This window comes from Bacillus sp. 491mf (genome assembly GCF_900112415.1).
In the GTDB taxonomy this organism is placed as follows: Bacteria; Bacillota; Bacilli; order Bacillales; family Bacillaceae_G; genus Bacillus_A.
This window is the reverse complement of sequence record NZ_FOLV01000002.1, coordinates 288,358-330,939: the sequence shown is the minus strand read 5'-3', so window position 1 is coordinate 330,939 and position 42,582 is coordinate 288,358. Positions and strand designations below refer to the sequence as shown.

The 42,582-nt window shown below is 34.2% G+C and carries 47 protein-coding genes, 2 other RNA genes and 2 riboswitches (1 of these 51 only partly in view); of the genes, 11 read left to right on the top strand and 38 right to left on the bottom strand.

Going from position 1 to position 42,582, the window contains the following annotated elements:
• Together BM211_RS04555 and BM211_RS04550 are read right to left on the bottom strand one after the other, a co-directional pair.
• Nucleotides 1–222, bottom strand: a 222-nt coding sequence (locus BM211_RS04555) for a transposase (RefSeq protein WP_177206879.1), incomplete at its 3' end; no start/stop codon positions are given.
• 177 nt (nucleotides 223–399) lie between these two features.
• A complete protein-coding gene (locus tag BM211_RS04550) occupies nucleotides 400–1,878 on the bottom strand; it encodes an Lsa family ABC-F type ribosomal protection protein (RefSeq protein WP_090995309.1) in 1,479 nt (492 codons plus the stop codon).
• Nucleotides 1,879–2,566: 688 nt separating this feature from the next.
• Here BM211_RS04550 and BM211_RS04545 point away from each other — a divergent pair.
• Nucleotides 2,567–3,169: an HD domain-containing protein gene (locus tag BM211_RS04545; protein ID WP_035434891.1), complete on the top strand. Its 603-nt coding sequence runs from the start codon at nucleotides 2,567–2,569 to the stop codon at nucleotides 3,167–3,169.
• Between the two features lie 98 nt (nucleotides 3,170–3,267).
• Here BM211_RS04545 and BM211_RS04540 read toward each other — a convergent pair whose 3' ends face one another.
• The 12 genes from BM211_RS04540 to BM211_RS04480 form a co-directional block, all read right to left on the bottom strand.
• Nucleotides 3,268–3,690, bottom strand: a complete 423-nt coding sequence (locus BM211_RS04540; protein ID WP_035434893.1) for an NUDIX hydrolase — start codon at nucleotides 3,688–3,690, stop codon at nucleotides 3,268–3,270.
• A 15-nt stretch (nucleotides 3,691–3,705) separates the two neighbouring features.
• Nucleotides 3,706–4,503, bottom strand: a complete 798-nt coding sequence (locus BM211_RS04535) for an ABC transporter permease (RefSeq protein ID WP_035434895.1) — start codon at nucleotides 4,501–4,503, stop codon at nucleotides 3,706–3,708.
• Between the two features lie 2 nt (nucleotides 4,504–4,505).
• Nucleotides 4,506–5,489 carry an ABC transporter ATP-binding protein gene (locus BM211_RS04530; RefSeq protein WP_090995308.1) on the bottom strand — a complete coding sequence of 328 codons (984 nt, stop codon included), beginning with the start codon at nucleotides 5,487–5,489 and terminating at the stop codon, nucleotides 4,506–4,508.
• 11 nt (nucleotides 5,490–5,500) lie between these two features.
• A complete protein-coding gene (locus BM211_RS04525; protein ID WP_035434898.1) occupies nucleotides 5,501–6,310 on the bottom strand; it encodes an ABC transporter permease in 810 nt (269 codons plus the stop codon).
• Complete coding sequence (locus tag BM211_RS04520) at nucleotides 6,301–7,272, bottom strand: ArsR/SmtB family transcription factor (protein ID WP_090995292.1); 972 nt, start codon at nucleotides 7,270–7,272, stop codon at nucleotides 6,301–6,303. Before BM211_RS04520 ends, BM211_RS04525 begins: the two co-directional genes overlap by 10 nt.
• A 267-nt stretch (nucleotides 7,273–7,539) precedes the next feature.
• Nucleotides 7,540–8,274 carry an oxygen-insensitive NADPH nitroreductase gene (gene nfsA, locus BM211_RS04515; RefSeq protein WP_090995325.1) on the bottom strand — a complete coding sequence of 245 codons (735 nt, stop codon included), beginning with the start codon at nucleotides 8,272–8,274 and terminating at the stop codon, nucleotides 7,540–7,542.
• Between the two features lie 463 nt (nucleotides 8,275–8,737).
• On the bottom strand, nucleotides 8,738–9,448 hold the full coding sequence (locus BM211_RS04510; RefSeq protein ID WP_035434900.1) for a Crp/Fnr family transcriptional regulator: 711 nt from the start codon (nucleotides 9,446–9,448) through the stop codon (nucleotides 8,738–8,740).
• Between the two features lie 393 nt (nucleotides 9,449–9,841).
• On the bottom strand, nucleotides 9,842–10,006 hold the full coding sequence (rd, locus tag BM211_RS04505; RefSeq protein WP_035434903.1) for a rubredoxin: 165 nt from the start codon (nucleotides 10,004–10,006) through the stop codon (nucleotides 9,842–9,844).
• Between the two features lie 26 nt (nucleotides 10,007–10,032).
• A complete protein-coding gene (locus BM211_RS04500; protein ID WP_035434905.1) occupies nucleotides 10,033–11,253 on the bottom strand; it encodes an NAD(P)/FAD-dependent oxidoreductase in 1,221 nt (406 codons plus the stop codon).
• Nucleotides 11,254–11,274: 21 nt separating this feature from the next.
• Entirely contained in the window at nucleotides 11,275–12,510 is a 1,236-nt protein-coding gene (locus BM211_RS04495; RefSeq protein ID WP_035434907.1) for an FprA family A-type flavoprotein, read from the bottom strand.
• Between the two features lie 160 nt (nucleotides 12,511–12,670).
• Nucleotides 12,671–13,378, bottom strand: a complete 708-nt coding sequence (locus BM211_RS04490) for a class I SAM-dependent methyltransferase (RefSeq protein ID WP_035434909.1) — start codon at nucleotides 13,376–13,378, stop codon at nucleotides 12,671–12,673.
• 325 nt (nucleotides 13,379–13,703) lie between these two features.
• The gene (locus BM211_RS04480) at nucleotides 13,704–14,426 is read right to left on the bottom strand and encodes a YwiC-like family protein (protein ID WP_035434911.1); all 723 of its coding nucleotides are present in this window, start codon (nucleotides 14,424–14,426) and stop codon (nucleotides 13,704–13,706) included.
• Between the two features lie 710 nt (nucleotides 14,427–15,136).
• On the opposite strand from BM211_RS04480, the gene BM211_RS04475 reads away from it, so the two are divergent.
• Entirely contained in the window at nucleotides 15,137–15,364 is a 228-nt protein-coding gene (locus BM211_RS04475) for a DUF1858 domain-containing protein (RefSeq protein ID WP_035434913.1), read from the top strand.
• Nucleotides 15,365–15,376: 12 nt separating this feature from the next.
• Nucleotides 15,377–16,606, top strand: a complete 1,230-nt coding sequence (locus BM211_RS04470) for a DUF438 domain-containing protein (protein WP_035434915.1) — start codon at nucleotides 15,377–15,379, stop codon at nucleotides 16,604–16,606.
• A gap of 223 nt (nucleotides 16,607–16,829) precedes the next feature.
• Here BM211_RS04470 and BM211_RS04465 read toward each other — a convergent pair whose 3' ends face one another.
• The 8 genes from BM211_RS04465 to BM211_RS04430 form a co-directional block, all read right to left on the bottom strand.
• Complete coding sequence (locus BM211_RS04465; protein WP_035434917.1) at nucleotides 16,830–17,411, bottom strand: YdcF family protein; 582 nt, start codon at nucleotides 17,409–17,411, stop codon at nucleotides 16,830–16,832.
• Nucleotides 17,412–17,578: 167 nt separating this feature from the next.
• Nucleotides 17,579–18,931, bottom strand: a complete 1,353-nt coding sequence (locus tag BM211_RS04460; RefSeq protein ID WP_035434919.1) for an MATE family efflux transporter — start codon at nucleotides 18,929–18,931, stop codon at nucleotides 17,579–17,581.
• A 102-nt stretch (nucleotides 18,932–19,033) separates the two neighbouring features.
• On the bottom strand, nucleotides 19,034–19,867 hold the full coding sequence (locus tag BM211_RS04455) for a MerR family transcriptional regulator (protein ID WP_035434921.1): 834 nt from the start codon (nucleotides 19,865–19,867) through the stop codon (nucleotides 19,034–19,036).
• Between the two features lie 92 nt (nucleotides 19,868–19,959).
• A complete protein-coding gene (locus tag BM211_RS04450) occupies nucleotides 19,960–20,445 on the bottom strand; it encodes a hypothetical protein (protein WP_090995289.1) in 486 nt (161 codons plus the stop codon).
• Nucleotides 20,446–20,617: 172 nt separating this feature from the next.
• The gene (locus BM211_RS04445) at nucleotides 20,618–22,168 is read right to left on the bottom strand and encodes a solute symporter family protein (protein ID WP_090995286.1); all 1,551 of its coding nucleotides are present in this window, start codon (nucleotides 22,166–22,168) and stop codon (nucleotides 20,618–20,620) included.
• A 3-nt stretch (nucleotides 22,169–22,171) separates the two neighbouring features.
• Complete coding sequence (locus BM211_RS04440; protein WP_035434927.1) at nucleotides 22,172–22,510, bottom strand: DUF485 domain-containing protein; 339 nt, start codon at nucleotides 22,508–22,510, stop codon at nucleotides 22,172–22,174.
• A gap of 200 nt (nucleotides 22,511–22,710) precedes the next feature.
• Nucleotides 22,711–23,331 carry a sterol desaturase family protein gene (locus tag BM211_RS04435; protein ID WP_090995283.1) on the bottom strand — a complete coding sequence of 207 codons (621 nt, stop codon included), beginning with the start codon at nucleotides 23,329–23,331 and terminating at the stop codon, nucleotides 22,711–22,713.
• A 60-nt stretch (nucleotides 23,332–23,391) separates the two neighbouring features.
• Nucleotides 23,392–23,700 (bottom strand): hypothetical protein, encoded by a 309-nt coding sequence (locus tag BM211_RS04430; protein WP_035434930.1) that lies wholly within the window; start codon nucleotides 23,698–23,700, stop codon nucleotides 23,392–23,394.
• A gap of 561 nt (nucleotides 23,701–24,261) precedes the next feature.
• Here BM211_RS04430 and cspD point away from each other — a divergent pair.
• Nucleotides 24,262–24,459, top strand: a complete 198-nt coding sequence (gene cspD, locus BM211_RS04425) for a cold-shock protein CspD (RefSeq protein WP_035434932.1) — start codon at nucleotides 24,262–24,264, stop codon at nucleotides 24,457–24,459.
• A 335-nt stretch (nucleotides 24,460–24,794) separates the two neighbouring features.
• Complete coding sequence (locus tag BM211_RS04420) at nucleotides 24,795–25,043, top strand: DUF2564 family protein (RefSeq protein ID WP_035434935.1); 249 nt, start codon at nucleotides 24,795–24,797, stop codon at nucleotides 25,041–25,043.
• 110 nt (nucleotides 25,044–25,153) lie between these two features.
• Here the strand turns inward: BM211_RS04420 and BM211_RS04415 are convergent, their stop codons facing one another.
• The 3 genes from BM211_RS04415 to BM211_RS04405 form a co-directional block, all read right to left on the bottom strand.
• Complete coding sequence (locus BM211_RS04415) at nucleotides 25,154–25,330, bottom strand: zinc-finger domain-containing protein (protein ID WP_081904923.1); 177 nt, start codon at nucleotides 25,328–25,330, stop codon at nucleotides 25,154–25,156.
• A 13-nt stretch (nucleotides 25,331–25,343) separates the two neighbouring features.
• The gene (locus BM211_RS04410) at nucleotides 25,344–26,003 is read right to left on the bottom strand and encodes a ribonuclease H family protein (RefSeq protein WP_035434937.1); all 660 of its coding nucleotides are present in this window, start codon (nucleotides 26,001–26,003) and stop codon (nucleotides 25,344–25,346) included.
• A gap of 228 nt (nucleotides 26,004–26,231) precedes the next feature.
• Nucleotides 26,232–26,717: a QueT transporter family protein gene (locus tag BM211_RS04405; protein ID WP_035434939.1), complete on the bottom strand. Its 486-nt coding sequence runs from the start codon at nucleotides 26,715–26,717 to the stop codon at nucleotides 26,232–26,234.
• A gap of 10 nt (nucleotides 26,718–26,727) precedes the next feature.
• Nucleotides 26,728–26,772: riboswitch (PreQ1 riboswitch) on the bottom strand.
• A gap of 168 nt (nucleotides 26,773–26,940) precedes the next feature.
• Between BM211_RS04405 and BM211_RS04400 the strand changes: the two genes are divergently transcribed.
• The 3 genes from BM211_RS04400 to BM211_RS04390 are packed head-to-tail and all read left to right on the top strand — an operon-like array spanning nucleotide 26,941 to nucleotide 29,134.
• Complete coding sequence (locus BM211_RS04400; protein WP_090995281.1) at nucleotides 26,941–27,813, top strand: aldose 1-epimerase family protein; 873 nt, start codon at nucleotides 26,941–26,943, stop codon at nucleotides 27,811–27,813.
• Nucleotides 27,814–27,828: 15 nt separating this feature from the next.
• Nucleotides 27,829–28,224: a reverse transcriptase-like protein gene (locus BM211_RS04395; protein ID WP_090995279.1), complete on the top strand. Its 396-nt coding sequence runs from the start codon at nucleotides 27,829–27,831 to the stop codon at nucleotides 28,222–28,224.
• A gap of 4 nt (nucleotides 28,225–28,228) precedes the next feature.
• On the top strand, nucleotides 28,229–29,134 hold the full coding sequence (locus tag BM211_RS04390; protein WP_035434945.1) for a DMT family transporter: 906 nt from the start codon (nucleotides 28,229–28,231) through the stop codon (nucleotides 29,132–29,134).
• A gap of 2 nt (nucleotides 29,135–29,136) precedes the next feature.
• Here the strand turns inward: BM211_RS04390 and BM211_RS04385 are convergent, their stop codons facing one another.
• The 7 genes from BM211_RS04385 to BM211_RS04355 all read right to left on the bottom strand — a co-directional run bounded on the left by BM211_RS04385 (nucleotide 29,137) and on the right by BM211_RS04355 (nucleotide 34,965).
• On the bottom strand, nucleotides 29,137–29,397 hold the full coding sequence (locus BM211_RS04385; RefSeq protein ID WP_035434946.1) for a DUF6123 family protein: 261 nt from the start codon (nucleotides 29,395–29,397) through the stop codon (nucleotides 29,137–29,139).
• Nucleotides 29,398–29,558: 161 nt separating this feature from the next.
• On the bottom strand, nucleotides 29,559–29,699 hold the full coding sequence (locus BM211_RS04380; protein ID WP_081904924.1) for an FbpB family small basic protein: 141 nt from the start codon (nucleotides 29,697–29,699) through the stop codon (nucleotides 29,559–29,561).
• A gap of 874 nt (nucleotides 29,700–30,573) precedes the next feature.
• Complete coding sequence (locus BM211_RS04375; protein ID WP_035434948.1) at nucleotides 30,574–31,440, bottom strand: 5'-3' exonuclease; 867 nt, start codon at nucleotides 31,438–31,440, stop codon at nucleotides 30,574–30,576.
• 117 nt (nucleotides 31,441–31,557) lie between these two features.
• Nucleotides 31,558–32,271 (bottom strand): P-type ATPase actuator domain-containing protein, encoded by a 714-nt coding sequence (locus tag BM211_RS04370; RefSeq protein ID WP_035434950.1) that lies wholly within the window; start codon nucleotides 32,269–32,271, stop codon nucleotides 31,558–31,560.
• 310 nt (nucleotides 32,272–32,581) lie between these two features.
• A riboswitch (M-box (ykoK) riboswitch) is annotated at nucleotides 32,582–32,747 on the bottom strand.
• 287 nt (nucleotides 32,748–33,034) lie between these two features.
• Nucleotides 33,035–33,421, bottom strand: coding sequence for a DUF350 domain-containing protein (locus tag BM211_RS04365; protein WP_035434951.1), 387 nt, complete (start codon nucleotides 33,419–33,421; stop codon nucleotides 33,035–33,037).
• A complete protein-coding gene (locus BM211_RS04360; protein WP_090995276.1) occupies nucleotides 33,418–34,650 on the bottom strand; it encodes a glutathionylspermidine synthase family protein in 1,233 nt (410 codons plus the stop codon). Before BM211_RS04360 ends, BM211_RS04365 begins: the two co-directional genes overlap by 4 nt.
• Nucleotides 34,651–34,653: 3 nt before the next feature.
• Nucleotides 34,654–34,965 (bottom strand): hypothetical protein, encoded by a 312-nt coding sequence (locus tag BM211_RS04355; RefSeq protein ID WP_035434953.1) that lies wholly within the window; start codon nucleotides 34,963–34,965, stop codon nucleotides 34,654–34,656.
• An 81-nt stretch (nucleotides 34,966–35,046) separates the two neighbouring features.
• Between BM211_RS04355 and BM211_RS04350 the strand changes: the two genes are divergently transcribed.
• Nucleotides 35,047–35,496, top strand: a complete 450-nt coding sequence (locus tag BM211_RS04350; protein ID WP_035434954.1) for a hypothetical protein — start codon at nucleotides 35,047–35,049, stop codon at nucleotides 35,494–35,496.
• A gap of 232 nt (nucleotides 35,497–35,728) precedes the next feature.
• Here the strand turns inward: BM211_RS04350 and ssrS (BM211_RS04345) are convergent.
• The 5 genes from ssrS (BM211_RS04345) to BM211_RS04325 form a co-directional block, all read right to left on the bottom strand.
• A non-coding RNA gene (gene ssrS, locus BM211_RS04345) (6S RNA) lies at nucleotides 35,729–35,913 on the bottom strand.
• A 21-nt stretch (nucleotides 35,914–35,934) separates the two neighbouring features.
• Nucleotides 35,935–36,119: non-coding RNA, 6S RNA (gene ssrS, locus BM211_RS04340), on the bottom strand.
• A gap of 115 nt (nucleotides 36,120–36,234) precedes the next feature.
• Nucleotides 36,235–37,068, bottom strand: coding sequence for a sulfurtransferase (locus BM211_RS04335; RefSeq protein ID WP_090995274.1), 834 nt, complete (start codon nucleotides 37,066–37,068; stop codon nucleotides 36,235–36,237).
• A 2-nt stretch (nucleotides 37,069–37,070) separates the two neighbouring features.
• On the bottom strand, nucleotides 37,071–37,343 hold the full coding sequence (locus BM211_RS04330) for a YpbS family protein (RefSeq protein ID WP_035434957.1): 273 nt from the start codon (nucleotides 37,341–37,343) through the stop codon (nucleotides 37,071–37,073).
• A 12-nt stretch (nucleotides 37,344–37,355) separates the two neighbouring features.
• Nucleotides 37,356–37,817, bottom strand: coding sequence for a GNAT family N-acetyltransferase (locus tag BM211_RS04325; RefSeq protein ID WP_035434959.1), 462 nt, complete (start codon nucleotides 37,815–37,817; stop codon nucleotides 37,356–37,358).
• 70 nt (nucleotides 37,818–37,887) lie between these two features.
• Here BM211_RS04325 and BM211_RS04320 point away from each other — a divergent pair, with 70 nt between their 5' ends.
• Nucleotides 37,888–38,142, top strand: coding sequence for a DUF3931 domain-containing protein (locus BM211_RS04320; protein ID WP_035434961.1), 255 nt, complete (start codon nucleotides 37,888–37,890; stop codon nucleotides 38,140–38,142).
• Here BM211_RS04320 and BM211_RS04315 read toward each other — a convergent pair.
• Nucleotides 38,139–41,801, bottom strand: coding sequence for a dynamin family protein (locus BM211_RS04315; protein WP_090995272.1), 3,663 nt, complete (start codon nucleotides 41,799–41,801; stop codon nucleotides 38,139–38,141). The two genes, BM211_RS04320 and BM211_RS04315, sit on opposite strands and share 4 nt — an antisense overlap.
• A 492-nt stretch (nucleotides 41,802–42,293) precedes the next feature.
• Here BM211_RS04315 and BM211_RS04305 point away from each other — a divergent pair, with 492 nt between their 5' ends.
• Nucleotides 42,294–42,582, top strand: partial view of a DUF418 domain-containing protein gene (locus BM211_RS04305; protein ID WP_035434965.1) — the start only. 878 nt of this gene lie beyond the right edge of the window; only the first 289 of its 1,167 coding nucleotides appear in the window; it begins with the start codon at nucleotides 42,294–42,296; its stop codon lies off the right edge, out of view.

Genomic DNA, 42,582 nt, shown 5'->3' with positions numbered 1-42,582 from the left:
TGTACGTGGTTGTCCTTTAAACGGTGCATTACCTTTACTACGTTCATCAAATGGTTCACCATTTTTCCATTTTTTCACCCAAACCTTTAATTGTGTACAACTTCGAATACCTAATCGTTCTGAGAGCCTTTGATAACTTTCGGACCCATTCACATAGGCCCTAACGGCATCTAACTTAAATTCTTCCGTGTAGGATTGAAATTGTTGTCCCTTTTTCGCCATAGAAAAATCCCCTCCAAGTTTCATTCTTTCCTTCATCTTATCATGAAGGTTTTTTTGAATGTCTACTTAAAGGGGATAAGACCATAGAGAAATTAGGCTTTTTTCATCACTCCATTAAAGCATCCTATAGTTTAATGACTTGATTTACTGATTATATCTTCAATCATTCACTTTGAACTACATAGATATAGTTTTTGTTGCAACTGTTTGTTGAAATGTCTTATCATGCTCAACAATAACCATTGTTGGATTAAATTGTTGAATAAGCTCTTCAATCTGCATACGCGAATAAATATCAATAAAGTTTAATGGTTCATCCCATATATATAAATGAGCTTTTTCACATAAACTTTTAGCGATAAGCAGCTTTTTCTTTTGTCCGCCAGAATAATGAGATATATCTTTCTCAAATTGAATTCGGTCAAAATCCATCTTACGTAGGATGGATTTAAATAACGTCTCATCAATCTCGTGCTCTTCAATAAAGTCCGATAACGATCCCTTCAAATGAGAAGTATCTTGCTCGACATAGGAAATGATGAGTCCTGAACCTAAATTAACTGAGCCTGTATGCTGTATTGAATGTCCTAGAATTAGCTTTAGGATACTACTTTTCCCGCTTCCATTCTTTCCATCAAGTACAATTCGGTGCCCTTGTTCAACTATGAAGCTAATTGGTTCATTTACTATTTGGTCATCATACTTAACAGACACATCAGCCAAAACAACCAATTCATTTGACTGAAATTTCAATTGTTCTAATTTTAACGACTCAGTTTTCTCTACATTTTTTAGTAATTTTGACTTTTCTTCAATAGCTTTTTGTTGCCTTGATTCAATGTTCTTCGCTCTCTTCATCATCTTGGCCGCTTTATGTCCTACAAAACCCTTATCTAACTTAGATCCTGAATTCCTTGTTCCATTTTTGGAAGCTTCCACTTGATGAGACCAACCTACTGAACGCTTTGAAGACTGTTTTAATCTCTCTATGTCTTTTTGTAGACGCTCATTTGTAGCCTCCTCATGTTCCTGCTGTCTATCAAAATTTAACTTCCAAGAAGAATAGTTACCACTTTGAACTTCAATATTCGCTCTATTTATAGATAAAATATGGTCAACACATCCATCTAAAAAGATTCTGTCATGTGAAATTAAAATAAACCCTTTTTTCTTCCTTAGATAAGCAGAGACCATCTTTCGTGCATCAGTGTCTAGATGATTTGTTGGCTCATCAATTAATAGAAATTGACCCTCATTCAAAAACAGTGCAGCAAGCAACACCTTTGTTTGTTCTCCATTTGATAATGTTTTAAATGGTCGGTACATAACCTCAGCATCAACATTTAAATAGGATATTTCACGCAGAAATTCCCAATCTTCTGCTTGGGGACAAATTTCTTCAAGAATTTCATAAGTAAACTTGTTCTTATCCGAAACTGGATAAGGAAAATAATTAAATTCTACCGAAGCAGTGATTTTCCCACTATATTCATAATTCCCTAATAACAAATTAAAGAATGTCGTTTTACCTCGTCCGTTTCTACCAATAAAGCCCAATTTCCAATCTGTATCTATTTGAAAGTTTACACCTTCAAAAATATTATCAAAGTTACCTGGGTATGAAAAAGTTAAGTCTTGAACTTGTATCATTGACATAATAATTCCTCCTTTATAGATCAACACTTTTCGTATAAAGTCGGAATATCCATCAACTTTTTAATTCCTCCATATAAGTGTGATGGATATTAACGACTTATATAGAGCATTACATGTGTAACAATAGTGTCTGAATTACTCATTTTTCTCTCTCCTTTATTTGTTCAGTTACAGTTACTGATTAATAAATATGAACTTACCTATAAGAGAAAAAAAATCCTCCCAATTTGTAATTGGAAGGATTAGTCTTTCACTTATACTTAATAAGTCCATATTCATCATTGGAATTATGACAAATAAAGCATGAACTGATTTATAAAAAATGGATAGACTAACTCTATATTTTGTAGTTTGAAGTTATTCATTTCAAATTAAAATATAGATTAGTTAATCATTATTCACTCATCAGTCCTCTCATAATTCTATTTTCAGACTAACATTCTTTTTTACGGAATGCAATATCAGAATCATCTTCACCTAATCCAAACTCCTCTAAAATCCTTCGAGTAAAGAGATAAAACATCGTCACTTTATTTCAAACCCACACTACTAGCAAGTGAACCATATTTTCTAAACGTACAGGTTTTCATTTAGCCCAATTACATAATATCTATAAATCTTAATATAAATATAAAATTGACACATTCTACTTTCGTATTAAGATTAAAATATATGGAGGCGAATTTATATGGAATATAACATTTTAAAAGTTATTGCACTAGCAGAAAAACTAAAATATGAAATGCGGCACAGTTGGCTCTCTAACGGCCGTCAAGAGAGTGTAGCAGAGCATACATGGCGTATGTCACTCATGGCTATCCTCGTTCATCCTTATTTAGATGAAAAAGTGAATATCGAAAAATTACTTAAGATGGTAATTATCCACGATTTAGTCGAAGCGGAAGCTGGTGATATCCCTGCATTCGATACGATGAATAGTGAAGAATTAACACGAAAAAAACAAGAAAATGAACAACAAGCGATTCTGAATATTAAACATACACTGTCAGGCCCACTTGGGGAAGAATTATATGAACTATGGATGGAGTTTGAAGAAAAAGAAACGTATGAAGCAAAAGTAGCAAATGCTTTAGATAAGCTAGAAGTAAAAATTCAACATAATGAAGCAGACATCGATACATGGCTGCCTATCGAACACAAAATGACATTCCAAGTTGCTCAGCATACGGATTTTGATTCATTCTTATCAAAGTTACAAAAGATTATTGAAAAAGAAGGCGAACAAAAATTAATTGCTGCTGGGATTGATGTTGGGGCTTGTAAACAGTAACAGTTTATACTTTAAAGAAACTACTTATATATTTTATAGAAGAAACCGCATGAAAATTTTTCATGCGGTTTCTTCTATCTTACTATTCTCTTCTTTCATTAAAAGTAATTTTCATCTAGAACAAATTGATGAAACAACTCTTTATCCTCTGGAAAAGATAAGTGGATTCTTTCTATTTCACTCAAACTTTTCCAACTAATTTCATGAATTAAACCGTCCGGATCACATATTTCTGCTTTTCCGCCAATCACTTCTACTTCATAGTACACAATATGAACGTTATACCCATTGCTATCACCAGTTTTTTCATGTACCTTTTGAATGATTCGTACATCATATCCCGTTTCTTCTTTCACTTCACGAATACAACACTGTTCAAATGTTTCATTTTCAAATTTCCCTCCAGATGGCACGGACCATTTTAATTCTTCCTCTTTTACATCTGGTCGTCCTTGTAATACCATTAATAAATTTTCATCTTTATTGATACATAATGCTGCTGCACCTTGAAAAATCTCCATTTTTTCTCCCTCCTCTTAAAACAAAACCATATTCCCTGTTCGTTTCGCATGCTTTTCTGCCTTCCGAACGAGCAAATAAGATATGATCACCAACAAGGCTAACATACTAAATAACAAGCATAAGTTTGGGAATAAATCTAAAATACTCTTTCCCTCCATCAATAGTGAGCGAAATATTTGTAGCACATATGTTAATGGAAACAACGCTGCCATTATTTTTCCCCATAAAGGCAACACAACAATAGGAATACGTACACCAGCAAAAAATTGCATCGGTTCTTCTAAAATTGTAAAGAGAATGCTCGCATCTCTTGAAAATAAAAAGATAGTGTTCAAGACCCCTCCCCATACAACTGCTGAAATACATAACACAATAAAAGCAAATACAATATTTTCAACTGGTGGTACCTTCACATCATCAAGAAATAAGACAATGAGTATAGAGAAAACGGTAAACATCCATACACCTTCTATTAAATTTGCTCCTGCCCGGCAATACATCATCCATACGCGTGATACAGGTGTTAAAAAAATGAGCTCTAATGTCCCATTTTGACGTTCCCATGACATTTGCCATGCTGATTGGACAAGACTCCAAAAGAAAACATAGCCGATATAACCTGTAATGAGAAAAAAGCTAATTTGCTTTGGATCCATCCATTTTGCCAGTGGACTACTATTTGATGTATCAAATGGTTTCACCGAAAAATAAGCGGTCGCAAATAATAATACAGGCCAAATGAATAAAGAAAAATAGACCATTTTACTATGAAAATGATTACGGTGACTCTTCTTCCATTCTGCAAAAAACATATTCACGCACTCACCCCATTTGCAATTTGCAAGATTGCATCCTCTAATCTCGCTTTATGTGTTTCTAATTGTAGTATGCTAATTTGATGTTTTGCTAATAACGATAAAACTACCGTGGTCATATCAAAAGATGCTGTTAATTCATAGCGCAGTCCATCTCCCATATGTTCCTTTACAAACTTTATTTCTCTTTTTCCAAAAGAACGCTCCAATTGTTCCGTTAATTCATTTGATAATACAGAAATCACAATTTCTAAATGATGCTCACGTACAATAGATTGTATAATATCTTGAGGAGTTCCTTCATACAGAAGACTTCCTTTTTCAATAATATAAAGACGATCGCAAAGCTCTTCTACTTCTTCAAGATAGTGACTTGTTAATAAAATTCCTTTATTCTGTTCTTTCGCTAATTTATATACCATTTCTCGTAATTTTTTTGCTACTGGTGCATCTAATCCTAATGTCGGCTCATCAAGAAATAAATAATCAGGATCATTGATGAGTCCTCTTGCAATTTGTAAGCGCTGTTTCATTCCCTTTGAATATCGTTCAACAGGTGTATTGGCAGCTTCTTCTAACTCTACTTGCTTCAAAAGAAAATGAATGCGTTCTTCTAATTCTGCTCCTTTTAAACCATATAGACTTCCAAAATACTGAAGATTTTCTTTCCCCGTTAAGCGCCAATAAAGCATACGCTCCCCACCAGCAATCATATTAATTTTTTTCTTCACAAGAATATCCTGTTTTGTACTATCTGTTCCATCAATTTCAATCACACCTGAAGTCGGTTCAAGAAGCGTAGCTAACATTTTAATGGTTGTTGTTTTTCCAGCACCATTCACACCTAACAAACCAACAATTTCTCCTTTCTCAATTGTTAAATCTAACCCGTTCACTGCCTCAATTATTTTTCTTTTTTTGCGAAAAAAACCTATTTTTTCTTTTAATTCATAGCGTTTCACAAGTTGTTTCGCCCGTATCATCCAAATCTCCCCTATGCAAAATGTTTTTCAATAACATACTTTTCCATTCGTTTTATAGCTATTACACCAATTACAAAGTAAACAACTCCTAATCCTAGTAACCACATAAGATCAGATTGTATAGCAGTTACATTCCCGCCCTCGATTATGCATAATCGAAATGCTGATAGGCCATGTGATAATGGCATGAGCAAGCTTATAGTCTGTAAAAACGCAGGAAGATAGCCTACCGGAAAAAATACTCCGCTAACAAGACTCATAAAAATAAACAACGTATTTTGCGTTAAATATGTATCTCGAAAATAAAGCATGAAAGCTCCAAGCACTAATGCTTGCGCAAAAATTGAAAAAAAGAAAATAAGTAATAACAGTGATACAGCAACGATATTCATTTCACGAAATTGCAATCCAAACAACAAACCAAACATAAAAATTGCAATAAATTCAAGTCCAACTCGAAGCATTCCTTGCGCAGCTGCTCCTAAAAAATATCCTTGCCGAGATGATGGAGTTAACAACAGTACATCTAACGTTCCCTCACGTAATTCTGTAATGAACGTTCGACTCACAATCATTAATAAAGAAACGGCAAACGAATAAAAAACAGCACCTAGTATAACGTAGGAAAGATAATCATCTGTTTTTCCTAGTTTTATAAAGCTATCATTTAATTTTCCTTGGAACATAAAGTGGTACGATAAATACGAAAACAATACAATATAAATACCACTTAAAATATGGCCAAGAAAAAATGCCCATGGATACGCTCTTTGCATCGTATAAAAATCACGACGAAATGTAGCCCAAAACGTTAACCACACGTTTTTTCCTCCTCTATTTTATGAATGGCTGGAAAGTCCATAAATTGATCTAAATCTACTCGAATTTGTTCCAGCTTTTCACGATTTGTTTGATAAAATACGTAATATCCTTTTCTTTCTTTTTGTACTAGTTCAGTTGCTTCAAGTATTTTCAAATGATTCGAAACAGTCGATTTCGTAAGGTTGTATCTCTCTGTTAATTGCTGCGTACAAAACGATTGAAATGATAAGTCTCGCAACATTTTTAAACGTGTTTCATCTGATATCGCTTGTAAAATTTGCAATAAATCTTTTGGTACTTCATCTGGATAGGATGAAGCAATTCCGACTTCATAATACACTTTTATATGAGTAGAAATGAAGTTATCCATTAGCAAATGGGGTGCGATAAAAGTTGATGGATAAAACGTGATTGCAGATAAATCTACAAAACGATACTGCCATGTACGTGCTTTTAAAAATGTGATGTGCTCCCCTTCAATTAGAAATCTTGGATGTAACGTCTTAGAAAGTAATAATGGATTTTGTTTTATCATTTCTTTCAAATCATGTACGGATTGCTGGAGCCAAGGTTCAATTCGAAAAAGCTCCCTTGCAAAATAACATTGATGATATTCGTATAAAAAATTACAAATCGTTTCTTTCTCTAAATCCGGAAAAAATCTTTGAAATGCCTTTTCATCTGTAGCTCGTAATCTTTCAATCCCTTCTTCTACATACACTTCAACTGAAAAATCTGAACACCAGTCGATAAATCGAAACCAATCATCACTTTTTTTGTTAATTTCATGCAGCAATTCCTTTTCATTTTCATTCATCATACTCAATAGATTTTCTGCCCACGGTAGTCGCTTCACATGATGTGCCGGATTAGATAAAACGTGCAGACTTAATAACATTTCGCGAAATGGTGAATAAACAACTTTGACATGCCGCTCAAACCAAGATGTAATGTGTACCATATGGTCCCCTCTCTTTGATTCGGTATCTATCGAATCAGTTTTATAATTTTGCAAAATTATTCAGTATATTAGCAGCATAGGAATAAATCGTCAATCAAAAATTTGAAATATTTTTATTTCGCAAACAAAAAAAGACTTTAGCTTCTGCTAAAATCTTTTCCGGTGATTTTTTTATGATTGAAAAACACATGGGAATAAATTTTAAAGACCTTGTTTTTTAATCATGCAAAAAAGCAAACCTGTGTGAACAGATTTGCTTTTTCTACATTATTTTTGGTTAAATCCCTTCTTAACCAAAAACTCTTTCATATACAATCGTTTCTCCTGTGACATAAACTTGCTCATTGATCCTGTCCACGTTATATCCTTTTGATTTGTCAATCTTTCTTTATAATATTCATTGGTCGTATGATCATATTCATCTAGTAGTTCGTTATATTTCTTCTCATCATATGTGTTTTCATGTAGAATAGCTTCAACTGGTAAGCGCGGTTTCACCCCATGCTTTTCATCCGGTACACCAACTGTCATTCCAAAGACTGGGTACACGTTATCTGGCAAATGTAGTAGTTCACTCACTTGTTCTGGGTTATTACGAATACCCCCAATATAACAAATGCCATATCCGAGAGATTCCGCTGCAAGTGCTAAATTTTGAGCAAAGAGAGACGCATCTACCGTTGCCACAATAAAGTTTTCTGTTGTACCAGCTTTTATTTCTGTCCCTTGTTTTTCACATGCTACTTCTAACCGCTTTAAGTCTGCACAGCAAACAAAGAATGCTGCACAACTTTTCACATGACGATTTCCAGATAGCTCTGCTAATTGCTCTTTTAACGCTTCATCTGTTACATATACAATTGAATAAGCTTGCACAAAATGTGATGATGCTGCATGCTGTGCTGCTCCAATCATTCTTTCGATTATATTCTTTGGAATTGGCTCTTTCTTATACTTCCGTACTGATACGTGTTGTTCCATCGTATGTATTATTTCATTCATCATATCCTACCCCCTATGGTGTGAATACTCCATAATTACCATATTTTTTGTATACGCACAAACGATATGCTTAAAACACAATGATACATGAAAAGAATCAATCGTATTTGATTGCTCCTTTCTTACATATTAAACTGCTTTCAATTTCTCTACACCTTTAACAAATTTCCAAACGAAATAGTGTATTCCTACCAGTGCAAAGAAAATGCTAAATTAACATAATACAGATGAAATATGATTGCCTTTCGTACAATTCACCTCTAAAGTTTTGTTACTCTTATTAAAACATTTCATTTTTCAACATATAAATCGCAGCTACGCAGAATACAACATGACCGCTTCTATGCATGGTCAGATGCTCTCGTCCCCCCTAGAAAGAAAGGGGTTTTTATGTCGTTTTTTCAACTTGTATATATAGTTAACTTAACCTTACTTTTTATCCAGTTCAATATCAATTATCCATCTACTCTATATATTTTCTAAAGGCTAACTTATTTTTAATTATTAGCTGCTTATTTCCAATTGATGTTATAAACCCTAAGTCTTCAAATTTACTAAATTTACGACTAATTGTTTCCCGTGTCACCCCTATATAACTTGCAATTTCTTCCCGTGTTAACGGTAAATTTATAATTATCCCTTTATCAGTATCCTTACCATACTTTTCACAAAACTCTAAAATGATATAGGCAATTCTAACTTCTGGATCATTTGTTGCAAGATTATGAGCTAAATTTTCTGTATGCGCTAACCGTTTTGTAACGGTTTTTAACAGTTTTAATGCAATACCTGGATTTCGCTCTATTATACTATCCATATCATTTTTCTTTAGCATACAAATTTTCGTATCTTCCATAGCATACGCACTAAAATTACTCTTCTCATCACAATTAAATATGTTTAATTCACAAAAACACTCACCGCTCGTTAAAATATGCAAGATTTGCTCTTTTCCTTGAGGGGTTAGTTTAGATAACTTTACTTGCCCCTTATTAATAATAAATAATGTATCTGATTTCTCCCCTTCATGAATTAATGGTTGTCCCTTTTTAAATTGCTTATGTTTTGACATTGCAGCTATTTTTAAAATTTCCTCATCAGATAGGGATTTAAAAATGAGAACTTTTCTTGGACAAGGCTCCACTGCATTTTTATGATAACAATGTTCTTTCATATTACCTCACCTAACTTTACATATAGTATATAAAATGAAATTTTAATCAGTTTCTTTTCATTATTAGCCCTCACCAATCAGGCTTTTATGGACATTAATACGTAATAAAGTGAAACTTCCGTCAGTGGGGGTTTTCTTCATCCCCACTGATGGTTAGTTGAACCAATCGGGCTTTTACGGGCAGTTATCCCCCCCCTATCTTCTTTGCTTCTCTCTGAATCTTGAGGTGGGGGTCTTACTGCCCGTTAATGCGGGATAAAGTATCCTTATGATACCTAAATTATTATATCTCTTCCTAAAAGCTAAACCAGTGACCTAAATCACATCAAAAAATTCTTTTCATATAAAAAAGTAACGAGAAATTATATAACCTTCTCGTTACTTTTTCTTTTGCTATTCCTCTACCGGTGCAAAATGTTCAGTATCTTCTCCACATACTGGACACACCCAATCTTCTGGTAAATCTTCAAAACTTGTTCCTGGTTCTACATCTTCATCCGGATCTCCAACTTCTGGATCATAAATATAGCCACATGGTAAGCAAATATATTTTTTCATTATAATGTCCTCTTTCTATTATTATATTAAGATTTCAGTTTCTCTTTTACCTTGCTCATTATTTCACTTACATTCGTATTTTTCATATCAATCTCTTCTAATGATACCTGCTTTTCAATAGCAGACTTGTAAGGAATGGATGCTGCAACTCCTTCTAATGAGATGACACCTACTATTTTATTATCTTTGATAAATAACCTTGTATACTTCTCTTTACCATCTTCTTCAACGATAGTTGTATCACATTGTTTCTCATCAACGAATCCAATCGAGAATAAAGATACATCGAACGCATTAAAAATAGTAGTTGAAATTGCTTCCTTATAAATTGCAGGATTAGAAACCATATTACTTCCGGCAATTTTCCCTTGATCCATTGCTCGTCCCCATAGTCCGCCAATTTCACCGTTTACTTCTGCTACATCCCCAGCAGCATATACAGATTCCACATTCGTTTCCATCTTCTCATTGACAATAATGCCTCTATTTACATGAATAGGAGTATTGTTTACTAAAGAAATGTTAGGAGTGACCCCAATTGAATACACAACACTATCACAATCTATTCGTTGTTCACCATTCACTTTCATTCCAGTTACTACTTCTTCTCCAAGAATAGAATCAATAGTCGTATTTACATATACTTTTACTCCGGCACTTTCAATTTTTTCTTTTAATAGAAGAGAAACTTTTTCATCTAATTGTCTTCCCATTAGTGTAGCGGCAACTTCTACAATGGATACTTGTTTGCCAGCTTTCATCATAGACCAAGCTGTTTCTAATCCTTGTACGCCTCCACCAATGTTTACAACATGCTTTTTATCTTCTAAACATGCTTTAAAGTTATCCGCTTCCTGCATGTCTCTAATCGTAAAGACACCTTTTTTATTTATTCCACCTACTGGTAGCCTTCTATTATTTGCACCGGTACAAATTAATAGTTTGTAATAAGAAATTGTTTCATGATTTGATGTAACAATATATTGCTGCTCTGTATCAATTTTTACTACTTTTGTATTTGTGAAAACCGATATATTATTATTTTGGTACCATTTTTCTTTTTTGATTAAAACTTTTTCACTGTGTAAATCTGAATATAACTCTTTTGACAGTTTAATTCTGTTATAAGGTAAAGATGGTTCTTCACCAAAAATAAATATATTTGAATCCTTGTCATGATCTCTAATTGTCTTTGCAGCATTTACAGCGGCTACTCCACTTCCGATAATAACAAAATTCTTTTCCATATTTTCACCTACGTTTTTCTATTAAATAGAACTTAATAATAAATCTGTAACAAACGTTGTTGCATGTTTAATTCGTTTTGTTTTCTCTTCATCCTTTGGAGAGAATCTTATACGAATAGGGAATTCAACATGAGTCATACCTGTAGACTTAATAACATTTGATGTACTTTGTACATTCATGTTTGTTTCATTTAGGTAATCTTGTACGACCTCAATTGCCTCACCACTCCAACCATATGATCCGAATGCAGCTGCGATTTTCCCTTCTAAGTTCATTTCCTTCATTTCTATTAAAATTTCTTCTAAGTTTCCAATCATATCTGCGTATTTAGTTGAAGATCCGATGAAAACTGCATCTGCTTCTTGAATACTTTCTAGAATTATAGCTTTTTCTGATTTGTCAGCATTAAATACTGTTACTTCAATGTTTTCTGCTTCAAATGTTTCTTTAATGATATTCGCGATTTTTTTCGTGTTATTTTTAATGGTTGTATATACAATAGTTACTTTTTTTCCTTGTGTTGTATCTTTACTCATTTCTGCATATAAATCGATATATTTTTGTACATCTTGACGTAAAATGTATCCATGAGACGGAGCAATCATTTGAACATCTAAGTCTTTCAATGCTTCCATTAACGTTCTGACATATCTTCTATGCGGGTGAATAATCGCATTATAATAACCTATGAAATCTTCCGTAATATCTTCATTCGCTTCATCGTTAAAGAATTCATAATTCGCTACATGTGTACTGAAAATATCACATGGGAATAAAATTTTATCCTCTATGCAATACGTGATCATTGTTTCTTCTGTATGAAGATATGGAGTTTCTTTAAATTTCAATGTCTTTCCGCCGATATCTAATGTGTCACCATCTTTTACAACTAAAAAGTTTCTGTGATGCAATTTATACATTTCCTGCAATTCAGGTACTGCGATTTCTGTACATACAATTGTAGCATTCGTAGCTCTTGATGCTAATGCTGCCAATCCACCTGAATGATCGGGTTCTGTATGATTCACTACGATATATTGAATGTCTTGTGGATCAATTAATTCACTTAAATATTCTACAAATTCTCTTCCAAACTCTATGTCAACTGTATCAATTACTGTTGGTTTTTCAGTTTTTAGAAGATACGCGTTATAAGTTGTTCCTTTTGCTAAGATTAAACGATGAAACGGAACTTCCCTATCATCAATTTTCCCTACCCAATATATATCTTCAGTTAGCTTAATTTCTCTATTCATATTTTTCAATTCCTCCTAATTGTTATCTCTTAACAACAAATTTATTATAAAAATTTTCCTAAGATAAAAAGAGGACTTGAATCACATTTTATAAAAACAAAAAAAAAAATACTTGAGTAAATGAAAATTTTTCTTTACTCAAGTATTTTTTATGACATATTTATTTTGTAGCTACAAGAACTAAAGCTGGCCCATTCGGTAAATACGCCTCTTTTTTAAAATTACCGAAAGTTTCTACAGTACGAAAACCACATTCTTTTAACATAGGCAGTAGTTGTTTTTTCGTAATGGGATATAACGGAATACTATTTGATACTTCTTTATCATCCACATTCAATGTTGCAGTAAATAATACTTTTTCTCCTTCTAACGTATAATTACGCTTAAACGAGAAATGTTTCTTCTCCAGTATCGGAAATTTAAAATTATTTTCATTTAATACTTTTTCATAATTTACAATTTGAATAATTAGTTTTCCGTTTGCTTTTAATTTTTCATAAGATCCACAGATAAAATTAAAGATTTCTTTCGAATTGTCCAAATGAACAAGTGTATTTCCAATACAATAAATACCATCAAATACTCCAGGCACATTTTCAATTTGTTGCATTCCAAATGTATTTACACTAAATATCCCTTCGCAAGCTGCAGCTTTCTCCCGAATTTTTGCAGCCAGCGTCTTCTCTGGTTCCATCGCAGTAACAGCAAACCCCATTTCAACTAGCGCTTGGGCTACATTACCTGTTCCTGCGCCCACATCCAGTATAGAGCTACCTTTTTGTAAATAAGAGACTATAAAATTTATTTGTTTCTCATTTGCAGGAAAAATTTCATCATAATATGGCGTTAACATTTGATAGAAAGTCATTATTTATACAGTCCTTTCAGGATTTAGCATTCAAATCATAATCAATTACTATCCGCAAATAGCAGGATAATATATATAAATCGCTGCTATGCGAAATACAACATGCCCTCCTACTGGCCTGCTCCTTTTGTTTTAAACATCGCACATGGCAGAAAAAGGTCCTGACCGCTTCTATGCATGGCCAGTTGCTCTCGCCCACCTAAAAAAAGAGGGTTTATGTCGTGTTTTCAATTTGTATTTATATATACGAAATGTAAAGAAACTATTTGAGTTAGTTTTCTTATCAAAATATTACTAAACATTCACAAACTTACTGTAATAATTATTACAGCAATGCTCTGACTAATAATACTACTGAAACAAAAAAGTAAATAGAATTTATACTCTCTAAAATACCCACTTTTAGAATCGAAATATTTCTACCATAAAATAATATAGATCGTATCAAACTTGGTATAAAGGCAATGGTAAACCACGGTGATACAATTAAAGTCACAATCACAAGTAAAGAATGATACCCCCATGAAACAAAGCGATACGTTGGATTCTTTTTCTCACGAATCATCGTCTTCACATAAAACGTACTTCCCATAAAATATAAAAATGATATAGTTGCAACAACCCATATCTTCTCATCAACTGTTTTCATTGTGAAATAATAACTAATGATTCCTCCTATACAAAACAAAATAATGGCACATGTATCATTTAGTAAAGCTCGTTCGTTTTTTTGGCGAGAAAAATAAATATTTATGAAAAAACATGGGAGCATAATAATGGAAAAGAACACAATACGCCATTCGTATATAAGAGCAATGATCGCACACACACAAGCTACACTAAAATAAAGAAAGAAAGAATGTAAATAATACTTCTTTCGTGGTTGTTTTACGTACATTAATAAAGGATACGTGGCTAAGTACACAAACAACCATGCTAAAAAGAGTGGTATGTGATACCATGTCCCTTTACCAATTAAAACACCCAAAATGAATGGAATAAGCAACATTCCCCATGCCCCGTGCTGCTTTGGAATAATTAACTTCATTCTTTCAACACCCTTACCCAAAGTTTTTTATCAACAATGTCATTTACTGATACTTACAAAAGAATTCATGCCATTAACCCTATAAAGTTTTGTAAAAGTGATATTTCTAATAGTTTTTTAATATACTTTGCCACCGAATGAAACAAAGAGCTTGAGAACAATACCTATATAGAATAAAGTAACACTCTTATCAGTTGGGATTTGCTTCATCTTCCACCTAACTTCTTTGCTTTCGCTTAATTTTGAGGCGGGGGTATTACTAGAGATAAGCTTTTTATTAAGGATAAACTATATTGAGGAAAGATACTGTGAGCGAAATCACGATTAATCAAAATTAAACCCTCCTATCGATTTATATCCTCATTGTAAAGTTATATAGACATTCATGTTGTGAGATATATCACGCATGAAATTGTCATTGCAAAGTGACACCTAAATCAGCCTTTTATGGACCTATTCCCTACCTATCTCTTTGGCTTCTTTAAAATCTTGAGATGGAAGTCTTAAGTGCCCGTAAATAGCGTGATAGAAATTCCTCTTTATCACGGTCTCTGGTACTTCTTTTTACACAGCGTACCCCAACTAACATTCCCTAGTTTTCTCTTCAAATTTTCAAAAATCACACGTGTGATTTTCCTCACTTCTTATTCATTCTTTCTATGTTACATTGTTTTCGAGAATTAATATCACTTATTTCCGAGGTGAGAGTGATGACAAAGATGATTGATTTTAGTCAAACCGTTTGCGATTTGGCTAACAAATACCCTGAAATCATCCCTATCTTAAAAGAGCTAGGCTTTGAAGATATAACGAAACCTGGCATGCTGCACACGGTCGGCCGTGTGATGACTATTCCAAATGGATGCCGGATGAAGGGAATTTCTTTCGATATCGTTAAAAAAACTTTTAAAAATAATGGATTTAACATGAAAGAATAGAGGAGGATCCTTATGAGTGAAATAATTAATAATCGTGAACAAGAAAGTATGAATCAATTTGAAAGACAAGCTATCTTAAAGGAAATTATTAAAAATCTTCATAATGGAAAAAGTGTGGAAGAAGTGAAGGCCCAATTTGAAGAAGCAGTCGGGAATATTACCGTCGCGGAAATTTCAAAACTTGAACAGGCACTCATGGAAGAAGAAGGAATTCCAGTGGAAGAAGTACAACGTTTATGCTCGGTGCATACAGCTATTTTTAAAGGTTCCATTGAAGAAATCCATCGATCCGATAAACCCGAAGATCAAGCTGGGCATCCAGTTCATACATTTAAGCTTGAAAACAAAAAAATTGATAAGCTTGTTAACTTCAAGCTTCAACTTCACTACGAACGTTTCGAGAAAGAAGATAGTGAAGAAAACATTTATAAACTAATCGAAGATTTAAATCTGTTGCTGGATGTGGATAAACACTACAGCCGTAAAGAAAATCTGCTTTTTCCCTATTTAGAAACATACGGAATTTACGGCCCGACACAAGTAATGTGGGGAATCGATGATGTCATTCGTAACGCTATTAAAGATGTGAAACAAGCATTAGCAAACTATAACGGAGATAAAAAGACGGTCTTAGACGGCGTTTACTTTGTCATCCGTGAGGTAACTGAAATGATTTTTAAAGAGGAAAATATTTTATTTCCAATGGCACTTCAAACTCTTACAGAAGATGAATGGGTTAAAATCGCTCATGAAAGTGATGAAATTGGCTATTGCTTAACAGGTCCTGCGAGTGTATGGAAACCTGAAAGAAAAGCAGTGCAAGAGCAGGCTATGTCTGAAGGATTCATACGTTTAGAAACAGGTATACTATCTTTAAAAGAACTAGAGCTGATGTTGAACCACTTGCCTGTGGATATTACGTACATTGATCAGAATGATGTCGTACGCTACTTCTCTCATGGAAAAGAGCGAATCTTTGCTCGTACAAAAGCGATAATCGGCAGAACAGTTCAAAACTGCCATCCTCCAAAAAGCGTTCATATCGTTGAAAAGCTCTTGGAAGACTTTAAATCTGGAAACAAAGATTGTGAAGATTTCTGGATTAAGTTCAAAGATAAATATGTATACATTCGCTATTTCGCTATACGGAGTGAAGATGGAGAATACATGGGTACCCTTGAATTCACACAAAATATTAATCCGATTCAAGAAATCCAAGGAGAAAAACGTATTCTCTCATAAGTTGAGATTGTTACAATTCCCTTGACCTTTCTTTAAAGAGGATGAATCCATTACTAAACACCCGGTTCATCCTCTTTAAGAAAAAAATGTCAATTCCTCTCTATCTCCCCACCTCTTTCTCTCTAAATATTTCAAGGTTTTCATACATATAAACGTACTCATTGATTCAGTCTGCATCGCATCCTTTTGATTTGCCAATCTTTCCTTTTGGTAAGGTTTCACATTATATTTGGTTCATAAGCCAATACTTCGTAATTGCTAAATACTCTCTAAGATTAGATTGAATGATGATTGGCTTTGGTGTTCTTGCAGACAATCCCTCTAGCTGCAGTCCCTGTTTTCCAGCAATTTTTTTCGCGCGGTACATATGAAAATCATTCGTAACAATGATTCCTTTTTTCTTATTTGTTGGAATAAGCGGTTTTGAAAATTTTATGTTCTCATCTGTATTCGAAGAACGATCTTCCATTGTAATTCGTTCTTCTTGAACTCCCTGTTTCATCAATCCGCGTTTCATAACCAAAGCTTCGGAAATATCTTCTCCTTTTCCTTTACCCCCAGACACAATTACAGTTGTTTGTGGATGTGTTTTTAAATATTCTGCTGCTTTATCGATACGATATTGCAAAGCATAAGAAGGCTCTGTTCCTTTCACACGAGCACCAAGTACAATCATATAATCTGCATCATTCGGCGCTTCCATGTGACCATGCTTGTAAATAATGTATTGTAAACTACTCATATAAATTGCTGCAATGATAATGAAAATAAAACAATACTTTTTGAATCTCTTTCTTTTTGACATTCCTATAAACTCCCCTATTTCACCATTTTTTTCATCATAATATGCTGCCAATTACTTGTATAGTTTTATTTTCCAATTCAAGATAGTTTATCCTTTAAAAGTAATATTTGTACGAATTCGTGTAGAACAAGAAAAAATCCCCTTAACATGTTAAGAGGACTCCATCATTATATATGTTTTTCTTCCAACACCCGTATAGAAACAGGATGTGAAAAGTGATTCGCTACAAATACAGCACACGCTGTTAATAGTTCGGCAACTGGCATTACAAGCCATATTCCATTTACACCAAATAATTTTGGCATCACCCACAGTAGCGGAATGATAAGCAGCAAACCACGACTTAAAATAATAAAAACAGATTTTTTGGTTTGTCTTACCGATTGAAAATATTCCCCATATACGATGTTATAACCTAAAAATACGTATTGCGTGAAGAATAAACTAATTCCAATTACCGTCATATTTAATAATTCTTCAGATTGAACGTCAAATAAACCGATAAGGTTTTTCCCAAAGAATAAACCAATAAGTGTTGCGATCACACCAAGTACAACCGCTGTTTTTACTGCAAGTTGCAATCCTTGTTTCAATCTTTCCGTTAAGTTCGCACCATAATGGAAGCTCGCGATAGGTTGCAATGCTGCCCCAACGCCAAAGAATAAAAGTAACGTCATAGCATGAATACTGTTTATCATAGCATACGATGCAACGCCTTGTTCACCAGCATATTGAATAAAAGTGACATTAAATCCAACCGTTACAATCGCTACCGTAACCTCTGTCGTGAAACTTGGAAAACCAATAATCATAATTTGCTTTACGGTTTCCCATTCTAAATGAAGTTTCGTCCATTTTAAAATACTGTTTTTTCTAAAGAAATGACTCAGCAGCACAAGAAAACCAATTGCTGCAGATAAAATAGTTGCAGATGCTGATCCTGTTACCCCCCAGCCTAGAATAAAAATAAAAATATAATTAAATACAATGTTTAACAATGCTGTGACAATAAGACCTGCCATAGCTAAATTTGGATTTCCATCATTTCGTATAAATGTACTTAAAATATTTTCTAATACATATATCATTCCAAATGTGAATAATACATGTAGATAGTCTAATGAATACGGTAAAATTACATCATTTGCTCCAAACAAGTATGCTATATCTTCTATTTTCCATAAACAAATAATCATTAACATAGCAACAATCGCAACAGCTACCGTCATAGATTGTGTGAAAATAGAACGCGCTCGCTCTATTTTATTTTCTCCTAAAGCGATAGAATACAAAGTAGCTCCGCCCATCCCAATCCATAGCGAGATGGAGAAAAAGATAGAAAATGCGGGAACAGCAACGTTTACTCCAGCTAATCCATTTGCTCCCACACCACGGCTCACCATAACCGCATCGATCATAATATTCACCGACATCAGTACCATTCCAAGTACAGCCGGAATTAAATAAGAAATAAATAAACTTTTAATCGGTTTTTCTCGTAATTGCTCAGTTGTTTCCATTACAAAATTCTCCTTTACGACTCTCTGTTCACATTGTAAACCTTCAAGTTACTTTAAGGTCAAGAGAGAAGTAAAAAATATATTTTGTTATGAATGGTGTTTTTATTTTTTTCTCACCACAGGGATTTGGATTTCTGTCACTTGCTCCTCTTGATTATTCGTTACAGACCAATCAATTAAGGCTAGCTCAATTGCGTCACCGCATATTTCATACCCATCTTTCTCAATAGCTAGTAACAGCCTTTTATATGTCTTACCAGTTTCTTCATATGGCCCATGATGATACGCACACCCATATATTCCTTCTTCAATTACATTTGAAGGAGCAGCATGAAATGGCATGTAATCAAGAAGAATAAATACGCTATTGTATGCTTGAAAATCATGTTGTAATAAGGCATTTTTTGCAACAGTTACACCTATATCACCTGAAAATATACTATCATCTACTTGTTTCATATTTTTTTGCAGTGAATGAATATAATAATCAAACATATCATCTGTTACATTTGGAGTAATCGGAAGATCTGTAATGTTACGCTTTGGTAATTCTTTAAAATTGACCGTATAACCATTTGTTTGTACAGCTTCTCTCATTAAATGAATTTTATGCTTTATTTTTGCTAACTTATATTCCATTTCCCTTTGTTTTTTCAGTAGCAGCTCTTCTTGTTTTTCTAATAAATCCAGCGCAAAGGCTGGTGTTCTTTCATCTGTATATCGTTTAATTTCTTTTAGCGGTATATTTAACTGTCGTAAAAACTTAATCGTATCTAACATTGAAAATTGGTCGATCGTATAATAGCGATAATTTGTTTGCGAATCAACAATTGCTGGATGAAAAATTCCCTTTTCATCATAGTATCGCAATGTTGATTCAGGAATATTATGCATTTTCGCCATTTCTCCAATAGTAAACCTCTGATTTAGTAACATATTTACTTCTCCGTTCTTTTTATTTCTCCATCTGTTTACTTTATTATACAAGTAATACTATTACAATAAATGAGCAGGAATGAAAATTTTCACTAACTCTCTATTTTTTTCCGCACATCCGCATTTAGTATATTCTTACATTTTCTAATATTTTGTTTGATTTGCTGATTTTCAAAAAAATAGACCTCTGTACCTGACCAAATAAAAACCCAACACACAATGCTTAATACTCCTCCAATATAGGCATGATTGCTCGAAAGCTTCAAGTATATCACCCCAACAATAATACCAATCACAAACAAAACAATAGCCCTCTTAACATTTCTAGCATATGTATATTTCTCTTCGTTCAAGAGGTTAGAAAAAGTATTAAATGTGGCAATCTTCAATGACTTTTCGTCAAATTCATTCTGACCTAAAAACAAGATTTCTACTTCTTTTCTTTTGCCACCGTGCAGCTTTGACAAAAGAAAATCTTCAAGGTCAGAGCTTAGATGAACATCATCTGAGCTATAATATTTTGAAAACGGAGTATCAGTTTCATCTAAATAGATATTTATACTTAATTCATCTTTCATGTAAACCATCCTTTAACTCCAATGTACTAGTTGAAAGTCAACCTGTTATTAATATGGTCAAAATAGCAACAATTCTTACGAGAATATCAATTCATAAAAAAATTCAAGGTGAAAATCAAAAAACAAATAAAAACAGAAGCGCCTCCCTTTAGAAGGAAAGCACTTCTGTTTCTTAATGTGCTGAAACATCACTAATTCCATGACCTGTATTCGACTTTACAAGTATTTCATCAAACTTCGCTGCATCTTCTTTCTTACTTGAGAAAATCGTTCCTAAATATGCTGCTAGAAATCCAAGTGGAATAGAAACGATTCCTGGTGTTGTATATGGAAATAATGGATCCCCAACAAAAATCGCTTTTCCTGCCACTGGATTCCATACATTCGGACTCATTGCAACGAGCACAATTGCTGAAGTTAAGCCAACCAACATGCCACAAATTGCCCCCGTCGTATTAAAGCGTTTCCAATATATCGTAAATAAAATAACTGGTAAGTTCGCACTTGCCGCAACAGCAAATGCAAGTGATACAAGAAACGCTACATTTAACGTTTGGGCAAATAGCGCTAAAATTATAGAAAATACCGCTACCCCAACTGATGCGTAACGTGCCATTTTTACTTGTTCTTTTTCCGTCGCTTTTCCGCGGCGTAAAATTTCATTATAGAAATCATGAGCAAACGCTGATGCCGCTGTTAAGACAAGTCCTGCTACTACAGCTAAAATTGTCGCAAACGCTACTGCCGAAACGAAAGCAAATAAAAGATTTCCACCTAACGCTTCTGCTAACATTGGCGCTGCCATATTACCAGCTGCATTCGCTTTCACAATTGCCTCATTCCCAACAAATGCTGCTGCACCAAATCCTAAGAAAATTGTCATAATATAAAAAGCTCCGATTAGCCACGTTGCATATACAACAGATTGACGGGCTGTTTTTGCATCACGCACTGTAAAGAAACGAACGAGAATATGCGGCAATCCCGCTGTACCAAGAACAAGCCCTAAATTTAACGAAATTGTATCTAAGCCAACTTTATACTTTACACCAGGATTTAAAAATGCTTCTTTCAATGGTGTAGCTGTCTTCATTTGCGCAAACATTTCAGTAATACTAAAATTAAACTTCGCAAACACAATAACAGAAATAATAAAAGTACCAGCCATTAATAATACTGCTTTAACAATTTGTACCCAGCTCGTTGCTGTCATTCCTCCAAAAATAACATATACAGTCATCAATATCCCAACAATGAGTACAGCCGTTGTGTATTCGATTCCTAATAATAATTTAATAAGTGCCCCGGCTCCGACTAATTGTGCAATCATATAAAAAATTGAAATTGTCATCGTATTAAGCGCTGCTACCCCGCGTACTTTTTTTGCATCAAAACGCGCTGCAATCATATCTGCTAACGTAAACTTCCCGAGGTTTCGAAGAGGCTCTGCAACAAGATACAGTACAACTAAATAAGCAACAAGAAAACCAATGCTATAAAAGAATCCATCAAACCCTGTTAATGCTATTGCTCCGGCAATTCCAAGAAAAGACGCAGCGGACATATAATCACCTGCAATTGCCAAACCGTTTTGCCATCCTGTTAATCCGCCGCCTGCTGTATAAAAATCACTTGCATTTTTTGTTTTTTTCGATGCATAGTACGTAATGACAAGCGTTCCAAGGACAATAACTAAAAATAAACTAAAAGCTGTTGTATTCAATATTTATCCCCTCTCTTTATCCAAGTTTTCAAGAATTCGATTTGATAACTGATCAAATGATTCTGCTTTTTTGTTGTAGATCATGCATAATGTCCATGTCATAATAAACTGAGCAAATGCAAATATCCACGCCCATGTAATATCACCAAACGCTGCTGTGTTGAGCACTTTTGAATACGATGTTAAAATAGGCAAAGCAATAAAAAAACTGAAAAAGAAAATGCTCATCGGTACAATAAATTTTTTCTTTGCCTGTAACAAATTTTGAAACTCAGCAGACTGTACTACGTTTGTATAATTGATTTCACCATTCAATTTACGTGCAGATGTTTCTTGTTTCATTTCATACCTACTCCTTTCTTTTCAATACAAATCTCTAATTACTTTCTTTCACAACCCAAAACACTAAATTTTATAAATATTCAGAAACTTAAGTTTATTGTAGACAATCTATTTTTGTAAGCAAAGATTTTTCGATAGACAAATTCTGTCATTTTTCTCCAAACTTCAATATTTTCTTAGTTAAAAATAAAAAGCAGTGCTTATCGCACCGCTTTTTCACTTTCTAAATTTCGAGCTGTTTCACTCGTTTCAACATCTTTTCCTTCTTTAAATGTCTTAAACAGAAAATCGTAAAATAAGTTCGATACTCCAAACCAATAATTCTCATTTTTATAATGATGCAGTAAATGCTGCTTCTTTAACCATCTTCCATATGGAGTCACTGGACGAATTGGACGATGAGCAATGTAATGCTTCCACTCATATACTAATAGCATAAAAATCATTCCAATTCCAAATGATAATGTTAGCGTAATGTTAGAAGTAATACCATATACAATACATAAATAAATTGTAAATCCAGGAAGGCTATACCACACAGGTAAAAATAGTAACTTTAAATCATTCGGGTATACATGATGATCATAATGAAGACGCTTTAACATTTTTAATAAAAATGTATTCTTTGGTGGTTTTAAATGGAATAAAAAACGATGCGTTACATATTCGTTTATTGTATAAAAGATAATACCTACAATAATAGCAATTACCGCCATCCATGTAAACAATTTCATGTTCAAAAACACAATAAAAGCAATTAAAACTCCTATCATAATGACAATATCGTGCTGTAAGAAATACTCTTTTATTACCCTTTTCATCCCCATTCCCCTCTCTTTAGAAAGCGGCCGTAACACATTGTTATGGCCGCTTTTTTATTTCTATTCTATTCCCATTACAAGTTGACTTGTTTCCCCATTTGGATAGAAAATATTACTCGAACCGAATATATTCTGTTTTGGTATAATATGTTCCACTGCAAAAACTGTCACTTCTCCTCGTTGTACTTCTCCAATAATCAATCCTAATATTTCATGATTTACAGCAAATGTCGGTTGTTTTGTTTGAAACAATCGTTCAGCTATTTGAAGAACAGTCTCGTATAATGAATTTCTATCTGTTACTTCTTTACGTATTTTTGCGGCTAATGTAATAATAATTTCTTTTTCATTTACTGTGGTTCGATACATAGAAATCTCCCCTTCAATCTTATATAAACAATTGTAAAGCCTTATACGCAAAATGAATAGAAAAAGTGGTATTTACATCCCATAAAATAATTGTATGTTCATATACTCCAAAACAAAATGTAAGGGATTAAAACCTCCACTTCAAATCTGCCATGAGCAATCGATGAAGATCATCTATCTCCTCCTAATCTTTATATTCGATATTTGAATATAAAATTCCTTGTTTTACACATTGAAATCCATAATAAAAATACTCACATTTAAAATATCCTTTTTTATCCATAAACATACAAGCACCGTCTGAACTTACAGCTCCCATACAGAACAAAACATAACCAAAGTTTTATGTTGGTTTCTTAATCAATTATATGTTGAGAAAATTATTTAAACATACAAATAATAAAACCGCTTACTTGACTAAAATCTCTCATTACATATATATTTAAGTTATCATTTAGCAGAATATTCGAGAATATAACAATTTCAATTTTATGAATTTGTATATATTTTAGGTACCATTTACTAAATGAGAAAGTAATTATATTTAGGGGGCATTATAGTATGCAAGGTAAAGTAAAATGGTTTAATAGCGAAAAAGGTTTTGGATTTATCGAAGTTGAAGGTGCTGAAGATATATTCGTACACTTCACTGCAATTCAAGGTGAAGGTTATAAATCTTTAGAAGAAGGTCAAGAAGTTTCTTTCGAGATCGTTGAAGGAAATCGTGGACCTCAAGCTGCTAACGTGGTGAAACTTTAATTTAATATATGACAGGAGGCTGCCCCAAAGGTTTCACTTTTGGAACAGCCTCTTTATTTTTATATATAAGGAACTGACTAAAAAGTTCACTTTTCGGTATAATTCAGCTCAGTGAATCGACTACTTTTATGTCGAATATCAGCGAAGTATCTTTATTTCGTGTCGAATCGCCGATATATTATGAAAAGCGCTGATATATTCTAAAAAGTGGTCGATATATCGTAAAAAGCACCGATATATTGCAATGAATGATCCGCTCCTTTGTTATTCTTCTGCATATTTCTTTTCCATAGAGCAAAAACTATGTGAAATGAGAAAATAAGGAGGAGAAAACAATGGGTTCACCTATAAACGATTTTGAAGAAGTGAAATTGCGTGTAGAAACTGCGCAAAAGATGGTTGGTTCTGCGACGATTACAATGGATCCTGAATCATTGCAGCATGCTACAAATGCCGTTGAGTCCGCACGTTCGCAGCTCGAAACAATGAAAGAAGTAGCAACAGATTTAGATGCACCATTTTTGTTGGACCAAGAGGACAAATTAGAAAGATGCGAACATCAATTACAAGAAGCAAAGAATTAAAAAACACCTAGAGTTTTTCTGGGTGTTTTTTACATTTGAAACATTTTAACCTGTATACCTATTATATCTTTATAGTCAAAAAGCTTTCACCTGAGCAAAGAGATGATTGTTCAAGACAGGTGTTTTCCATACTCTTGTAGCTTTTCTCCAATCGTACATTGCCGAATACAGAAGGAGTGAGCATAATATTTACTCTGTTCTTTTCGAAAATGTTTTTGCAAAAAACAACCATCGCAATATGTTTCTAATAAATCGTTCACCTCGTTAATCAGCTGCTTACGATTCACTCCTTCTACACTCCTATTCTGTTATTTCTTTATGACTATCAATATCCGTTCTTTCTAGTGCTTGTGTTGCTAATTGATGCGCTTCTTTATTTTGCTTTCTAGAAACCGGTTCACATACTAGTTTTAGTTTCATCTGTTTTGCTTTTCGTTCAATTTGATCTAAATAATGAATTAAATGTTCCTCATAACACGGCCATTCACCCGCTAATTGTTGAAGAACCACTTGAGAATCACCGCGTAGTATCACTGATTCATACTTAACCCCTAGCTCTTCTAACATGTTCATTCCATATAATAACGCTGCATATTCCGCTTCATTATTATCATCAATTCCTTCTATGTAAGCATTGCGGCGAATTCGATACGATTTTCCCTGTCTCTTATAGTAAATACTTATCCCTACACCCGCTTCTTTTGTCTCAACATCATATCCTCCATCAAAGTACAGCGTAAGATCTTGTGGCTCTTCTTCAACTTGTTTACTTAGTTTCTTAACTTCTTTTAACGTCCACTCTACTCCCATTTCATCATGAAAAAACAATTCCTTTGCTCTCCCTGTTTTTTCAAAATCCGCAGCGAGCTGTATTGCCTCTTCTAAACGAAGAAAATCTGTTTCTAGGTTAGTCTCTAAACCTTGTTTTGTTCGATATAACCAAGTAATTTTATATTTCATTATGCTCCCCCTTTAATATGCAAAACCCATGCACATTCATACTAAATATTATGCTCTTATTTTATCCTATTTTGTCTATGCGGACCGTATTCTATTCGAAATTCATTTATCTCCATAAAGCGGATGAGTGTATTTAACCGCGCGTAGTAGCGATTTATATGCTGCAAAATAACACGAGAAAAATAAATAAGAGCTGCCACAATAAAGTGAACAACTCTCTAATGAATCTTACACAAATTTCTCAAACTGTACTCGTTTGTTAATAAAATACATAACAGGCCCTCCGATTACCATTACAACAAACTCACCAATCGCACATGTTAACCATGTAAACAAAAATGGTAAATCAAACGCAAGATTGAGTTCAATTGCAATGATAAACATTGTAATTGTAAAGACCACTGTATTAAAGATCATACGACCCCATATCCCTTTTATAAAACGCATTGAAACAATTGTACAAAGTAAGGCGATAATAGATTGCCCCACTCCAAATACAAGGTCATATGCAATCATTGGTGAGAAAAAGAGGTTTGCTAAAAATACACCTAACACAATTCCGTAAATATATTTTTTATTGAAAACAATAAGATGATTAAACATTTCTGAAATACGGAATTGAATATTCGTAAAACCAAAAGGTTGAATAAGCATAGTAACAGCAATATATAGTGCCGCTAAAATACCGTTAGCAACAAGTGTTTTAACTTTCATTATACGATCGATCTCCTTAGTTTTTTTACGTGGGATGGTTACGAACCACGTCAATATTTTAATAAACAAAATTAAATTATAATTATTATTCGAGTCCAAGTCAATATAGAAAAATCGTTACTTTATTTATGAATAAATAAAGTACAAAAGGGTGCTCATACACTGTCCTTTTCTATTTAGAGGACGTATAATAAAAAACATGAAAGATTTAGGAGGTTTGTTCATGGCAACAACGATTCAAAACGAAAAAATGATCGTGTCGATTTCTGAAAAGGGTGCAGAACTGCAAAGCATTCGCTTAAAAGATGATTCTACCGAATATTTATGGCAAGGAGACGCAAAGTATTGGGGAAGACGTGCACCTATTTTATTCCCAATCGTCGGAAGATTAGTAGAAAATACATATTATATTGATGGTAAACCGTATTCATTAACACAACATGGCTTTGCCCGAGATTTAACATTTACGATTAAAGAACAAGATGAATCAAAAATTACATATGCAATAACTAGTAATGAAGAAACTTTACAAAACTATCCATTTGCATTTGAATTGCTTATTTCTTATGAATTAAATGAAACATCTATATACGTAACATACGAAGTATTCAATTCTAACTCGGAAGAAATGTATTTTTCAATTGGAGGACACCCCGGTTTTAATTGTCCATTATTACCAAATGAATCTTTCACAGACTACTATTTATCTTTCGGTACTCCAGAGCGTCTAGAAGCAAGTGTATTAGAAGGACCGTTTCTTTCTAAACAAAAACTCGTAGTAGCAGAAGAAGCAACAGAACTTCCACTTACGTATGATTTATTTCAAAACGATGCGCTTATATTTGAAAATATGCGCAAAAGTGAAATTACTATCCGTTCTCACAATCATAATAAATTTGTCAAAGTATCATTTGAAGGATTCCCATTTGTCGGTGTATGGACACCAGGAAAAGATGCACCGTTCTTATGTATTGAGCCTTGGTATGGCATCGCCGATGAATTAGAACCGGCAAACGAATTCAAAGAGAAAAAAGGAATTCAAATGTTAAAAGCGAATGAAACATTTACATGTTGCTATAGTATTACAATCGGTTAATTGGAGGGTTTCAGTTTGATTGAAGTGTACATTGATGGTGCATCAAAAGGAAACCCCGGCCCTTCCGGCGCTGGGGTATTTATTAAAGGGATTCAACCGCCTGTACAGCTGACTGTTCCGCTTGGAGTTATGAGCAACCATGAAGCGGAGTATCACGCATTACTTACTGCATTAAATTATTGCACCAAACATAATTATAAAATTGTATCGTTTCGAACAGATTCACAACTTGTAGAACGCGCGGTTGAAAAACAATATGTAAAAAACCCATTATATGCACCACTTTTAGATGAAGCACTAAAAATAATCCAGCAATTTGATCTCTTTTTTATAAAGTGGATTCCAAGCAGTCAAAATAAAGCAGCCGACGAATTAGCACGAAAAGCCATACAAAAAAATGAACGGAGGTAGTGTATTGAAAAAAGAGTGGATTGCGCCTCTCGCCTTATTGTTTGTTGCTTTCATTTGGGGAGCTACGTTTGTTGTTGTTCAAAATGCCATGTCATTTGTCGGGCCATTTACTTTTAATGGTGTACGTTTTTTATTAGCTGGAATAATTTTATTGATCATTCAGCTCATTTCTATGAGAAAAATACCTATTAAACACGTAGGCTATAGTAGTGGTGCTGGTATGATAATAGGATTCTTTTTATTTGTCGGGTATTTATTACAAACATTTGGTTTATTGTATACAACCTCTTCTAAGGCCGGGTTTTTAACAGGGCTCAGCATTGTCATGGTACCCATTTTATCGTTTATCTTTTTAAAACAAAAAGCGAATCTATTTATCGTACTTGGAATTACAGCGGCTACAATTGGATTATTTCTATTAACAGCTGGAGACGCTTTTCAATTTAATTTGGGAGATTTTCTTATCTTAGGTTGTGCTGTAGCATTTGCCGCACACATCCTTGTAAATGGATTCTATTCAAAAAAGATATCTCCGTTATTATTAAGTACAACACAAATATTAGCGGTTGGACTCTTTTCTTCTATTTGCGCATTTTTGTTTGAAGATTGGGAAAAATTATTTTCGATGTCATTATGGACAAATCGCTCATTTTTATTGGCACTATTGTTAACATCACTTTTTGCCACTTCCCTTGCATTTTTCATTCAAACCACAGCGCAAAAATATACATCTCCTACCCGCGTTGCAATTATTTTTGCAATGGAACCCGTCTTTGCAGCAATAACAGGTGTTCTTGTTGCAAATGAGCAATTATCCATATCAGCTATCATTGGGTGTATTTGCATTTTCATAGGAATGATCTTTGTAGAATTACCAAATAAACAAAAAAAAGAAGCGCAGGCTGCATGAAGTTATGATTGTAACTTCCGCAAAAAAGCCATTGCGCTTTTTTTATCGGTAATTTCTTCTTCCCTCAATCGTTCTAACAAAGCGATAAAATAACTACCATCAAACTGTAATTGATGCTTAATGGTCGCTTCAATTGCCGCATTCACAATTCCATCAGATGAGCCTGTATAACCTTGGCCAAACATAATAAATCCTTGCGCTTCCTCTGATAATTTAAACCCTTTCGTATGTAAGAATGAAAGATAGTCTTGAACTGTTTGCATCATTTTCCCACCTAAATTCAAAAATTCTACCTTTCCTATCATACATGTTTTCTAACACAATGAGAATGAAATTTCTTTAACAACTCCTTTAGAACCTTCTTTTTCCTCAAAAAAACAAAGTGAAACCACTAAGTTCCACTTTGTTTTTCAGCTGCTCTTTCTCAATTACTCGCCGCTCTATATGACGTATGTCTTCTTTCAATTTTTTCTTCAATTTCTCTTATGTTTTCTTTATCATTCATTAATAATTGTTTATTTTCTATTAATAACTGTTTAAAGGATTTTCTTATTTTTTTTCGCATTTCAATCTTCCTCCTTAATTAGTACAAGTGAAACTTCCCTAAGCGAGAGTTTTTTCATCCCCTGCTCCTCGGTTCTCTTTGAATCTTGGAGCGGGGGAGCCGTTATAAGATTTTATTTATATAAAAGATAAATAATTATCTGTATTGTGTAATAATAATAGATTCTTGTGAAATCTATTTGAAATCCAAATGAAAACTACGTATATTTTCACGTTCGTTTTGTATGTCTTCTGTCTTACTATTCAAATATAAAGTGAAACTTTAATCAGTGGGGGTTTTCTTCATCCCCCACTGATTATTAGTTGAACCAATCGGGCTTTTACGGGCAGTTTATCTCCCACCTAACTTCTTAAGAAAAGCGGAAGCGGCTCGCTCAGAATCGCAGGGCGTTGGAGCCCCTGACAAAGAGGCGCTTTTTGCCTCGTCCGAGGGGGCGAAACGACTGGAGATTCTGCCGCTGGAGCTGGACAATGCTTTCGCTGAATTTTGAAGTGGGAGTATTACTGCCCGTTAATGCGGGATAAATTTATAAACAGCTTATTTACTATCTTTCTAAAGAAACTTCACAATTGTAGAAACCAGCTCTAGATACATCTTTTTCATTTTTCAACATATAAGCTGCTGTGTAGAGCAAAGCATAACCACCACTTGCTTTCTCCTTGTGTTTTAAACATTGCATGTGGCAGAAATAGGTCCTAACCGCTTCTATGTATGGCCAGTCCCTCCCAGGCCATTTAAAAAAATACTTTTCCGCCTTTTTTTATAGAGTGACTGAGTAGTTACCATTTATCTTTATATAAATAATAACGCCCGATCAAATTACGAATTTGATCGGGCGTTATCTCTAATATAAGTTCTTTTCAAAAGCCTTTTTCTATAGCATATTTACAAACATTTCTGGTCTGCCCCAGTGCATTTTCTCACAAACGAAATGTATTTTTTCCTTATCTATTGTGTGAAATGCTTCTTCTAATTGGCAAGAAATTGGCACTTCACAATGAATTTGTGCAAGTTGTAGTGACATGTGCAAATTATCTAAGTCACTTTCAATTTTTGTGCGCTGTGCTTTTGTTAATAATGTAATGTTTTCTAAGACACCTGCAACTGTTCCGTGCTCTTGAATAAGCTTATAGGCAGTCTTTTCACCAATGCCTTTAACACCTGGATAGTTGTCACTTGAATCACCCATAAATGCCTTTGCATGAACAATTTGCCACGGCTCTACGCCTTTTTCCTCCATGATTTTTCCAGGCGTGTAAAATTCATAATTTCCAATTCCTTTTCGAAGAAGCATAACTGTAATTTTTGTATCAACAAGCTGTAGTAAATCTGTATCACCTGTTAAAATAAATACTTCTGCTTCATGTTGATATGTTTTAGCTAATGTCCCAATACAGTCATCAGCTTCATATCCTTTCATACCAATAACTGGGACAGACAAATGCGTAGTCATTTCTTGCACTAGATCAAATTGTGGAATTAATTCTTCTGGCGGTGCTCCGCGATTTGCCTTATAATTTGAAAATGCTTCTGTTCGAAACGTTGTACTCCCCATATCCCAGCACGTTACGATATGAGTCGGCTCAATTGTACTAGCTGCTGTTAATAAATGCTTCATATAACCATGTATCCCGTTCGTCGGAATGCCATCTTGTCTTTTCATAAATTGTCCGTACACACTTGTTGCATAAAAGGCACGAAATAACAATGCCATACCATCTACTAATAATACTTTTTTCATAATCCATCTCCTAATGACAAAAATAAAAACCTCACGTCATGACGCAAGGTTGTATAATCAAATAATGATTGTAACTTTTATTATACAATGATTTGCTTTATTTAGCATCCATAAATATTACTTACAGCATTGATGTAATAGTTCCACATACGTATTATTTCCGGTCGAAACAACAACTGCTTTTGCTGTGCCACTAACGACATGAGTACCTTGATAGCATAAATTTTCAAGACAAAGTGGATTATAGTCTTTTATGCGTTTTAATGGCATAAATCGTTTTTTTTCAATATGATAACAGCTTTCATACTTTTCTACAAGTATCTCTTTTCCCGATAAAGGAGATTCATCAACTAGTACATCTTTTGCATAAATAATGCGTGCATCAGCTGGTACAGTATCACCTGCTGAAAGGCAAATCACATCTCCTGGGACTAATTCTTCTATTGGAATATTCATCATCTCAGAATCTTTATCTATCCCATTCACTTTATCATTTGCCACTCTTAAAACAGTAACTGTTTTTGCGTTCGTTTGATTTGCTTCCTTTTCAAACAGATTTACTATTCCCATCAACTTCATCACCATATGAGTCAACATCACTTTTTTATTCACATATCGTTCATTTTTCCCATATTGTACAATTCGTCTTTTTGCCTCTTTAACAGAAAGGCCATTTCTTGTTGTTTTAAAATAAGCGTATACAGATTTTACATCTCGAATCGCGACTTCCATTAGCATTTCATTATTCTTTTGTAAAACCTCTTGCACTTTTATCGTTTTTTTATGAGTAATATTATTTATAATTCCCTCTCGTTTGTTTACATATAACATCGTCCGTCTCCTCCTTCGCACATGCAGGAAGAAACTCATTGTTTCTCAATTTATCTATTTACAGATATAGAGGGAGGAACAAGTCGTTTCCTACCTACATCACACATTCTATTTTCGAAATACCTGGGTAACGGAACCGAGTCCGAAGCTGACATTGCTCCTCACCTCCTCAAATGATTATTTTTAGCTATGTATAATTGATACACCGTAATAAAAAAGACCTTTACCCGAGAGCGAGTAAAGGTCTGAACATACATAAATAAGCAACGTTTAATACAACTACATATCATGTAGCCTATATTAAAAACAATTGCACCTCTCCCTCGCCGAGCTTTAGCACTGTATAGCATAGGTTCTTAACCAGCTACATTAAAAAAGACCTTAATTCGATCATTCTTGTTGACCCATTGGCGTCTCTCGACATTTTTGGGCAGTAGCATCTCTCTATACAGGAGCCTCACCTAACAGAGACATATTTAGTTACAAGAAAAATGTTACTCCTATTTAAAATAGATGTCAACACTTTGAATTCAAACTTTTTTTGTTACAACAAGTATTTTTTATATAAATCCAAATTAATAACGACATAAAACCATTCTTTTTCGGTGGGCCAGACGCAATGTAAAAGAAAAGGAGAAACCAAGTGCAGACTCCTTTTCTTTTGCATAGTCGCAACTTATATATCGAAAAAGTAAAACTAATTTATATAGAAAGCGATTTAGACTCGAAACACTCTTATTCTAATACTAATTTTTATGGTTTTTTAATATGTTAAACACCCAGCAATCACAATTCCGATAGAAATTGATAAAAACATAAGGAAAATTCCGACGGCTTGGTTATCTTCTTCGATGCTTTGATTAATGTTAAAACGCGGTGTGCACAATTCGGCTAAATAAAATACAACGATTTGTGCTAAAATTCCAATCCCTCCCCATAAAGCCATATCCATTAGTGAAACAGAATGAGCAGTAGCCGAATACAAAACGATAGCAAGACCAAGAAGCCTTCCTCCAAGTGCGTAGCTTGCTGCACGATTCCCTTTAGCCATTAATGAAAATTCCTTCACTTTTGTTGTCACTTCCATTAGAAACAGACCGATACATAAAAGACCGAGTGAAACTGCTAAATAAAGTAAAAAGTTCATCATTTATAACCCTCCTTTTTAATTCCAACAGGTAAATAATAAGATTCATTTCCCGTAATTTTTTCACCAGCACGTATACCAATACTACTTGCTTTCCCAGCAATTAAAAACGAGCCAAACACATACGATAGCTCTTCGTTCCCTTTTTCAGTCTCAAAAGAAACAACTGGAAGCTTTATGTACTCTTGAAATACAGGGAGTTCTTTTTTATATGTTTGATATGCATTTTGAATTACAACCTTTGTATCTTTGTCACGAATTGTAACCGTATCACCTTCTCTACCAAACGAAGGTTTTTGAACAAAAGAACTCTTTCTTAAGAATTGATCTGGTTCTAAGTATGTAGGAAGCATATATTCTTTAATCCATTGTCGTTCTTCATTCGTATAAAAAGCTCCCATCTCAGCTAATCCCCAAATCAAGCATTGAATCGATTTTGGCTGTAGTAGAAAGGATGAAATAGGATTTATAATAAAAAGTTTTCCTTCCTGTACAAGTCGCAACAACTCAATTCCTACAAAATCTCCAGTTTTAGGATCACGGTCCTCAACTAAATCTTCAATAGGATATGTTTGCCGATACAAAATATCAATTGGTACACCGTCTCTGTCGAGCAAGGCATCTTCAGTAATTCTGAGGTCAGACATTGATACCATTTTATTTTCAACTTGACATAACTGACTCAAATACATAGTAGTATTCCAATCTTCTATATGTTCATGATGCGCTGTGAAAACAACGTTTGGCATTTCTATTCCTTTAGCAAATTCCATTACTGCTTTTGTGATACCAGAAGAAAGAAGACGTTCTTGACTTTCGTTTGGGTCAAGATAATTTAATTCTTTACACACTTCTCCATTCATTTGAAAACATTCTAGAATAAAAGTTGGTGTATCACTATTAAACTCAAGCATTTTGATACGACCATCTGTTAAAGCAAAATCAAACCGTGAAATAACAGATTCAGGAAACAGAGATTTCATTCTGATAAAAGGCAAACTTGAAGATGGAAAGCCAAGTTCAAGAAGCTGATCGTCAGCCAAAGTGCGAAGAAGTCTAGCAGTCTTAAAAAATACTTCTCCCATTCGTTCTGTTGCTAATTGTAAATTTCTAACAGTTTGCTCTGTTATTTCAAAAACATGAAAAAGGCTATACTCACTTCCATATAAGTCAGACCAAAAATGAGGAAATCTTGAATAAAATTGCCTACGTTCCTTTATATAAGTCGACATGATTTAACCTCCAGATCCTCCTTTTGAACCGCTTCCAATTCCCCCTTTAAAATTAGACGAAGCTTGATAGGATTTAAATTCAGGCGAATTTTTGAAAGTTGACTTATTTTGATAATAGTTACCGCTGTAATAATAATGTCCACGATAACTTGAATGATTATCATCACATCGCCACACTCCAAGTTCATCATCAAAGTCCCAATCGGAACAGCTCCTATCATTTGGTTTTGGAGGGAGATCTTTTGTACAACCTGATAAAGTGCTAGTCATTAAAGAAGTAAGAACACCTGTTACTAACCATTTCGTTTTTGTCACCTTCCCACACTCCTTATAGATTATATTACTATTATAAAAGAATTCATGATAAAATAGAAGAAAAAGGAAGAGGGATTACTATTGCGATTAGAATATCGACTTAATGATGAAGCTAAGCAATATCCTGCTTTATGGAACTATCCGGATATTTCTATCTCTGAAACGGTCGCAAGGATGACTTGCGAGTATTTCATAAAAAAAGGAGATACATATGTCGTAACAGCGACCGCGATGGACTCTGATGGAACAGCAGTAATATATGTCAAAAAAGAAACGTTCTTCGAAGATTCTTCAGAAACAATATATTCACATATAGGTTTTGAGATTAGAGAACTACAAGGAGAAAGTTCAATTTTGATAGAAAGTAATGATGTACGGAATCATGAGGATATCTTAACATACCTCCATTCAGATATTTTGTACGTTCATAGGAACGGAATATTAATGGAATTTGCCTTAGACTCTAGGGAGATTGATGAAGATCGAAAGTGCTATGTTTATTATGGAGAATTTACAGGTGAATGCAGATAACATTAAAAAGCTCTATGCTATATAAGTAAAAAACCGCCGCTCTTTTTAGAAGGCTGGCTATGCATAGAAGCGGTCAGGGCCTGTTTTCTGCCACAGGCAAGGTGTAAACAAAAGGAGAACGTAAGTATCGGTTATGTTGGATTCTCTGGATAGTAACGAACTCATATGTCAAAAAAGAAAAATGTTTTCTCAACAAATTAAAAACCTTACGTATAAAACGTAAGGTTTTTTATATAGCCCCACATATGCCGTTCTCTTCTAGATGTCCATAAACCCGCTCTCGCAGGTGGATGTTCTCAAAAACGCTTTCATCTTCCTTCTTAAAAAGATGGCTTGATGGCCACATTTTAATATTGAACTTCCGTATTACTATCATTGGTTTAAGACATACACAAGCTACGTACATCGTAGGTAATTATTATGAACCATAAGTATAAATAGAACCCCGCACGTGCCGTCTCTCGTAAATGTCCAAAAACCCGCTACTCGCAGGTGGATGTTCTCACAGTTGCCTTTCATCTTCCTTCTCAAAGAAAGGCATGATGTTGGCTCCTAAATATCGAACTTCCGTATTACTAACATCGGTTTTAGACATAAATAAGTTACGCACACCGCAGGATGTTTTATTTATTTGTCGTTATCTTATCACATTGTTCGCAACGTGTAAAATAATTTGTTTTTTAAGTATTTGTTGTTTGTGCCCCTATTGTAATACAAATTTTTTTAAGGTGCAATAGGCTACTGTTTTTCTTTCACAATTATATTTTCAGGATAAGAAATCCAATCACTCCAGCTGCCTACATATAATTTTACATTTGTAAAACCAGCCATTTTTAATGTTAATACATTTGGACATGCCGTTACACCAGATCCGCAATAGACAATCGTTTCTTTCTCTTTATCAAGATGCATAAAACGATCTTCTTGTTCCTTTTGCGTCTTAAAAGCACCAGACTCTGTTACACCATTTTTCCAAAAGTAATTTTGCGCAGTTGGAATATGGCCAGCTGCTTTATCAACTGATTCTTCTAATCCTGTAAAACGTTTTGGTTCTCGCGAGTCAATTAGCGCTATATCTGCACGTTTATTAATTTTCGCTTGTAGTTCTTCCATTGTAACAACAAAATCGTTTTGTATAGATGGAATGAACGTCTTCGGTGCAAAGACCGGTATCTCACTCATCACTTCAAAATTTTGTTCCTTCCACGCCGGGAAACCGCCATTTAATACATACACTTTATCATGCCCAAGATAAGTTAAGAGCCACCAAAGGCGAGAAGCCATCGCTCCCCCCTGACTATCGTAGGCCACAACTGTCGTATGTTCATCAATCCCCGCTTGCGAAAGCTTTTGGGCAAATTCTTCTATGTGTGGAAGCGGATGGCGTCCCCCGTGCCTTGTAACCGCACTTGATAAATCTTTATTTAAATCAAAATAGAGCGCAAACGGAATATGTGCTTCATTATATTGTTCTTTTCCCCAATTTGGATTTGTTAAGTCAAAACGGCAATCAATAATTCTAACATGCTCATCTTGTAAATGTTCATGTAACCATTCGACTGTAACGATCATACTTAACGACCTTCTTTCTCTTTTAAACGTCCTACGTATTCCATTACCATCTCTTCTGTTACAATTTTACGTTGCTGTGCAATGCCGTTTTTTGCAAGTTCATTAATTTGTTTTGTTATCATATTAATTACATCAACAGAGAAAGATTTTCCATTTGATGCAAGTGATACAGCCGCTTCAATCGCCGCTTCACGCTGTGCATCTAACTGTAGAAATGCTTTCACCACTTCATTTTGTTTACGAGAATGTGCTGTAATTGCTTCATGTACTTCCATGTCCTCTTCCTCCTACTGTAAGTGCATTGTAAGCCGAATCATGTCACGACATACAATGCCATTTTCCATAATCTCTTCTTCATAATGCTTTGAAAAGTAATCAAAATCAATAGAAAAGATGCGAAATCCACATTTTTGATACAAAGTAAGCTGTGAAACACTAGAATTGCCTGTGCCAATTTCAAGCGTGTGCATATTTTGTTCTTTTGCAGTTCGAATCGCATGCTGTAACAACTGCTTTCCGATGCCTTTTCCCTGCTCTTTTTCAGAAACAGCAATATTCATAATTTCCATTGTACTTGGGCGCGTTTCTAACAATACATACACTCCAATCACATCTTCAAGGCGCTTTGCGACATAAATGATGCCCCGATGGAGATACGATTTCAATTGTCGTTCGCTTGGATCAGCAAGTAATAATAGCTGGAGCGGCGCCTCATTTGGTAAAACATGTTCTATTACTAATTCTCCCATGAAAATTCTCTCTCCTCTTTGTTCTAAACCATACTTGTCTTCCATAAGTAATACAAAGGAGGTCATTATTATGGACAACAATGAAAAGAAGTGCAATATAATCTCCATTGATGAGAAGAAAAAGAAAAACGGTACGTACTCCTATCCAAAATTAACGATAGAAGGAAAACCATATGAGTTCACTTCCTTCGTCTTATGCGGCGAAACGCCAGACGGAAGACGTCTCGTCCTAACTCATATGGTTTCCTCAGATGAATTTGCCGGATTTGTAAAATCATTAGATACTGTACTACAAAAACGTATTGAACGTATTTTTTTCTCTTAATACGTATCTTCTAGTTCATCTTCTAGTATTATTAATTGTTTTCCTAATTCTTCTTTTCGCTGTTCGTATGCAGAAACATCAATTGTTTCCAATAACACAAATAATAAACTTTCATAGTATTGTGTTACATCTTGCATCATAGCTGTTTTCACAAGTTCCCATCTATGAAGCCATTCTTGATTATAATGATTAATAAATAGGCGTTGTTCTTCCGTTACGTAATCTGCTACAAACGGTTCTAACGTTTGCTTCATTTCTTCTTGCATCAATGCTTTATCATTTTTCTCAAAGAAATTTTTCTCGCTTTTAAAATGAGCTAACGCTCTTTTAAATTGTTTTTCTTCTATATTTGGAAATGGATTTTCATGAGTAAGAACGCGATAGTCGTATGTTACCTCTGTCTGAACTACGAGCTGTTCATTTCTTGTAACACATTGCTCTATTACTTCTTGTTGTACATGTTTCATTGTTTCATTTATCCATTTTTCAAGACGCAGTGAAGTTGCACGCATTTCTTGTAATAAGTCATGTTGTAAGAAAGCAATTAACTCCATCATGCACTCTTGTAATTTATCTTTCACATTCCCTTGCGTTCGTAAAGAAGCTGGATTAATAAATTCTGTAAACACATCATTGTAACGTAAAAATAACCGTTGCTTTACATAATACAGAAGTTCTTTTGCTTCATTTTCCAAAGACTTTTCCTCTGTTATTACGCTGTGAGAAGAAATCATGTGAAGCAGTTCTTCGCGTTCTGCTTCATATTTTTTTCGTTGTTGTTCTTTTACTTCATTGCCTTGCATTGCGCTTTCAATCATATTTGCAAGAAGCTTATGACCATTTTGAAGTGCGCTGTATAAAGAATGAACCGACACAAGCATTAAATCCCTCATAATAAACGAAGTGAAAGCTTGTTCAAATTGTGCAAGACCAGATTGCTCTAGAATGCCATACGCTGCTTTCGAAATATCTTTCCCTTGTTTTTCTTCTAATGCAAATAAACTAGATATTGCAAACAAGCGTGGATTACGAATCCCATACTGTAGTAATTGATCGCTAATATATCCTTTTACTGTTTGTAACTCCTCTTCGGACTGTGCTAAATCAGCCGCATTAATTAAGAAAAACATTTTATCAAGCGCAAATGTATCTTTCACACGACCAAGTTGAATTAAAAATTCTCGATCTGCTCGTGAAAATACGTGGTTATAATATGTTACAAATAAAATCGCATCTGCATTTTTTATATACTGGAACGCTACGTCTGTATGGCGAGCGTTAATAGAATCTGCCCCTGGCGTATCTACAAGTGCAATGCCCTGTCTCGTTAACTCACAATCAAAATAAAGCTCCATATACTCTACAAAACATGATTTTTCTTCGCTCGCAACATAATCTGCAAATTCAGCTAACGTTACATGAGACTTTTCTCCTAAACGCTGCTTTACATCATCATATCCACGCTTTACAGCACGTAAAAAACTAAACGTTGTTTTTTGTCTACCACTTGGTGCTGGATATTGCAGTACATCATCAATTTGCAAAAGCGCCTCTTCTAACGAAGTAATCTCACGATAAAATAATTTATAAACAGCCTTTAAGTCCTCAAACAGTGCCGTTTCTGATTTAAACTGGACAATTACCGTGCCATGCGGCAACTCATCTGTTACTGGCAAAATTTGACTAATTGTTGCTGTTGTAGGATTAGGTGATACTGGTAATACCTTCTCCCCTAATAATGCGTTCGCAAAGGAAGATTTCCCAGCACTAAACGCTCCAAATAGCGCCACTGTAAACTGTTTCGCTTCCACACGTTTCCTTTTCTCCATAATTTCTTGTTGTACATGTTTAAGAGCTGGAATGTGCTGTAAAACATCTTCTGCATCCTTAACATGCTCTATGATTTTGGCAATGTTAAGCTTTGTTTCCGTGATTGGTTTCGGCTCATTATTAGTAAGTTCACTCTCTAATTCGCTTTGTGTTTGTAACTGAAATTTTTCGTTTGTTACGTTCTTTGTTTGTTGTAAAGCTGTTTCTATATCTATACTTTGTGAAACAGAAGTACGATTGTGCCATATATCTTGTAAATATTTTTCATACTGATCATACTCTTGCATGCACTGTAATTGTATTGTCTTTGCCTCTTTTATCGATTCATATTGCGCTATTTCTTCTCGTATATGCCCTCTATCAGCTTGTACTTTGCTGTGCAAGAGCGTCAAGCTTTTTTCAAATATATTTTGCGCTTCACGACGATAACGTTTCTTCAATTCATTTGCAACATCTGCTGTATAATGAAGCAAATAGTCTCCAGTAAATCCTGCTCCTTGTTTAATAGTCGCTTCTAGTAATGCAGGAGTAAAATCTACATTTAAATCATGTATTCCTTTTCCAAGCTCTTCTGTGAATAACTCTTTTTTCTTAAAAAAGGAGACAACGTACTCTTTCATATGAAAATCAAGCTGCGTTTCTACTGCTTTCTGTAGTGCCTCATAAAACACTTCTAAACGACGCTGTTTTTCTTGTTCTGTTTTTCCTTTTGAAAACAGTAAACCAACTTTAAATTTTGTAAGCTTCGTTTCCAAATATTGATTTGCTAAATCCCGCATCTCAAACGGCATTAAATACGCATTGTCTAAAATATTTTGCAAACCGCTAAAAAACTGCTCTTTCATTTCTGCTTCTGTATGTTCAATCTGTTTTTCATTTTCTGCAAGCTGTCCTAAAACCACCGTTACGTCTTGAAGTGATAACATCGATGCTAACTCGTTTTGAAACGGTTCCAATTGTTTTTCATATTGTGAATGTAAAAACGAAAAATGTTCTTGTAACAAATAAGATACTTCTCTTTCCATTCCTCTTTTTACATACACATCTTTTTCCTTTACTATCGAGGAAAGGCATTCCTCTAGCTGCCCTAATTCGTTGTGTGAATGATTTGGCATACGTAAAGACGTATAGAATATACCATCTACTTCTATATTCCAATTATAAAATGATTGCGCTACGCTTTTTTGATATGCGTCAAAAGGCAATTCATTTTCTTTATGTTTATCAATTTGATTCACAACAAGATAAACGGTTTTGTTGCGCTGTTTTAACTCTTTAACAAACTGTAAATTTACTTCTGATTGCACATGATTATAATCCATCATATAAAAAATCACATCAGCAAGATGCAATGTAGATTCTGTTGCAAGTTGATGGGCATCATCAGTTGAATCAATACCCGGTGTATCAACAAGAACAATGTCTTCTGGAAGCGGTGCATCAACGCGATAAATATGAATACCAATCACTTCATCACCATTTTTGCAAAGCTCTTTTAATTCTTCTGCTGTATACATACCGTCATACTCGTATTTCTGTCCTGATTTTAAACTAACAACAACGCGATTTTGTCCTTTTTCTATTTTTACAACATTCGCGCTCGTTGGAATCGGACTAGTTGGCAACAATTGATTTTTAAATAAATAATTCATCATTGTTGATTTCCCAGCAGAGAAGTGCCCGCAAAATGCAATCATCAGTTGGTCTTCTTTATACTTTCGTACAACTTCAAGCAACTTTTCGCTCTGTTCAATATCTCCTTTTTTCTGCCATTCTTCATAAAAACAAACGAGTTTTTCTAAACTGTTTGTTTGCATTGTTTTTGTCATCCCCTCGTGCCCCTTTATTCCATGATGTTTCCACCTTATATATATTACTAAATTTTCAGCATCTTCACAGTAAAAAAATAAAAAATCCTTTTCATTCTCTGTGAAAATGAAAAGGATTTCTATGTAGTATAGTTCATTATTTAGTTGCTCCTACTCGATGTAACACATGCTTTGTAACAACTGCATATAAAACAATTGTTCCTCCTAAAAATGCATATACCATATTTATCACACCTTACTTTTTTTGATAATGATTATCAATTTTAAAGATATTGTATCATTAAAGAGAATGATTATCAATATATATTTCAAAAAGAAAAGCTCCCTTTTAGAGAGCTTTCATACTGCCTGTTTTAAAGGAATTGTAGATTGTTGTGCATTTTTATTATAATTCACAAGTGAATTGTTAACAGTTGAAAAATTTTGGAAATTTATACACCTTACAATTCATCCTGTATTATACTTAAAGAAATATCGATAAGGAGATGAAATATGAACAGCATTTCACAAAATGAAAGAATTCATTCTATTGATATGATACGAGGGATTGCTATTTTTGGTATTTTCCTTGTAAATTGGCCTACGTTAGCTGGAATCGAGTCTCGAGATTTAACGACTGTTTACGAAGGATTTGATCGTTACATCCGATTATTTTATGATCTATTTGTCCAAACAAAATTTTACACTATCTTTTCATTTTTATTTGGTCTTGGCTTTTATATTTTTATGAAGCGCGCAGAAGAAAAAACAAAGCATCCAAAATTATTATTTATACGAAGAC

What these genes read in the sequence shown, in the direction of transcription:
- BM211_RS04550 (WP_090995309.1), bottom strand. Translation starts at nt 1,878, where the DNA reads ATGTCAATGATACAAGTTCAAGACTTAACTTTTTCATACCCAGGTAAC.
- BM211_RS04545 (WP_035434891.1), top strand. Translation starts at nt 2,567, where the DNA reads ATGGAATATAACATTTTAAAAGTTATTGCACTAGCAGAAAAACTAAAA.
- BM211_RS04540 (WP_035434893.1), bottom strand. Translation starts at nt 3,690, where the DNA reads ATGGAGATTTTTCAAGGTGCAGCAGCATTATGTATCAATAAAGATGAA.
- BM211_RS04535 (WP_035434895.1), bottom strand. Translation starts at nt 4,503, where the DNA reads ATGTTTTTTGCAGAATGGAAGAAGAGTCACCGTAATCATTTTCATAGT.
- BM211_RS04530 (WP_090995308.1), bottom strand. Translation starts at nt 5,489, where the DNA reads ATGATACGGGCGAAACAACTTGTGAAACGCTATGAATTAAAAGAAAAA.
- BM211_RS04520 (WP_090995292.1), bottom strand. Translation starts at nt 7,272, where the DNA reads ATGGTACACATTACATCTTGGTTTGAGCGGCATGTCAAAGTTGTTTAT.
- nfsA (WP_090995325.1), bottom strand. Translation starts at nt 8,274, where the DNA reads ATGAATGAAATAATACATACGATGGAACAACACGTATCAGTACGGAAG.
- BM211_RS04510 (WP_035434900.1), bottom strand. Translation starts at nt 9,448, where the DNA reads ATGAAAGAACATTGTTATCATAAAAATGCAGTGGAGCCTTGTCCAAGA.
- rd (WP_035434903.1), bottom strand. Translation starts at nt 10,006, where the DNA reads ATGAAAAAATATATTTGCTTACCATGTGGCTATATTTATGATCCAGAA.
- BM211_RS04500 (WP_035434905.1), bottom strand. Translation starts at nt 11,253, where the DNA reads ATGGAAAAGAATTTTGTTATTATCGGAAGTGGAGTAGCCGCTGTAAAT.
- BM211_RS04495 (WP_035434907.1), bottom strand. Translation starts at nt 12,510, where the DNA reads ATGAATAGAGAAATTAAGCTAACTGAAGATATATATTGGGTAGGGAAA.
- BM211_RS04490 (WP_035434909.1), bottom strand. Translation starts at nt 13,378, where the DNA reads ATGACTTTCTATCAAATGTTAACGCCATATTATGATGAAATTTTTCCT.
- BM211_RS04480 (WP_035434911.1), bottom strand. Translation starts at nt 14,426, where the DNA reads ATGAAGTTAATTATTCCAAAGCAGCACGGGGCATGGGGAATGTTGCTT.
- BM211_RS04475 (WP_035434913.1), top strand. Translation starts at nt 15,137, where the DNA reads ATGACAAAGATGATTGATTTTAGTCAAACCGTTTGCGATTTGGCTAAC.
- BM211_RS04470 (WP_035434915.1), top strand. Translation starts at nt 15,377, where the DNA reads ATGAGTGAAATAATTAATAATCGTGAACAAGAAAGTATGAATCAATTT.
- BM211_RS04465 (WP_035434917.1), bottom strand. Translation starts at nt 17,411, where the DNA reads ATGTCAAAAAGAAAGAGATTCAAAAAGTATTGTTTTATTTTCATTATC.
- BM211_RS04460 (WP_035434919.1), bottom strand. Translation starts at nt 18,931, where the DNA reads ATGGAAACAACTGAGCAATTACGAGAAAAACCGATTAAAAGTTTATTT.
- BM211_RS04455 (WP_035434921.1), bottom strand. Translation starts at nt 19,867, where the DNA reads ATGTTACTAAATCAGAGGTTTACTATTGGAGAAATGGCGAAAATGCAT.
- BM211_RS04450 (WP_090995289.1), bottom strand. Translation starts at nt 20,445, where the DNA reads ATGAAAGATGAATTAAGTATAAATATCTATTTAGATGAAACTGATACT.
- BM211_RS04440 (WP_035434927.1), bottom strand. Translation starts at nt 22,510, where the DNA reads ATGAAACAAGAAACATCTGCACGTAAATTGAATGGTGAAATCAATTAT.
- BM211_RS04435 (WP_090995283.1), bottom strand. Translation starts at nt 23,331, where the DNA reads ATGAAAAGGGTAATAAAAGAGTATTTCTTACAGCACGATATTGTCATT.
- BM211_RS04430 (WP_035434930.1), bottom strand. Translation starts at nt 23,700, where the DNA reads ATGTATCGAACCACAGTAAATGAAAAAGAAATTATTATTACATTAGCC.
- cspD (WP_035434932.1), top strand. Translation starts at nt 24,262, where the DNA reads ATGCAAGGTAAAGTAAAATGGTTTAATAGCGAAAAAGGTTTTGGATTT.
- BM211_RS04420 (WP_035434935.1), top strand. Translation starts at nt 24,795, where the DNA reads ATGGGTTCACCTATAAACGATTTTGAAGAAGTGAAATTGCGTGTAGAA.
- BM211_RS04410 (WP_035434937.1), bottom strand. Translation starts at nt 26,003, where the DNA reads ATGAAATATAAAATTACTTGGTTATATCGAACAAAACAAGGTTTAGAG.
- BM211_RS04405 (WP_035434939.1), bottom strand. Translation starts at nt 26,717, where the DNA reads ATGAAAGTTAAAACACTTGTTGCTAACGGTATTTTAGCGGCACTATAT.
- BM211_RS04400 (WP_090995281.1), top strand. Translation starts at nt 26,941, where the DNA reads ATGGCAACAACGATTCAAAACGAAAAAATGATCGTGTCGATTTCTGAA.
- BM211_RS04385 (WP_035434946.1), bottom strand. Translation starts at nt 29,397, where the DNA reads ATGCAAACAGTTCAAGACTATCTTTCATTCTTACATACGAAAGGGTTT.
- BM211_RS04380 (WP_081904924.1), bottom strand. Translation starts at nt 29,699, where the DNA reads ATGCGAAAAAAAATAAGAAAATCCTTTAAACAGTTATTAATAGAAAAT.
- BM211_RS04375 (WP_035434948.1), bottom strand. Translation starts at nt 31,440, where the DNA reads ATGAAAAAAGTATTATTAGTAGATGGTATGGCATTGTTATTTCGTGCC.
- BM211_RS04370 (WP_035434950.1), bottom strand. Translation starts at nt 32,271, where the DNA reads ATGTTATATGTAAACAAACGAGAGGGAATTATAAATAATATTACTCAT.
- BM211_RS04365 (WP_035434951.1), bottom strand. Translation starts at nt 33,421, where the DNA reads ATGATGAACTTTTTACTTTATTTAGCAGTTTCACTCGGTCTTTTATGT.
- BM211_RS04360 (WP_090995276.1), bottom strand. Translation starts at nt 34,650, where the DNA reads ATGTCGACTTATATAAAGGAACGTAGGCAATTTTATTCAAGATTTCCT.
- BM211_RS04335 (WP_090995274.1), bottom strand. Translation starts at nt 37,068, where the DNA reads ATGATCGTTACAGTCGAATGGTTACATGAACATTTACAAGATGAGCAT.
- BM211_RS04330 (WP_035434957.1), bottom strand. Translation starts at nt 37,343, where the DNA reads ATGGAAGTACATGAAGCAATTACAGCACATTCTCGTAAACAAAATGAA.
- BM211_RS04325 (WP_035434959.1), bottom strand. Translation starts at nt 37,817, where the DNA reads ATGGGAGAATTAGTAATAGAACATGTTTTACCAAATGAGGCGCCGCTC.
- BM211_RS04320 (WP_035434961.1), top strand. Translation starts at nt 37,888, where the DNA reads ATGGACAACAATGAAAAGAAGTGCAATATAATCTCCATTGATGAGAAG.
- BM211_RS04315 (WP_090995272.1), bottom strand. Translation starts at nt 41,801, where the DNA reads ATGACAAAAACAATGCAAACAAACAGTTTAGAAAAACTCGTTTGTTTT.